We start from the raw sequence: 55,273 nt of genomic DNA, 5'->3' as shown, positions 1-55,273 counted from the left end.
CTGCCCGTGCGGTAGTAGAGCTTCTGCGTGCCATCGGTAACGACAGCGCGTGCGAAACGCACCTCGCCCTGCTCATCGGTCGTGAAGTCCGCATCGGGAATGGGAGCGCGCGCCACGGCGTTGCGGCGACCGGTGATCACGTCCATGCGCTCGACCTGCGCATGCGAACTGCCGACCAGCGGGATCACCGTCACCAGCGCGTTGCGGTCATCGTCCTTGAGCTCATCACTGAGGTAGGCGGCCACCAGGCCTGCCGGCTTGACCTTGATGTTGGTGCCCAGGCTCTGGTCGGCAACCCGGTACCCCACCAGCAGCTCGCCGCCCTTGCCGTTGGCATTGATACCGAACAGTTCGCCGGTCGGCGTCGGCCGGTCCAGCACGCCGAACTTCTGTGCCATGCCCACCAGCAGCCGCTCGTTGCTGACCCAGTCGAAGGTGTGGGCGTGATCGTTGCGGGGCGGGCGGAAGCTGCCGACCATCTTCATGTCGGCAATGCGGTAGATCGCCAATGCGGTTCCCGCCTCCAGCGGAACCGTCGCGGCGATGTACTCGCCCCCTGGTGAAATCTTGATGTCGGTAAACGACTCCTGCCGCAGATAGCGATCCAGGTCCAGCGTTGCGGCCGATGCCCCACCCACAACCGCGCTCAACAGTACAGCCAGCACAATCCTGCGCATCCTTCCCCCATGGAAAACCGGACACCCTGTCCGGATGCACGATTCTAGGCACGTGACCGTTTGCCGCGCCACATCAGCAGAAAAAACGACGGCACCGTTGCCGGTGCCGTCGTTACCACTACCTTGGAGAGAGAGTCAGGACGTGGGTTCGGGGGGCGTGCGCCGGGTCAGTGGACCCCGCGCACCGCCAACGTAAGGGCCAGGATGCTGAGGATCACGGCGATGGTGCCGTCGAGCACGCGCCAGGTACTGGGCTTGGTGAACAGCGGCGCCAGCAGGCGTGCGCCCAGGCCCTGCGCGGTCAGCCACAGGCAGCTGGCAGTCACCACACCGGCGGCGAAGGCCATGCGGGCGTTGCCGAAGTTCTCGGCGATCGAGCCGATCACCATCATGTCCAGCCAGAAGTGCGGGTTGATCAGCGAGAAGCCGACCGCAGCCATCAGCACCGCGCGGCGGCTGCCGTCGTCGCTGTCAGCCTCGCCCATGCCGCCGCCACCGGCAATCGCACGGCGTGCCGACTTCATGGCGTACCAGGCCAGGAACGCCACGCCCGTCCACAGCACGGCGGTGGTCAGCCACGGCAGCGCCGAAGTGAGCGTGCGTAGGCCAGCCACGCTGGCAAAGATGAAGATCGCATCGATGGCCGCACAGGTGGCAACCACCGGCACGATGTGCTTGCGCAGGATGCCCTGGCGCAGAATGAAGGCGCTCTGGGCCCCGACCACGGCGAACAGGCCGATGCCGGTAGCTGCACCAGAGAACCAGGCACCGAGGCCGGTGCTGGCGGAGATGACCGAGAACATGGGATTCACTGCCTTTGCTTGCTTGGGGGGACGGTGCCTCGCGAAGGCGGACAGCACCGGAACGGGCGCCATTGTCGCGCCGCAACATGAAAAAGACTAGCTAAACTTCCTAAACCAACATTAGCGGAACTTAATTCGATGCGTATCGACCATGCCCAGCTGCGCGCCCTCGCCGCAGTGATCCGCGAAGGCAGCTTCGACCGCGCCGCGCAGTCGCTGAATGTCACGCCCTCGGCCATCTCGCAGCGGGTCAAGGCACTGGAGGATCGGGTCGGTCGCCTGCTGGTCAAGCGCGGCACCCCGGCCACCGCCACCGCCGAGGGCCAGGTGCTGGTGCAGCTGGCCGAGCAGACCGCCCTGCTCGAGCACGACGCCCTGCACCGGATGGGCCTGGCTGACGAAGACCTGCCGCAGGCCAGCATCCCGGTGGCGGTGAACCACGACAGCCTGGAAACCTGGTTCCCGCAGGCCGCCTCGCAGTTCGCACAGAGCACCGGCACCACCCTGGACCTGCGCGTGGAGGACCAGGACCACACCGTCGAACTGCTGCGCCAGGGCACGGTGCTGGGTGCGGTGACCACGCTGGACGAGCCGGTGCAGGGCTGCCAGATCCACGCGCTGGGCAGCATCCGTTACGCCGCCACCTGTACCCCCGAATTCCGCGAACGCCATTTTGCCAAGGGCGTGACCGCGCAGGCGCTGGCGCAGGCGCCGGTGCTGGTGTTCAACCGCAAGGACGAAATGCAGTCGCGCTTTGCCCGGCGCATGGCCGGCGACGACCTGCCCAGCACCGCACCGACCTGGTGGATTCCCTCCACCCGCGCCTTTGTGCAGGCCAACCTGGGCGGCATGGGCTGGACCATGAACCCGCTGCCGCTGGTCAAGCGGCACCTGGACGCCGGCCGCCTGGTCTACGTACGCCAGCGCGCGTGGGAAGACGTGCCGCTGTACTGGCAGCACTGGAAGGGCGACGTACAGACCATGGCCCTGCTGACCCGCGCGGTGCTGGACGCCTCATCAGCGCTGGTGCGGCGCAAGCGCTGAGGCAGCCCTGCAAAAAGGGGACGGAGGGGATTAAGTCGTTTAAGGCCCAAACGACATTCTGGGCAAAGACGACTTAATTCCCTCCGTCCCCTTTTTGCTCCATCCAATCTCCACGAAGTCTCCACACCGGGTCCATGCGCGATGCGGATACTGGTCGGCCGATCACTGCAAGGATGCCCTGCATGCCTGTATTCGTCCGCGATGCGCGCCCCGAAGATGCCGCCGCCTGCATCGACCTGCGCGGGCGCACCCGCGAGAACGCCTTCAGTGCCGCGCAGTTGGCGGAGCTGGGCATCACGCCGGAAAGCTGGGCGGCCGGCATCGCCCAGGGCGATTCGATCGGCCGCGTCGCCTGGGAAGGGGAGCGCATGGCCGGTTACTGCTTCGCCGACCGCGACACCGGCGAAGTGCTGGTGCTGGCCCTGCTGCCGGACTACGAAGGCCGTGGCGTCGGTCGGCAGCTGCTGCAGGAAGTGGTCAACCTGACCCGCGATGCGGGCCATACCCGGCTGTTCCTGGCGTGCTCGGCCGACCCGCGTTCGCGCTCGCATGGCTTCTACCGGCGCCTGGGCTGGCGCCCGACCGGGGAGATCGATGAGGCCGGTGACGAGATTCTGGAGCTGGTCTGATTGAAGGCGTCGCCAGGCATGGCCTGGCGCTACTGGGGCTACAATCGCCAGGCTTGGGCCCGCCGCTCACGTGACGGGGCCGCGAAACGACGGATGCTGCGTTGCATCAAAAACGGACCGGATCCGGTTAGAATCGCGGATGGATGGCGCAAGGCGTTGTTTCTTCACGCCCTTTCCCTGCCCCACGCGCATCCTGACCCCTTCCCCTCCGCCAACGATCCCGCCCCCATGAAGAAATTTGGCAAGGCCCTGCTCGCCCTGCTCGTGCTGCTGTTGCTGGCCGCCGCGCTGTTCCTGTACTGGCCGCTGACCCAGCGCTCGGTGCCCGCCGCCAGCAACGACAAGCCCGTCGACGTGGTACTGGTCGGCGCCGGCATCATGAGCATCACCCTGGCCACCTACCTGCAGGAACTGCAGCCGGACTGGAACATCCAGGTCTACGAACGCCTCGACGGCGTCGCCGGTGAAAGCTCCGACGGCTGGAACAACGCCGGCACGGGCCACTCGGCCTTCGCCGAACTGAACTACACCCCCGAACTGCCCGACGGCAGCATCGAGACCAAGCGCGCGGTCGGCATCGCCGAATCGTTCGAGGTCTCGCGCCAGTTCTGGTCGCACCAGGTGAAGGAAGGCCGCCTGAGCCAGCCCAGCGACTTCATCAACCCGACCCCGCACATGAGCTTCGTCTGGGGCGATGACAACGTCGCCTACCTGCACAAGCGCCAGCAGGCCCTGGTGAAGAACCCGCTGTTCTACGGCATGCAGTACTCCGAGGATCCGGCACAGATCAAGCAGTGGGCACCGCTGCTGATGGAAGGCCGTGACCCGAAGCAGAAGGTCGCCGCGACCTGGATGCCGCTGGGCACCGACGTCAACTTCGGTGTGATCACCCGCCAGCTGACCACCGGCCTGCAGCGCAGCCCGAACTTCAGCCTGCACCTCAACCACGAAGTGAGCGCACTGCGGCAGAACGCTGACAAGAGCTGGAACGTGACGGTGAAGGACCTCAAGGCCGGAACCGAGTCCACCACCCACGCCCGCTTCGTGTTCATCGGTGCCGGTGGCGCCGCGCTGAAGCTGCTGCAGATGTCCGGCATTCCGGAATCGAAGGACTACGCCGGCTTTCCGGTCGGTGGCCAGTTCCTCGCCTTCCAGGGCCAGGACGTGACCTCGCGCCACGGTGTGAAGGCCTACGGCATGGCCGAAACCGGTTCGCCGCCAATGTCGGTGCCGCACCTGGATGCGCGCAAGCTGGACGGCAAGCCGGTGGTCCTGTTCGGGCCGTTCGCGCTGTACAGCACCAAGTTCCTCAAGCACGGCTCGTGGTGGGACCTGTACTCCTCGGTCACCCACAACAACGTTGGCCCGATGCTGGAAGTGGGCAAGGACAACCTGGACCTGGTGCAGTACCTGATGGCCCAGGCACGCCTGAACGATGCCGATCGCCAGGCCGAACTGGTCAAGTACTTCCCCAATGCCAAGCCGGGCGACTGGAAGCTGGTCACCGCCGGCCAGCGCGTGCAGATCATCAAGCGTGATCCGCTGAAGGGCCCGGTGCTGCAGTTCGGTACCGAGATCGTGACCGACAAGGACCACACCATCGCCGCCCTGCTCGGTGCCTCGCCGGGTGCATCGACCTCGCCGCCGATCATGCTGGACCTGATGGCCAAGGCCTTCCCGGACCAGATGAAGGCCGGCTGGGAAACCCGCCTGCGCGAGATCGTGCCGTCGTACGGGCGCAAGCTCAACGACAACGCCGCGCTGGTCAACGAGATCCGCACGCTGACCAGCCAGACCCTGCGCCTGCCGTACCTGGAGGTGCCGGTGGACGCCAATGCGGCGGCTCCGGACCCGGCGGTAGTGCCGGCAGCGGTTCCGGCACCAACCAAGGAAAAGCGCAACGCCAATGAGGAACTGCAGGCGCTGTAAGCCTGGCAGATTCCCTGCAGCAGACACGGACGGCCACCTTCGGGCGGCCGTTCGCGTTTGGGCCGCTCCCTGCTGCAGAAAGCGATGCCCGGCGCCGGGAATCCTATGCACAATGACGCGAATTGTAATGTTGTTAAGAATTATTTACATTTGCGCACTGCGCAGTGACCGCGCCCCTCCCAGATGGACCTGATGTGCCCGAAGCCGCCGCCCCGGGTGCTGGACGACTGTTGCCGCCCCCTTCCCGTCTCCGAGCTTCGAACCCACCATGTCCCTGACGTTCCGTAACCGCCTGCCCCGCCGTGCGCTGCTGCCGGCTGCCCTGCTCTCTTCGCTCGCGCTGGTCGCGTCTCCGGCGTTCGCCGAGGCCGCCGCCGATGCATCCGATGCCAAGACCCTGGACCGGGTCAGCGTCCGTGCCAAGCAGTCCGCTCCGCCATCCAGCACCACCCGCCTGCCGATCACACTGCAGGAAACCCCGCAGTCGGCCACTGCGATCAGCCTGAAGCGCCTGCAGGACGAATCGCTGTTCAGCATCAACGACGTGATGCGCAACGTCACCGGCGTCAGCGTGTCCTTCTATGACACCCAGCGCCCGCTGTACTACGCACGCGGCTTCGCCATCACTGACTTCCAGGTCGACGGCATCCCGACCTACAGCGGTTCCACCAACCAGGAATACGACACCGCTTTCTACGACCGTATCGAAGTGATCCGCGGTGCCAACGGCCTGCTCAGCGGCGCCGGCGTGCCGTCGGCCACCGTCAACCTGCTGCGCAAGCGGCCGGGCAAGGAGTTCGATGCCTCGTTCGCGATCAGCGCCGGCAGCTGGGACTATCGGCGCATGGAGGCGGACGTGACCGCGCCGCTGACCGATGACGGCCGTTTCCGCAGCCGCGTGGTCGCCGCCTATACCGATCGTGGCCTGTATTACGACCGCTACGACGAGAACAAGATGGCCGGCATGGCGGTGCTGGAAGGCGACGTCACCGACAGCACGACGATCACCCTCGGTTACCAGAGCCAGGACAACAATCCGACCGGCTCGACCTGGGGCACCGTGCCGTTCTTCGACAACCAGGGCAATTTCGCGCACCTGCCGCGCTCGACCAACCTGTCGCCGAAGTGGAGCTACTGGAAGCGCGAGAGCAACACTGCCTTCGCCAACCTGGAACAGCGCTTCGGCGACAACTGGCTGTTGAAGATCAACACCGCCTACACCCGCGGCAACGTTCAGAATGTGCGCCTGTACGGCACCGGCGAGCCGGACCCGGTGACCGGCTCGGGCATCTTCCTGCGCGCGGCCGCCGGTGATTCGAAGGACACCCGGCGCAACGTCGATGCCTACCTGACCGGCAGCTTCGATCTGTTCGGCCGCGACCACGACCTCACCGTGGGGGCGCAATGGTCGGACCTGGAAGGCACGACAAATACCCTGGCACTGAACTTCCCGGCCGACTGGGCAACGTGTGTCAGCGCCACGGGTGCACGCGAACGCTGCTACTACATTCCCAACGTGTACAGCTGGAACGGCGATATCTCCGAGGTCACCTACCGCCGTACCGGCGCGCGCCGCATGGCCAAGACCACGCAGAGTGGCGTCTATCTTGCCACCCGCCTGCGCCTGGCCGATCCGCTGTCGCTGATTGCCGGCGCACGCCTGAGCCGCTGGGAAACCCTCAGCCGCTCCTACAACGCCGCAGGCGCCTACACCGGCACCAGCGGTGCATACAAGGTGAGTGATGAAGTCACCCCGTACGTGGGCCTGGTCTACGACATCACGCCGAACGTCTCGGCGTACGCCAGCTACACCGAGATCTTCAACCCGCAGAACTTCAAGGACCGCAACGAGAACCTGCTGGCGCCAGTACAGGGCTCGAACCTGGAAGCAGGCATCAAGACGCAGTGGCTCGATGGCCGCCTGACTGCCAATGCCGCGGTGTTCGAGGCCAAGCAGGACAACTACGCGGTGCGTGACATGAGCGTGCCGGACGGTTCGCTGAGCGATGGCACCTCCGCCTACATCGGGATCAACGGCACCAAGGCGCGCGGCTGGGAGATGGACGTCAACGGCGAGATCCTGCCGGGCTGGATGGTCAATGCCGGCTACACCCACGTCAAGGTCACCCGCGCCGCCACCGATCTGCTGTACGCCAACCCGCCGAAGGATCTGTTGCAGCTCAACACCCAGCTGCAGCTGCGCGGTGCGCTGGAACGCCTGAGCGTTGGCGGTGGCGTGCAGTGGCAGAGCAAGGTGCAGGGCTACAACATCGCCTACCCGCTGGGCGGCACGGTGACGGTGAACCAGCCGGCCTACATGCTGGTGCAGTTCAACGCCAACTACCGCATCAGCGACAACTGGACGGCAACCCTGAGCGTGCGCAACGCACTGGACAAGACCTACTGGGCGAACCTGGACTACAACAACTTCGGCGAACCGCGCTTCGTAGCGGCCAGCCTGCGCTGGAAGTTCTGAGCCACCAGAAACGGTAGTGCCGGCCGCTGGCCGGCTCCAAGCGATGCATCGATGACGCGGAGCCGGCCAGCGGCCGGCACTACCCCGATCGATGCGGGTCATCCTCCATTTCAATCTGAATGGGCCCGCCTTCGCGCGGGCCCTTCTTTTTGCTGCAGTGCGGGTTGCATGCCCGACTGTAATTATGCCGTAATTACATCGACACCAATCGGAAGCCGGTCGATGAACCCGAGCTGGGATACGTTGGAACGCAGCCGCCAGGCCCGCCTGGAACGTGCCGCGCCGTGGGCCCGGGGACGTGAGGTCGCCGCCACCGACGTGGGCGAGCTGCTGCACGCACTGCTGGAGCCAGGCGACAAGGTCTGCCTGGAAGGCAACAACCAGAAGCAGGCCGACTTCCTCGCCCAGTGCCTGGCTGACCTCGATCCCGCGCGGGTGCATGACCTGCACATGGTGCAGTCGGTGCTGTCGCTGCCCTCGCACCTGGATGTGTTCGAACGCGGCATCGCCTCGAAACTGGACTTCTCGTTCTCCGGCCCGCAATCGGTGCGGCTGGCCAACCTGGTGGCCGAAGGGCGCATCCAGATCGGTGCCATCCACACCTACCTGGAACTGTTCGGCCGCTACTTCATCGACCTCACGCCCCGCGTAGCGCTGGTCGCCGCGCAGGCCGCCGATCGCCACGGCAACCTCTATACCGGCCCCAACACCGAAGACACCCCGGTCATCGTCGAGGCCACCGCGTTCGGTGGCGGCATCGTCATCGCCCAGGTCAACGAGATCGTCGACACCCTCCCCCGCGTCGACATCCCTGCTGACTGGGTCAACTTCGTGGTGCAGGCGCCGAAGCCGAACCACATCGAGCCGCTGTTCACCCGCGACCCGGCGCAGATCTCCGAGATCCAGGTGCTGATGGCGATGATGGCGATCAAGGGCATCTACGCCGAGTACGGCGTGAACCGCCTCAACCATGGCATCGGCTTCGACACCGCGGCCATCGAGCTGCTGCTGCCGACCTACGCCGAATCGCTCGGGCTGAAGGGAAAGATCTGCCAGCACTGGGCGCTCAATCCACACCCCGCACTGATTCCGGCGATCGAATCGGGCTTCGTCAAATCGGTGCATTCGTTCGGTTCCGAACTGGGCATGGAGAAGTACATCGCCGCACGCAGCGATGTGTTCTTCACCGGTGCCGATGGCTCGATGCGCTCCAACCGCGCGTTCTCTCAGACCGCCGGCCTGTATGCCTGCGACATGTTCATCGGTTCCACCCTGCAGATCGACCTGCAGGGCAACAGCTCCACCGCCACGCGCGACCGCATCGCCGGCTTCGGTGGCGCACCGAACATGGGCTCCGATGCACGTGGCCGCCGCCATGCCAGCGAGGCCTGGGTCAAGGCCGGCCAGCAGTCCGCACGCCCCGGTGAGATGCCGCGTGGCCGCAAGTTGGTGGTGCAGATGGTTGAAACCTTCCGCGAACACATGGCACCGGCCTTCGTCGATCGGCTGGACGCCTGGGAGCTGGCCGAGCGCGCGGACATGCCGCTGCCACCGGTGATGATCTATGGCGACGACGTCAGCCATGTACTGACCGAAGAAGGCATCGCCAACCTGCTGCTGTGCCGCACCCCTGAAGAGCGCGAACAGGCGATCCGCGGCGTGTCCGGCTATACCGCCGTGGGCATGGGGCGCGACCGCGCGATGGTGGAGAACCTGCGCGACCGCGGCGTGATCCGCCGTCCCGATGACCTCGGCATCTCAGTGCGCGATGCCAGCCGTGACCTGCTTGCGGCGCGTTCGGTGAAGGACCTGGTGCGCTGGTCCGGCGGCCTGTACGACCCGCCCAAGCGCTTCCGCAACTGGTAAGGGGCTGAGCATGGAAACCCTCGACTATCGATTCGAAGGACACACGGCGGTGCAGTTTCCGCGCGATGCAGTGCTGGTGGGCGTACTGGCCTCGGGCAACCTGGAAATCCTGCTGGAACCGGCCGCACTGGACGGCGCGATGACGGTGCGCATCATCACCGCCGCGCAGGGCTTTGGCCGCGTCTGGGAGGCGGTGATCGGTGATTTCGCACAGCGCCATCCACTGCGCGATGTAAGCGTCTCGATCAACGATGCCGGCGCAACCCCGGCGGTAGTCAGCCTGCGCCTGAACCAGGCGGTGGAAACCCTGCTTGCTGGAGATCCACGATGAACCGGACGCAGCGCCACAGTTACTACGAAGCCGATGCACGCGAGCGCATCGCCGGGCTGATCGACGCCGGCTCGTTCCGTGAATTCCTCGGCCCGGCGCGGCGGATGATGAGCCCGCACCTGGCACAGCTCGACCAGCCCGCGGCGTTCGACGACGGCATCGTTGTCGGCGAAGCCACACTGCGCGGCCGACGCGTGCTGCTGGCCGCACAACAGGGTGAATTCATGGGCGGCGGCGTGGGCGAGGTGCACGGCGCCAAGTTGACCGGGCTGCTGCACCGTGCAGCGGAAACCCGACCTGACGGTGTGCTGCTGCTGCTCGATACCGGTGGCGTGCGCCTGCACGAAGCCAATGCAGGGCTCATCGCCATTTCCGAGATCATGCGCGCCACGCTGGATGCGCGCGCTGCAGGCGTCCCCGTGGTCGCGCTGATCGGCAGCGGCAACGGCGCATTCGGTGGCATGGGCATCGTCGCCCGCTGCTGCAGCACGGTGGTCATGTCCGAGGAAGGCCGGCTGTCACTGTCCGGGCCGGAAGTAATCGAGACCGTGCGTGGTGTGGAAGAGTTCGATTCCCGCGATCGCGCGCTGGTCTGGCGCGTAACGGGAGGCAAGCACCGCTACCTGATCGACCAGGCACAGGTGCTGGTGCCCGATGCCATCGAGGCGTTCGCGCAAGCTGCCAGCAATGCGCTGCAGCCCGATACCAGCAGCACCGATCCAGATACTGCACTGGCCGCGCTGCAGGAACGCCATGCGGCACTGAAGGCGCGCGTGCAGGCCTGGGGCGATTGCCGCGATGGCCTGGAGATCTGGGCGCGGCTGGGTATCACTACCCCCGAGCGACTGCCGCTGCTCGACACCGATGCGTTCCTCATCGCCACCGCCGACCGGAGCCTGCCATGAGCATGCCGCTGCAGACCCTGCTCGATGCCCTGTTCCCACATGGGCATGCCATTGCCGTGAACGATTCGGTGCTGACCGGCAGCGCCACCACCGAGGATGGCGAGGTGACCGTGATCGGTACCGCCGACAAACTCGAAGTCGGCGTGGACCACGCATTGGCACTGGCCGAAACCGTGCTTGCCAGCACCGCCGCGCATCCCCAGCGACCGATCGTGATGCTGGTGGACACCGCTGGCCAGCGCCTGGCGCGGCGCGACGAACTGCTTGGCATCAACGGCTGTTTCGCGCATCTGGCACAGACGCTGGATCTCGCGCGTCGACGTGGCGCGCGGCTTGTCACGCTGGTCTATGGTGAATCCGTCAGTGGCGGCTTCCTCTCATTCGGCCTGATGGCCGACCACATCCACGCCCTGCCCGATGCACAGGTGCGGGTGATGGACCTGCGCGCGATGGCGCGGGTGACCAAGCAACCGCTGGAGAAACTGCAGGCACTCAGCCAGACCTCGCCGGTGTTCGCGCCGGGCGTGGAGAACTACGTGGCGATGGGTGCGGTGGAATCGCTATGGGAGGGCGATCTTGCCCAGCACCTGCTGCAGGCGCTGCGCACGCCCGCCGAAGGCGACCTGCGTGCCGCACGCGGCGCACATCGCGGCGGCCGTGCCCTGGCGGCAGGGGTTTCATCTGCGGTGGCCCACGGCGATGCCTGAGCGGCCCGCCCGCCACACGCTGGCCTGGCTGTCGGCCGATGCCGACTGGCGGGCTGACGTGACTGCACAGGAACCACGTCTGGCAGCGTGGTTCGCGCAGGGCCTGCCGGCCATGGTGGCGCGCTGTGCGGCGGACGACCCCGACCCTCGGCTGCGCCTGGGGGTACCGCTACCGCCAAGCGAAGGCAAGCAACGACTGGCGCTGCGCGTGGCCCTGCAGGACGTCCAGCAGCTGCAGCCTTCCCCTGCCTTGGATCACGTTCTCGCCGGCGGCGTTCCGGCGGATTGGCAGGCGGCGTTGCAGGCAATGCTGCGGCTTGCACCAGCCCGCGTATTCGGCGCCTTCGCATGGCAGCACCTCACCGGACTGTCCTATGTGCACCCGCGCTCGGACATCGACCTGCTGTGGCAGGTGGATGACGCGCGCCAGGCCGACCTGCTGGTCGAACGCCTGCAGCACTGGGAAAGCGCCTATGGGCATCGCGTGGATGGCGAACTGTGCCTGGTGGATGGTGGCGCGGTGAACTGGCGCGAATACGCCGGTCGCAGCCGCGAAGTACTGGTCAAACGCATTGATGGTGCCGCTCTGGAACTGCGCGAGGCCGTGTTCAACGCCACTGGAGTTGTCGCATGAACGCTGTCGTGCAGCGCGTCGCCCGGTCCACCCCGGCGGTGGACAGCGCGCGCCTGGGGCGCCTTGCCATCGCCAGCCTGCACGCCGAACTGGCCCTTGCCCCCAAACCGGGACTGGTTACACCGTTCGATCGCGGCAGCCACCACGACATGGATGCCGGCACCTTCCTGCGCAGCCTGTTCGCGTTGCGCCACTATTTCATCGCCGTGGCCGACGCCGGTGCCAGCGCGGCGCCGTTCCAGACGCTGCGGCGGCATGGCATCGCCGCCGAGATATCGATGCTGCATGCCACTGCGGGCATCAACACCCATCGCGGTGCGATCTTCAGCCTTGGCCTGCTGGTGGCCGCGTCCGCTGCCTGCTGGGGCCGCGCGGGCCGTGTCGCCGCAGCCGAGCAGGTCTGCCAGGAAGTGCGCCGTTGGGCGCCCGAGCTCGCCGACGCGCCTCTGGATGCGAACAGCCCTGGCCAACGCGCGCGTGCACGGCACGGCGTGCAAGGTGTGCGCGAACAAGCGGTTGCCGGCTACCCGCTGCTGCGCGAAGTGGCACTGCCTGCCCTGCGCCACGCACTGGCCAGCGGCGTGCCACGCGAGGCCGCGATGTGCCAGACCCTGATGCAGCTGATCGCGTGCGTGGATGACCTCAACCTGCTGCACCGGGGCGGCGCCGACGGCCTGCGCTGGGCCCAGCGGCAGGCACGCACCTTCCTGGACGCCGGTGGCACCTTCGCGCCGGACTGGCAGGTACATCTGCGTCGCATCGGTGACGGCTTCGTCATGCGCCGGCTGAGCCCGGGCGGCAGCGCAGACCTGTTGGCCTGCAGCGTGTTCCTGCTGCAGCAGGAGCAGGCATGAGCCTGGCCCTGCTCTGCCCTGGCCAAGGCGCGCAGCACGCGGCGATGTTCGATCGCGTGCGCGATCTGGCTGCCGCGCGGCCGGTGCTCGATGCCACGAGCGAACTGCTCGGCCGCGATGTATTCGCTGCTGCGGCGGCCGACGACCGCTTCGACAATGTGCGGGCGCAACCACTGCTGTGCGCAGCAAGCCTGGCGCATTGGCAGGGCCTGCGCGAGGTATTGCCAACGCCGACGGTAATCGCGGGTTACAGCATCGGCGAGCTGGCCGCACATGCCATCGCCGGCGGCGTCGATGCGGCCACCTGCCTTGCCCTGGCTGCGCAGCGCGCGCTGTTGATGGACAGCGCCAGCCCCGCCGATGCAGGCCTGCAGGCAGTGCTTGGCCTGGAACGCCATGTACTGCAGCCGCTGTGCGATCTGCACGGAGCGCATGTGGCCATCGCCAACGGGCAGGACCATTTCATCGTGGGCGGCACGCACGCCTCATTGCAGCGGCTGGCCGATGCCGCGCGGCCGCAGGGTGCGGACATCCGTCCACTGCCGGTGCACGTGCCTGCACACACACCGTTGCTGGCAGCGGCGGTCGCACCGTTCGCTGCCGCACTCGACGCCTCGCCACTGCAGGCCCCACGCCTGCCGCTGCTGGCGGGCATCGATGCGCGACCGGTGCGGGATCGCGCAACGGCAGTCCACACGCTGTCGGCGCAGCTCGCGCAGACCATCGAATGGACGCAGGTGATGCGCCAGGCCTTCGAGCGTGGCGCGCGGGTATTCCTGCAGCTGGGCCCGGGCAACGCATTGGCGCGCATGGTCGCGCCGGCCTATCCGTGCTGCGAGGTGCGCGCGGTGGAAGAGTTCCAGAGCCTTGAAGGCGCCGCGGCCTGGGTCCGCAGCGCGCTGGAGCGGCTGCAGTAACGGGTTCGAGCAGTACGTATCACGCAACACGCAGTACGTCGCCTTACCCCGGGATGGCGGGTCTCCATCCGCGCTGTACGTGAGTCACGTGTCTGGGAGGGCGCATGAGTCCACAAATCGCAACGATCATCGGTCTGGTGATCATGTTCATCGTTGCCACCGCGATGCCGATCAACATGGGCGCCGTCGCCTTCGCGCTGGCCTTCATCATCGGCGGGCTGTGGGTCGACATGGGGGGCAAAGAGGTGCTGGCCGGCTTCCCCGGCGATCTGTTCCTGACCCTGGTCGGCATCACCTATCTGTTCGCCATCGCGCAGAAGAACGGCACCATCGACCTGCTGGTGCACTGGGCAGTGAAAGCGGTGCGCGGCCATATCGTGGCCATTCCGTGGGTGATGTTCGTGATCACCGCGGTCCTCACTGCGTTCGGTGCACTGGGCCCGGCGGCGGTCGCGATCATCGGCCCGGTCGCGCTGCGCTTTGCCAAGCAGTACAACATCAATCCACTGATGATGGGCCTGCTGGTCATCCATGGTGCGCAGGCGGGCGGCTTCTCGCCGATCAGCGTGTACGGCAGCATCACCAATGGCGTGGTGCAGAAAGCCGGGCTGGAAGTGACCGAGATGGCGGTGTTCCTGACCAGTCTGGGCTTCAACTTCATGATGGCGACGATCTGCTTCTTCGCCTTTGGTGGCATCGCCCTGCTGCGCCGTGGCTCGATCACCGCAGCAGGAACGCTCGGCACTGCCGAGCTGGCGATGGCCGGTGGCCCGCAGGCCTCGTCGCGGCAATTCGCGATCGAAGGCCATGGCGCGCTGGTCGCAGCAGGCGGCGGCACGCTCAGCAATGATCCGGCGGCACTGGATGCGGTGAACCTGACCCGCGAGCGGTTGTTCACCCTGATCGGCCTGCTCGGCCTGGGCGTGGCCGCGCTGATCTACAACCTCAACGTCGGCCTGGTCTCGATCACCGTGGCGGTGGCGCTGGCGCTGTTGTCCCCGCAGAGCCAGAAGGGTGCGGTCGATGGCATCAGCTGGTCCACCGTGCTGCTGATCTGCGGCGTGGTGACCTACATCGGCGTGCTGGAACATGCCGGCGCGGTGGACTTCATCGGCAACGGTGTGTCCGACATCGGCATCCCGCTGCTCGGTGCGCTGCTGGTCTGCTACGTCGGCGGCATCGTCTCCGCATTCGCTTCGTCGGCAGCGGTACTCGGCGCGACGATCCCATTGGCGGTGCCGTTCCTGATGCAGGGCCACCTCAGCGCCGCCGGCGTGATCTGCGCGCTGGCGGTGTCATCCACCATCGTCGATGTCAGCCCGTTCTCGACCAATGGCGCACTGGTGGTGGCCTCGGCCGCGAAGGAAGAGCGCGAGACCCTGTTCCGCCGCTTCCTGGTCTACAGCGGCCTGGTGGTTGCGCTCGGACCGCTGCTGGCCTGGCTGGTGTTCGTGGTGCCGGGCTGGATGTAACCGCCCAGCGGGGGTGCCGACCGCTGGCCGGCACTCTCATGAAGCCATCCAGCGATCATGGGTTGCCGGCCAGCGGCCGGCACTACCTGGCGGTACACTTCCACCATGGCCATTGCCCCTGCCCCGCGGTCACCGAAGAAGCGCGCCCCCCTGTACGAAGAGGTGGCCGAACACGTGCGCGAGCGCATCTACGATTACCGGCTGCCGCCGGGAGAATGGATCGACGAGCCCGCGCTGTGCGAAGAACTGGGCATCAGCCGCACGCCGCTGCGCGAGGCGCTGAAGCTGCTGGCCGCCGAAGGCCTGGTGCAGATCGATGCGGGTCGTGGCAGCCGGGTCACGCGACTGACGCTGGAAGACCTCAACCAGCTGTTCCCGGTGATGGCGATGCTGGAAGGCCGCTGCGCGCATGAGGCGGTGAAGCACATCGACGATGCCGGCGTGCAGCAGCTCGAAGACCTGCATGCAGCGATGGAAGCGGCTGCGGCCGAGGGCAACATCGCCGAGTACTACCGCAACAACTACCTGATCCACGAAACCGTGCAGCATTACGCGGGCAACCCCTGGCTGATCCGCATCACCCACGACCTGCACCGCATCCTGAAGATGCATCGTGGCCGTCAGCTGCTGACCCCGGGTCGCACCGCGCAGTCGCTGGCCGAACACCGCGAGCTGATGGAATGCTTCCGCCGCCGCGACGCGCAGGCTGCCGAACGCACCATGGAACGCCATCTGCTGAGCCAGGGCCAGGCACTGGCCGCCTATGTGGCGGCAGGCGGGCTGCTGAACGTACCGGCGCCGTTGCCGACCGAAGGCGGCGGCTGAGCGCACAGGGTTGCCGGCCAGCGGCCGGCACTACCAAGGCGTGACCTCGGCTGGGTAGTGCCGGCAGCTGGCCGGCAACCAGGAACGTCTCATCAATCGCCGCCACCGCAGCTGCCGCCGTCACCCCCACCGCCATCACTGCTGCAGTCGGAGCTGCTGTAGCTGTGATGACTGTGGCTGTCCCCGGAATAGCCGCCGGAAAAATCGGCGGGCCCACCGCCACTGCCATCGCTCCGCGCGGGTGAGCCATCGGCCGTGGCCACTGCCATGCACAGGATCGCGCCGACCAGCGGCAGCAGCCAGACCAGCAGCAGCTGCACCGTCCGGCCGCCCGCCGACAGGCCGTCGCGCTGCGCGATCACCACGGTGGCCACCACGTTCAGGCCCAGCACCAGCAGGACCAGCAGAAGGGTAACGATCAGCATTCGGCGACTCCATGCCTGGACTGGGGGCATTATGGCCTGCCACCCCGGCAATGGCCCTGCCTGTCATGAAGATGGGACAATGTAGGGCGCGCCGGCCTGCCCCGTGGCCGCCGGCGCCCCCCGCACCACACGGAAGAAGAAGAACAACAACATGCTGAAAGTCATTTTCGATACCGACCCGGGCGTCGACGACGCCCTGGCCCTGCTGTACCTGCACAAGCACGCCCAGATCGACCTGATCGGCGTCACCACCACCTTCGGCAATGCCTCGGTGGAGTCGACCACGCACAACGCGCTGTACCTGAAGCAGGCCTGGGGCTTTGCCGCTCCGGTCGCGCGCGGTGCCGGTGGCCCGCTGCAGCCGGAAGCCACCCCGGAAGCCTGGCCGGTGCACATCCATGGCCAAAACGGCCTGGGCAACCACCCGGTGCCGGCCAGCCTGGACGTGGCCGCCGATGCGCGCCCGGCCCATCAGCTGATCATCGACCTGGTCCGCGCCCATCCGGGCGAGGTGACCCTGGTCGCGGTCGGCCGCATGACCAACCTGGCCCTGGCCCTGCAGCAGGCCCCGGACATCGCCGGCCTGGTGCGCGGCGTGGTGATCATGGGTGGCGCCTTCCACGTCAACGGCAACATCACCCCGGCCGCCGAGGCCAACATCTGGGGCGATGCCGAAGCCGCCGACGTGGTGTTCACCGCCAGCTGGCCGGTCACCGCGATCGGTCTGGACGTGACCACCCGCGTGGAAATGGACCGTGACGGCCTGGACACGCTGGCGGCCATCGGCGGTGCCGACGCCGAGCTGGTCCGTGCGCTGTCGCAGGACTACGTAGACTTCTACCTGCAGGCCGGCCACAAGGGTATGGTCGTGCACGACTGCTGCGCGTGCATCGCGCTGACCCGCCCGGAGCTGTTCCAGTTCGAGCGCGCCAGCGTGCGCGTGGCCACCGACGGTGTCGCCCGCGGCATGACCATTCCCAAGCCGGAAGGCCTGGCGTTCGGTCCCAGCGTGTGGGATGGCCACGTGGTGCAGTCGATTGCCATCGGCGTGGATGCGGCCGCGGTACTGGCCGACATCGAGCAGACCCTGAAGGTCTGACCCGCTAGCGCCTGGCCCTGCCCGGGACCGTCTCGGGCAGGGTCCACAGCACCGGCAGCACCAGCACCGCCACCAGCGCGATCATCGCGCCCGGCGCCGCTGCCCAGCCGCTGCGCTCCACCCACCATTGCGCCAGCCAGGGTGTTGCGCCGCCGAAGAAGGCGGTGGCCATGGTCACCCCCAGTGCCAGCCCGCTGACCCGGCCTTCGCCGGGGAACTGTTCAGCCGTGGCAGGGGCCGCGACCGCGCTCACGCCACCGGCCACGCAGGCCAGCAGCACCGCCGCCAGCCCGATGCCCAGCGCCGTCGCCTCCGCCATCCACGCGAACAGGGACAACGGCAGCAGCGCCGCCAGCAGAGTCAGACCCAGCAGCATCGGGCGTCGCCCGACGCGGTCGGACAATGCGCCGCACAGCGGCGTGATCGCAATGACCGCCACTGCCGCAATCGTCGACAGCCACAGTGCATCACCTTCGTCATGACCCTGCGCATGCAGGAATGCCGGCACATAGGTGATGCCGACGTAATAAGTGATCGATCCCAGCGCCGAGATCGCAAACGTGCGCGCTACTGCCAGCGGGTGGTTACGCAATACGTGGCGAAGCGGCGTAGCCGGAATACTACCCTCGCGACGCTGGCGTTCGAACTCCGGCGATTCGTGCATGCCCGAGCGCGCAACCAGGATCACCAGTGCCAGCGCGGCACCGAAGAAGAACGGAATGCGCCAGCCCCAGCTGTCCAGCTGCGCCGTGGGCAGCAGCGCAACCGTAAGCGCCGAGATCGCCACCGCCAGCAGCGCGCCCACCTCGCTGGCCGCCGATGCCAGCGAGGTCACCAGGCCGCGTCGCCGTGCTGGTGCGCTTTCCAGCAGGTACGCCACCACGCCGGTGTACTCACCGCCCACCGAAAATGCCATCACGCAGCGCAGTACCAGCAGCAGCACGCCCGCCGTAGTGCCCGCCGTGGCCGCTGTCGGCAGCAGCGCGGTGGCCAGCATCGCCGCTGCCATCAAGGCCATCGATGCCAGCAGCATCCAACGCCGGCCCAGCCGGTCCCCCAGGTGGCCGAAGCACAGTGCGCCCAGCGGGCGCATCAGGTAGGACACCGCAAAGCCGGCCAGGGTGACCAGCAGCGCCTGCTCGCCACCACCGAAGAACACCCGCGACAGCACCGTGGCGAAGTACAGGTACAAGGTGAAGTCGTACCACTCCACCACCGTGGACAGGCCGGCCACCCACATCGAGCGCTGCCGCTCGGCAGTCATTGCGTGTTCGCCTTCAACAGCCTCGATCCCGGTTGCGCAGGTTCGGGGAGGATGTCACGGCCGGGGTGAAATACCGGTCATCGGCTGTCCGTCGCCTGCATGTACTGGGTTTCATGGCCGGTGAATCGCTCACCGTCAAAGCCGAAGCAGAAGCGGCCTTCCTCGAACACGCGGTAGACCAGCAACGCACCATTGAGGCAGAACTGCTGCTGGTCCACGCCCGTTTCCAGTGTCCCGTAGCCGGCGGCGTCTCCGCCCTTCCCCGCCGGGCCGGTGAAGGCATCGATCGGCAATGGCGTGGCGCGTCCGGTGCGGGTGTCGACCAGCACCAGCGTGCGCTGGAAGTGCTCGGGACGATCATCGACCTGTACCAGCAGATAGTGCTGGTTGAAATTGGGCTTATGATGCTGGAGAGCTTCTTCAATGGCGGCCCGGTGCCGCGCATCGCAGAAGTCGACCGGGCTGTAGCGGTAGCTGCAACCGTCGTGGTCGTAGGGCAGGTTCATGCCGGAATAGCTCACGCCTGCCTGGCTGCTCGCGTCATCTCCCAGCTCCGGCGTGCTGCACAGCAGCCACGAGCGCTGCGCATCTTCAGGATCGGCCATCAGCTTCGGTTCGCGGCCCTGCTCGTAAGACGCGCCGCCCGGAAATTCCTGCCCGAAGCGCTGGCGGACGATGGGACGCGCCTTCTCCAGCGGCAGGCCGATCTTCACGCCACGGAACGAGACGAAGGTCATCGTCGGCAGGATCACCTCCTCCACCGGCAGTCCCTTCCACTGCCCCTGCACGCAGAACGTGGCGATCTCGTTCTCTTCGTCCACCTTGCAGGGCTTCGGCGTATTCGTGGCCAGCCAGGGATGTGCCGGACGCTCGGTCTGCTGATCGATGTACCAGCCGTCCAGCGCACAGGTCGGCAGGGCATCGAGCAGAGGCGAGATGTCTGTTGTTGTGGTCGGCGCGGCAAGTGGCGTGTCGGCAGCGGGGGCGTCGGCCGGTTCGTCTGGTGTGCGCGGGCAGGCCGCCAGCAGCAGTGCGGCGATCAGCAGTGCAGCGTGACGTGGACGCCGGATTGAATGATGCGTTCCCTGCATTGCGTGGTGCTCCCTGGTTTCAACACTCGCTGCGGATGATCGCCGATCCCGGGGTGGTGCAGGAATGCCGTAGATCCACGCCATGCGTGGATGCTCTCGCATCGGGGTCAGATCCCTTTGCTGCGGCAAACGGATCTGACTCCGCCCGTTACCCCGGCAGCTGCAGCTCCGCTCGCAAGCCGCCGCCCTCGCGGTTGTGCAGCCGCAGTGAGCCGCCCAGCGACTGCGCCAGCTGCACCGCGATGGCCAGGCCCAGGCCGGTGCCGCCGGTATCGCGGTTGCGCGAGCTTTCCAGCCGATGGAACGGCGCCAGCACCGCCTGCAGCTGGTTCTCGGGAATGCCCGGGCCACGGTCGGAAATGCTGATCCATACCCTGCCGGCCTCATCGCGGCCCGCACCGATCTCGGCGGCGCCGGCGTAGCGCACTGCGTTGTCGACCAGATTGCCGACCACCCGTCGCAGCGGCTGCGGCCAGGTCTGCACGATCAGCCCAGCGGGTGCACCGCCACTGACCGGTTTGCCCATGTCCTCGTAGTCGCCGACCACGCTGGCCAGGAACGCACCCAGATCCATCGACACCGGCGCGCCACTGGCGACGTGGCTGCTGCGCGCATAGGCCACGCCCTCACGCACCAGTTGACCCAGGTGGTCGAGGTCGGCCAGCAGCCGCTGCTGGGTGCTGTCTTCAGGCAGGGTCTCCGCCCGGAGCTTCATGCGCGTGATGGGGGTCTGCAGGTCGTGCGAGATCGCGGCCAGGATCTGCAGGCGCTCACTGACATGGCCACGAATGCGTGCCTGCAGCGCGTTGAGTGCGGCCGCCGCACCGCCTACTTCCGCAGGACCATCTTCAGGCAGTGCCGGCCCGTCCTTGCCCGGCTGCAGATGCTCCACCGCATGCGACAGCTGCTGCAGCGGGCGCATGGCCAGGCGCACCGCCAACCACGCGCACACCAGCAGCAGCGCCAGCTGCACCAGCAGCACGGCGGGCAGCCAACGTGCCAGCGGCAGGCCCGACGGAGTGACTTCAATGGTCAAGGGTGTGCCGTCGTGCAGGCGCAGTTCCACCTCGAACCGCTCCGGCAGGCGAGCCACCTGGCGCGCCTGCAACGGATAGCGGTGCTGCAGGCTGTCGTCGATGATCGCCGTGACCTGGCGTGCACGATCGGTCTGCAGCCCCGGCCCGGCCGAAGCCGGGCGCAGCAGGTAGCGGTAGGTGCGCCGCTCCAGCCGCGGCACCCAGGCCTCACGCTGCGCCACAGGCAGGTGCTCCAGCAGCGCGACACTCACCGCCACATCCTCGTCGAGGTTGCGCAGCATCATGCTGCGGGTCGACTGGTAGCGTTCGAAGAACAGCAGGCCGAAGGACAGTGCGTGGGCCAGGGCCAGTCCGCCCAGCAACACCAGCAGCAGCCGCGCCGACAGCGTGCGCGGCCAGCGTGGACGGCGTGCGGTGGTGTTCATTCGTCCGGCCCCAGCAACTGCACCGGCACGCTGAACACATAGCCTTCGCTGCGCACGGTCTTGATGTAGGTCGGCTCGCGTGCGTCGTCACCCAGGCGCTGCCGCACGCGGCTGACCAACAGGTCGATCGAGCGGTCGAACAGTTCGGCATCGCGGCCCTGGGTGAGGCTGAGCAGCTGGTCACGGCTGAGCACCCGATTGGCGTGATCGAGGAACACGCGCAACAGGCGGAACTCGGCACCACTGAGCGGATACGCGGTGTCCTGCGCATCCAGCAGATGGCGCGCGGTGGTATCCAGGCGCCAGGCACCGAAGGCCAGTTGGCGACCGGCTTCGCTCACCTGCAGGTTCGGCGGCAGCATCCGGGTGCGACGGATCACCGCGTTGATGCGTGCCAGCAGTTCGCGCGAGGAAAAGGGCTTGGTCACGTAGTCGTCAGCGCCCATTTCCAGGCCGATGATGCGGTCGGTCTCGTCGTCGCGGGCGGTCAGCAGCACCACCGGCACCGCACGATGCTTGCCGGCGCGCAGGTTGCGGCACAGGCTCAGGCCGTCCTCGCCTGGCATCATCACGTCCAGCACCACCAGATCCACGGCATGGGTATCCATCAGCGCGCGCATGGCCCGGCCACCGTCGGCCTGGCTCACGCGCAGGCCGTTGCGTTGCAGGTAGTCGGCCAGCATCTGGCGGATATCGCTGTCATCGTCGACGACCAGGATGTGCGGTACAGGGTTCATTGCGTTCTCGATGAAGGCAGGGGGACAGCGCCGCGCGGCGCGGCCATGGTAGCGCGGCTCAGGGGCTGGCCAGCTGGCGCTGGATCTCGCTTTCGGTACGTGCGTAGTCGCCCTCGCCGTAATGGCGGTAGACCACCCGCCCCTGCCGGTCGAGCAGGTACAGCGCGGGCCAGAAACGGTTGCCCCAGGCGTTCCAGATCCGGTACTGGTTGTCCTGCACCACCGGCCAGGTGATACCCAATCGTGCGATGGCCCTGCGCACGTTGCCGGGCAGCCCTTCATAGGCAAACTCCGGCGTATGCACGCCGATCACCGTCAGGCCCTGCGACCCGTACCGTGCATGCCACTGGTGGACGTATGGCGCCACGTTGAGGCAGTTGCTGCAGGTGTAGGTCCAGAACTCGACCAGCACCACCTGCCCCTGCAACTGCTCCAGTGTGAGCGGTGGGCTGTTGTGCCAGGGCCCGCCACCGTCGAACTCGGCGGCGGGAACGGCCTGTGCCGGCTGCGCATCGGCCCCCGGGCTGGGCCAGGCCATCAACAGCGCAGCCCCACCCAGCAGGCCCATCAGCAAGGGCAGCGCGTACGCACGCAGGGCGGCCATCGCTCAGCCCCCCTGCTCGGCCAGCGGCAGTTCCGCCGGCTTCACCCCTGCCGCTTCCAGGATGCTGTCGGCCACCTGCGCCGGATGCGAAAGCAGCGACACATGGCTACTGCCGATCGATTGCAGCTGTGCACCGATGCGACGTGCGGTCGCGGCCTGCAGTTGCGGCGACAGCATGCGGTCATCGCGGCTGAGCACGTACCAGCTCGGCTTGCTGCGCCACGCCGCAACGTTCACCACCTCGCCCAGCGCGCTGGCCTTCAACGGGACCTGGGTGCTGTACAGCAGCGCAGCCGACTTCTTCATCACGTCCGGCGCGAAGTCCTGGGCGATCGCATCGGCCGGCAATGTCAGGTAACCATCCCTTTCCTGCAGGCGGGCCAAGCCCGGACCGACCGGGAAACCTTCGCCTTGCTGCGCCGAAGACTGCCCTGCATCCGGTGCAAAGGCCGCCACGTACACCAGCGCCTGCACCTTCGGGTCATTGCCCGCCTCGGTGATGACCGTACCGCCCCAGCTGTGGCCGACCAGCACCACCTTGCCGGGTGCAGCGGCAATCGCACGGCGGGTGGCGGCAACATCGTCGGCCAACGAGGTGAGCGGATTCTGTACGGCCACCGCCGGCAGCTTCCAGTCATGCAGGGTACTGATGACCTTGCTCCAGCTGGAGCCATCGGCGAAGGCGCCGTGCACCAGGATGACGGTGGGCGGTGCAGCGGTATCGGCCTGGCTGGCGAAGGCGGGGGCGGCGGCGCCGGCAAGGGCGAGAGCAGCGGCAAGCAACGAGGTACGGATCATGGGTGGCACTCCGGTGTTGGGAGTGGCCATTTCCGCCTGCCGGTGTATCGCCGCTGTTTCTCCGCGGCGCGGAGTTGTACCGGACTGTAGGGCGCAGGCGGGTTTCTACAGTGGGATACATTCGGGTGCCGTGCCTGGCCGGGCGCTACCGGGTGGATATCGCTCCCCGCACGGGGGCGCGCAACGCCCCGATGTGCGTCAACGCATCGTCTTTGTATCTGACTGTACGAAACCCCGACCGCAGCCACAGTCGCTGACAAAACCCCGGGCAACGGCACACGTTGCCGATACCTGCGCCGCCTGAAATGGCCTCCATCGCCCACTGGCCCGCAGGACACCACCATGATCAGCACCGCCTCTTCCGTGTATACCCCCCGCCTGGACGCCGTCGGCCGCTGGCTCTCGCCATTGGCGCTGCGCACCCTGCTGGCCTGGGAGTTCTTTGAATCCGGCCGCGAGAAGCTGGGCGGCCAGAACTGGTTCGCCGACCTGGAAGGTCGCTTCCCATTCCCATTCTCCACCCTGCCCGCATCACTGAACTGGCAGCTGGCCACCTGGCTGGAACTGGTGGGTGCAGTGATGCTGCTGCTCGGCCTGGCCACGCGCTCGGTGGCTTATGTGTTCTGGGTGCTGACCGTGGTCGCCATCGCCGCCGTGCACTGGCCCGACCAATGGAACGGCCTGGGCGAACTCTGGCAGGGCTATGCGATCACCGACCAGGGCTACGGCAACTTCAAGCTGCCGCTGCTGTTCCTGGCCATGCTGCTGCCACTGATCCTCAACGGCGGTGGCGCACTCAGCGTGGACCGACTGCTGGCCGGCTCACAGCACGCCCCCGTTGGCAATGACGGCTTGGGTTGGGGCGTCAGCCTGATCGCCCTGCTGCTGCCGGTTGCCGCGCTGCTGCCCGGCATCGGCTTCGGCGGCGCCCTGCTCGGTGGTGTGCTGCTGGTGGGTTACGTACTGCGCCGTCGCCGCAACGCCTGATCCGCTTCGCCCCTTCACCGCGCTTCTTCCCTTCGTTTCCGTCGCCTTCAAGCGGCGTCCATCCCGCACGCCCCGCGTGCATTCCCAAGGAGTCACCACCATGTCCGTCTCGACCAAGAACACCCTCTCCTCCCGCCTGCCGCGCATCGGTGCCGTCGGCATCGCCCTGGCCGGTGGCCTGCTGCTGGCCGGCCAGGCTGCGGCGATCCAGCCACTGGCGATCAGTGCCGTGGCCATGAGCGCCGCCGCCGAAGGCAAGTGCGGTGAAGGCAAGTGCGGGGCCAACAAGACCGCCACCGGCAAGCCCGCCGGCAAGGCCAAGGTGGCCGAGGGCCAGTGTGGCGAAGGCAAGTGCGGCGACGCCTCGTTTGCCCGCACCGACCGCGACCACGATGGCCGGGTCTCGCGTGCCGAGTTCAACGCCGTGGCCGCCAAGCGTGCCGCCGAGTTCGACCGCATCGACACCGACCACGACGGCTACATCAGCGAGCAGGAAGCGCACGACTACCTGCGCAGCGTCTACACCGCCAACGGCAAGCCGATGCCGAAGGGCCTGTTCTCCCGCGTCGCCGATTGATCGACGTTCAACCGGCGCCGCCTCCGAGGCGGCGCCCTCTCCCTGGAGCAACCGTCATGACCCTGCCCCTGCCTTCCAATGCCGCCGGTCTTGGCCTGCGTCGTGGCCTGATCGACGAACTGCTGGCCATGCCGGCCGGTGCCATCGACTTCCTCGAAGTTTCGCCCGACAACTGGATCGGCGTCGGCGGTGCACACGGTGCAGCGCTGCGCAGGTTGAGCGAACGCCACCCCCTGACCTGCCACGGCCTGTCGCTTTCTTTGGGCGGTCCTGATCCGCTGGACCGCACCCTGCTGGCCCAGACGCGTGCCTTCCTCGACCTGCACCAGGTGCAGCTGTACAGCGAACACCTGAGCTACTGCGCTGCCGGTGGCCACGTCTACGACCTGCTGCCGCTGCCGTTCACCGCCGAGGCCGTTCACCATATCGCCGGTCGCATCGCCCAGGTGCAGGACATGCTGGGCCGACGCATCGCCGTGGAGAACATCTCCTACTACGCCGTTGCCGGCACGGACATGAGCGAGATCGACTTCATCAACGCCGTGCTCGCCGAAGCCGACTGCGACCTGCTGCTGGACGTCAACAACGTTTTCGTCAACGCCTGCAACAATGGTTATGACGCCTTCGAATTCCTGGCCCGCGTGCCGGCCCACCGCGTCGCCTCGCTGCATGTGGCGGGCCACTTCGATGAAGACGATGGCTTCAAGATCGATACCCATGGTGCACCGGTGAAAGGCGTGGTCTGGGCACTGTTGCGCGAGGCCTATGCGCGGGTGGGCGTTCGCCCCACGCTGCTCGAACGCGACTTCAACTTCCCCCCGCTTGCCGAATTGCTGGCCGAGGTCGGGCAGATCCGCCAGGCGCAGGCCGAGGCACGTTGGCCCGAGGTGGCCCATGGCTGAGTCGCTGGCGACCCTGCAACGGCGCTGGGCCGATCATGTGCGCGACCCTGCAAAGACCGCACCCGATGGCATCGAGGCGCGGCGGATGGCGGTCTACCGCCGCCTGTGCATCGACAGCTTGGACACCCTGCTGGCCAGCAGCCTGCCGCGACTGCAGCAACAGTTGGGCACGTCGCGCTGGCGCGACATCGTGGAGCACTACTACGCCAGCCACATCTGTCACACCCCGTTGTTCCCACGGATCGCCGGCGAGTTCGCGGCCTGGCTGGCAGTGCAGGACACGCTGGCACTGCCGGGCTGGGCAGCAGAACTGGCGCACTACGAGAGCACGCAGCAGTCGCTGCACATTGAAACGCGTGACGGCGGGCGGCCGCTGCAGCGCGCTCCCGTAGGCAATGATGTGCTGGCGGTTTCGCCGTTGGTGCGGGTGCTTGGCTACCAGTGGCCAGTACATGAGGACGGGGCGCTGGAGCCGGTGTTGAGCACGGCTCCCACGCTGCTGGTGATCCAGCGCCTCGCCGATTTCAGCCTGCAGACCGAGGAACTGTCACCGCCGGCCTACGCGCTGCTGTCGGTGTTCGGTGACGACAGCGCGTCGGTGGATGAAGCACTGCAGCTGCTGTCCGAAACACATGGCGAGGCAGCGGACGCATTGCGCATTGCCTGCGTGCCTGTTCTGGGCGAGCTGTGCGCGGCGGGCGTGCTGGTCGCATTGCCTGCTTTCTGAGATTGCCGGCCAGCGGCCGGCACTACCGCCCCCCTACTTCGAGGTCTCACCATGGCTGCATCCAATACTCCCTTCCTGCACGGCTGGCGCCTGTTCGTGTCCGTGGCGGTGGTCCTGATCGCCTTCGCGCTGGCGGCCTTCGCCCTGTATCCCGATGCGGCCGAAGGCATCCGAGCCGCGATCCGGGTCACTGCACGCACATCGTTCCTGTTGTTCCTGGCAGCGTTCACGGCATCGTCGTTCGCCAGCCTGCTGCCCAGCCCGTTCACCCGGTTCCTGCTGCGCGAACGGCGCATCATCGGCCTGTCCTTCGCGTTCTCGCACCTGCTGCATGCCATCGCCATCACCAGTTTCGGCATCCTCAACCCGGCATTCTGGCCAGCACGCTCAGCGCTGGCCAACCTCCCGGGCACGGTGGGCTACATCGCCATCCTGGCGCTGGCCATCACCTCGCATCGGGGGCTCGCCCGGCGCATGGGACCCACGGCCTGGCGTCGCCTGCACGTCACCGGCATGTGGATCATCGCGGCGGTTTTCACCTACTCGTACTTCAAGCGCGTGCCGGGCAACTTCTGGTATGCGGTGCCGTCGGCGCTGCTGTTCACCGCCTTCGTGGTGCGCTGGATCGCCAAGCGGGCGCAAGCGCTGCGTCGAAGTGCGCATGCGCGGCCGCCGCTGCGAGCGGCCTGACGGGCCGGGGTCAGATCCCTTTGCCAAAGGCGAAGGGATCTGACCCCATCATGTCGTCCCCATCAGCCGTCACGTGTGGCGCGATAGGCAGCGTAGGCATCGAGGATCTTCTGCATCCGGGCCTGCTGCTTCACACCCATCGGTGCCCGCTGCACGCGCTTCAGCAGCGTCTTCCACATATATCCGGAACGGAAGAAGTACGGGCGCACCTCAAGGAAGGTCAGCACGACATCCACCGTATCTGGATCGCGTTCGGCAAGTTGCTTCAGCGCGTTGGCGTAGCCCCCCGGGAAAGCAAGCTGTTCATAGCGCTGGTTGTATTCCGCGCAGGCTGCCACGTGCCGCTGCATTGCTTCCGGGCCACGCCAGCGCGCGCCAGCGGCTTCGCGGATGGCTTGGCGCAGCCGATTGATCTCGTCCGCATTGGCGCGGATAAGACGTTCCATGGGTGCGCGGGGATGGGACATGGTTCCTTCCATTTGGTTTGTCAGGGGTCAGATCCATTTCCCGCAGGCAAAGGGCTCTGACCCCACTTCAGGTCACGGGGCGCGGCGCAGGGTGATCAGGGTGATCTCCGAAGGAACGCCGATGCGTGCCGGGAAACCGGCCCACAGGCCGGCGCCATTGCTCACGTACAGTGTCATGCCATCCACCTCGTAGCGGCCGGACACAAAACCGCCATTGGCGCGCTTCACCAGCTGGTCCATGCCGATGATCTGGCCGCCATGTGTATGCCCGGACAACTGCAGCTTTACCCCACGCGCGGCCGCCTCGCGTGCGTTGCGCGGGCGATGGTCGAGCAGGATCACCGGCGCGCCCGGATCAGCACCGGCCAGCGCGGCCTCCAGGTCCGGCAGCGGCAGACCGTAGCGTGCGGCCACCGGATCGGTGACACCGGCGATGGTCAGCGCCGCATCGCCGCGCCGCACCTGCAGGTGGCTGTTCTCCAGCACCTGCATGTGCAGTGCGCGGAACGCCTGCATCCACTCCTGGTACTGCGCGTAGTACTCGTGATTGCCGGTGATGGCAATGACGCCATCCGGCGCCTGCAGGTCGGCCAACGGACGCGCGTCGTCGCGACGGGCCTCGACACTGCCGTCGATCAGATCGCCAGTGATCACGATCAGGTCCGGCTTCAGTGCGTTGCTCTCCTCCACCACCCTGCGCACCCAGTCGCCGGTCAGCAGGCGGCTGGCATGGATGTCGGTCAGCTGCAGCACGCGATAGCCGTCGAACCCGGCCGGCAACCCGGCGATGCTCACCTCGATGTGCCTGGGCTTGGGCACCGCCATTCCCTGGCTGACGCCATAGGCGCTGACCAGCAGCGCCAGCACACCCGCCGCCGGGCGCAGCTTCGGCGCGCGCAACGCCGATACAGCACGTGGCCTGCGCAGGATGCGCGACACCAACAGGCCGGCGTCCAGCACCAGCAGGAACAGCGCCAGCAGCAGTACAGCAGTCGAACCCGTGGCCAACGAGGCGATGGCCAGCTTCGGGATTTCCGGCGAGGCCATCGTGCCCCAGAACATGGCGACGATGCGCAGCTGCACGGCAACGCTCACCAACAGCAGCGACAGCACGACCTTCATCCAGATGGGCATGCGTAGTGGCCAGAACAGGCGCCAGGCCACGTACAGGCCCATCAACAAACCGATCGTACTCAGCACTGCAACCATCCTGGAAAGAAAGCGGGCCCGCCATGGTGACGGTTGCCGGCAGTGTTGTGTAGAGCCGGGCCCGTACCCGGCTGCTCAGGAAGCAGTCGAGCATGGCTCGACTCTACAGAGGGCCAGTCGAGCATGGCTCGACTCTACGAAAGCCCGATGCGTTCCACCCGCAGGCGGGCGATGCGACGCTTCTCCATTGCCAGTACGGTGATGCGTACATCCGCAATCTCCACCGTGTCACCGATGTCCGGCAGGCGACCCAACTGCTCCAGTACCAGTCCGGAGATGGTCATGTAGTCGGCACTGCGCGGCAGCGACACGCCGGCCAGGCGCTGCAGGTCGTCCAGGGTCAGCGCACCGTCGGCCTCCCACTGGTTCTCGCCCTGCGCCTCCACGCCATAGCGCTCGTCCTGGGTGTCGACCAGGTCACCGGCAATGGCCGCCAGCAGATCGTTGGCGGTCACCAGACCTTCCACACTGCCGTACTCGTCCACCGCTACCGCCAACGGCACCGGGTGCTGGCGGATCAGTTCCAGCGCCTGCAGTGCGCTGGCGCTGGACAGCACGTACTGCGGCTCGCGCAGGTTGCCCTCCAGCTGCAGCGGCCTGCCCTGCAGCAGGTCGGCCAGAAGGTCGCGGCTCTGCACCACGCCGCGCAGGCTGTCCAGGTCACCATCGCCGACCAGCAGGCGGGTGTGCGGCGATGCCACCAAGCGTGCCACCACATCCTCCTGCCCACGTGCCAGGTCGATCCACTGCACGTCGGCACGCACGGTCATCACGCTCGACACCGGGCGATCAGCCAGGCCCAGCACGCTGCGGATCATCTCGTGCTCGGCCGGTTGCAACCGATCTTCGGCATCGACGTGTTCGTCAGCGTTTTCGTCGTCGTGGCCATTGGCCGGGCGCGCGCCCAGCATGCGCAGCACGGCGTCGGCGGTACGCTGGCGGAACGGCTGGCGACGCTCGTTGCGCTCGCGATTGAAGCGCACCCACTGGTTGAAGGCTTCAACCAGGATCGAGAAGGCGATCGCCGCGTACAGATAACCCTTCGGGATCTTGTAGCCCAGGCCTTCGGCCACCAGGCTGAAACCGATCATCAACAGGAAGCCCAGGCACAGCACCACCACCGTGGGATGCTTGTTCACGAAGCGGGTCAGCGGCTTGCTGGCCACCAGCATCAGCGCCATCGCGATGGTCACCGCGGCGTACATAACGCCCAGGTTGTCGACCATGCCGACCGCGGTGATCACCGAGTCCAGCGAGAACACCGCGTCGAGCACCACGATCTGAGCCACCACCATCGCGAAGCTGGCGTAGACCTTCTTGCCATCCTCGTGATGCTCGCGGCCCTCCAGCCGCTCGTGCAGTTCCATCGTGCCCTTGAACAGCAGGAACAGACCACCGCCCAGCAGGATCAGGTCACGCCCGGAGAAGCTGTGGTCGAACAGCGTGAGCAGCGGTTCGGTCAACTTCATGATCCATGCCAGCGCGGCCAGCAGCACCAGCCGCATCAGCAGGGCCAGCGCCAGGCCGATCACCCGCGCGCGGTCACGCTGGTGCGGCGGCAGTTTGTCGGCCAGGATCGCGATGAACACCAGGTTGTCGATGCCGAGAACGATCTCCAGCACGACCAGGGTTGCAAGGCCCATCCATATCGAGGGGTCAGCCAACCATTCCATTTCAGGTCCGTTTCGTCAGTAGGTAAGGGAAAAGGGGAAACACTCAGTCAGCCTCCTGCGCCTGCGCCGGGTCATGCCCGAGCAGGTCACCGGGCGTGCACTGCAGCTCACGGCAGATCGCATCAAGTGTGGAAAAGCGGATGGCGCGCGCCTTGCCGGTTTTCAGGATCGACAGGTTGGCCAGGGTGATGTCGATGCGCCCGGCCAGCTCGGACAGGGTCATGCCCCGTTCCTGCAGCATGCGGTCCAGGGTGATGACAATCGCCATCAGATGACACCGTCGAGGTCATCGCGCATTGCCGCACCCACGGCAAATACGCGTGCCAGCACGAACAGCATCAGCACCGCGACCAGACCGGTGATCGACATGCCGCCGCCCACCTCCATCCAGGTGAAGTCCGGGCCCATCCAGGCGGCGTAGGCGCCGATCAGGATCGACAGCACCTCCATCGACAGCATCAGCCAGGCCATGCGCTGCAGGCGCTGTGCATTGGCGTGGGTGAACGGCCGCTCGCGCGCCGCCGACTTCAACAGCCGCAGCAGGTGGCGCAGGAACATCAGGCACAGCACCAGCAGCGCGACGATCGCGCCCAGGCCCAGGCAGAAATGCAGGAACAGGTCGCTGCCATGCACGGCAGCAGCATCAGCGTCGTGCATGCTGTCGAGCAGCCAGCTGCGGTCGTGGGCGACCAGCGGCACGGCCAGCAGTGCGGCCAGGATGCCCAGCCAGCACATCGCCCGCACCGCCTGTACGGCGGCCTGGGCCAGGGTGAACAAGCCTCGCGCGGGTCTGGCGCGGGCGGGACGAGCGGTCAAGCGGCCTCCGGCATTGGGGTGGCCTCGCCGCCCCGGGTGGATTTATCGATAAACGATATACCACTTGCCGCGTGAAAGGCTGAATCGCGAGCGTGGGCCCTTCAGGGCTCAGGCGCGCCCTGCGCCAGCATCGCTTCGCCCGGGGCCGCCGAGGCCATCGCCTGCACGCCGGCTTCGGCCGCCTGCCGTGTGACCAGGCGGAATCGCACCTGCAGCTTGCCCTGCCCCGGCGTGGCCCAGCCGTACTGGATGGCCACCTGATCGGCCGACAGCGGCCCACGCCCTGGCAGCGACCGCACCTGCAACGGCTTCGGTGCGGCCTGCACCAACCGGGCGAATCCCTTCTGCACGACCGCCGCGTCGGCCTTTTCGGCGTAGACCGTACACGTGCCATCGTCAGCCCAGCTCACCGCATAGCGGCCACTGGCCAGAGGCACCATCCAGGCCACGCCCGATTGCCCCTGCAACAGCGTCGCGGCTTCGGCGGGCTGCAACGGCGACAGCCCATTGGATTCCATCAGCGACTGCAACCGCGCCGGGGCACCGATGTGCTGCATGCAGGCAGTATCGAACAGCTCGCTGAAGGGATCCTGCGCCGGAGCCTTGGTCTTGGCAATACGCGCGGGTTGCGCCACCGCCAGGGTGGGCAGCAGGGCCAAAGCCAGCCAGAACACAGGACGCATCGGGATTCCACGCTACGGAAAACAGCAGGGAGGATGGCAAAGCCCGGGCGCCACGCGCAATGGGTCATGGCTTGACATGCGTAGATGACGCCCCCGGGTGCACCGATGATGCCGGCCAGCGGCCGGCACTACCGGGTGCTGTAGCGGTAGACCAGATCATCCGCATCGCTGCGCGCGGCGTTCGCATCCAGCACCCCGCCCAGGCGCCGCGCGACGGCCTGCGATGCCAGGTTGCCCGGCGCCATGTAGCTGACCAGCGTCGGCAGCCGCACCACCACGAACGCCCAATCGCGTAGTGCACCGGCCGCTTCAGTGGCAAAGCCCTGCCCTTCATGGCCGTCGTACAGCAACCAGCCCAGCTCCTTTTCAGGAAACAGTGGGCCATGATTGATCCCGACCTGGCCGATGCAGGCTCCCGTATCGGCACGCTCGATCATCAACGCGCCATGGCCGAACAGATGCCAGCTGGCGAGGTCATGGCAGAACTGCCCCCACGCCGCCACCTCACCGAACGGCCCGCCCATGCCCCGCGCACGCTGCGAGGCCAGGAACGCGGCATAGACGCCGAAGTCATCCAGCTGCTGTGGACGCAGCCGCAGGCGCACGGTGTGCAGGGTTGGAATCTCAAGCACGACGGCGCACAGGATCAGTACACGGCCAGGTGGCCACAACCGCGGCGCTGTGGCTGCCCTTCCATCGTCACCTGCACGCTGGCCAGGGTATCCACACCTTCGGCAGTGCGGCACGACTCACGCTTGATCTCGACGATGGCGGGCTGCTGGCCAAGCTCGCCGTTGAGCACGATCAGCGAGCTCGGTGCATCGGCCGGCTGCCCCGGATAGCGCAGCGTGCCCTTGAGGGTACGGCCGTCAGCGCTGAGGCTGGCATCGTGGTTGCCCTGGCCGGTGGAGGCGATCTCAATGCTCCAACCCGCACCGCCGGCGGTGAAAGCCGGCACCGGGCTCAGGTCGGCGGCAACCGAGGGGGTGGCGTGGCGCATCCGCAGCGGTCTGCGACGAAGTGGAGGTACAGCCGGCCAGCATCCCGGCCAGCAGCGCTGCAGCAACGACGGGGCGAACGGTCATGATGCACTCCTGCCAGATGGTCGAAGGTCCAGTCTAGGCAGCCATGCGTGCGCCAGCGATGAACATGATGTTTCAGCGTGGAATGCGCCCACCACCGGCGACCCGCACGCGGTCGCGGCCCTGCGCCTTGGCCTGGTACATGGCCGCATCGGCGGCACGCAGCAGGGTCCGCCAGCCCAAGGCGTCGGTAGCACCGCGGGCCACGCCGAAGCTGGCGGTCACCCGCAGCACGGTACCGCCGGCCACCACGATGTCCAGCTGCTGCAGCGCAAGCCGCAGCGATTCGGCCAGCTGTCGGCCAGCGGCCAGGTCACCGTCGGCCAGCAGCACCAGGAACTCCTCGCCACCATAGCGGGAAATGCTGTCGCTGCGGCGAAGATGGCGCTGCAGCAGTTGCGCCACCTGTACCAGCACTTCATCACCCGCATCGTGGCCATGACCATCATTGATCGATTTGAAGCGATCAACGTCCAGCAGGATCACCACTGCGCTCATCCGCCCCTCGTCGTGGCGCTGCTGCACCAGTTCCTCCAGCGCGCGACGGTTCAGCAGTCCGGTCAATTCATCGGTGCCGGCCAGCTGGCGCAGCTCGCTGGTCAGCGCCGAGCGTTCGCGCGACTTCTCGCGCAGCACTTCAATCGCATCGAACAGGCGCTGCATCTCGGCCAGCGGATGGGTGACATGCTGCTCGGGCCCCGGCGCTTCGGAGGCAATCTGGATCACCTGCCGTTGTGCCTGCAGCAGAGGCCGCAGGATCTGCAGATGCGCGATACGCAGCGCCACACCCAGTACCACCAGGGTTCCCAGCGCGGTGGCCAGAAGTACCGCCAGCCGCGTGGCCTCCCGGTTGCGGGTGTGCTCGAACCTGGCGATGGACACACTCAGGTAACCGTCACGCAGCGCCTCAAGCGACTGCAGGGTCGGCACGTAGCGCGTGGTGAACTCGGCAGCGGTCCACGGCGGCGGCAGGCCACGCCGTCCATCGTCGATCAGCTGTTCGATCATCGGCAGTGACTCGCCGAAGAACTGCCGGCGCGCCATATCCCAATGCCAGGACAGCGTCGGATCACTGCGGAACACCGATTCGTGGCTGCCGGCCAGCCGCCACAGTTCCAACAGGCGGCCCTCGGTCTGCAGCGCCGCGCGCACCTGTTCGTTGCGCCAGGCACCGGGTACCGCCACCGGCGCCATCACGTTGGAGGCCAGACGCCCGCCGTGCTCGCGCAGGTCGATCAGCACCTGCCCCTGCATGGCTGGAATCGCCGCTTCGCGGTCGGCCCGGACCAGTACGTTGATCTGTGCCGAGGTCAGCACGTGCAGGCGGTCGACCACGGCAAACATGCCGCTGATCGCGCGCTCCACGTCTTCGACGCGTCGTGCGTCGCGCGGCTGCGCTGCCACCCGGTCCACGCCCGCGCGCGCCGACTGCAGGCGACGTTGCGCGTCTGCCAGCATCCCATGCTCATCCACCACGCCCGGATCAGCCGTGAACACGGCATCCAGCTGCTGCAGCGCGGTGTCCACACGCCTGCGTACCACCGCCAGCTGCAGCGTAAGCCGCGCATGCTCGCTGGCATCGGCCGGGGCGGCACCGAGCAGGCTGTTGGCCGGGCCGCGTTCGGCCGAGACCAGGTTGGCCAGGTCGAAGGTCTGGCGCAGCTGGCGCAGGCTGACCAGGTTGTCCTCGGCAGCGCTGTAGCGCAGCGTGCCCTGGACCAGCGCGATGGCCATCAACGGCAGCGTACAGACCACGAACGACCCCGCCAGGATCCAGACCCAGGTCCGCAGTCCGATGGGCGATGCCTTGCCGGCCATGCAAATTTCCCCTGAAGTGCGGATCACTGTAGCCGCCGGTCCCGGCAGCGCCAAGCCAGTGCCGCGCGAACCGTGACCATGGGTATACCGCAGCCACCGCGAACGCGCCGGCAAGGTCTCACCCCGCGCCGGGCTGGGGCGAATGCGTCACACCCTGCCGTACTAGATCCAGCGCTGGTCGACCAGTTCGCGCTTCACGTAGGCGTAGAACACCGGCGCCGCTACCAGGCCGGGCAGGCCGAACGCCGCTTCCATCACCAGCATCGCCAACAGCAGCTCCCAGGCGCGGGCCTGGATTTCGCCGCCAACGATGCGCGCATTGAGGAAGTACTCCAGCTTGTGGATCACGATCAGGTACAGCAGCGCCGCCACGGCCACGTAGAACGAGACCGACAGCGCGACGATGGTGATGATGGTGTTGGAAATGATGTTGCCCACCACCGGCAGCAGGCCGGCGATGAAGGTGATCAGTACCAGGGTCTTGGACAGTGGCAGGTGCACGCCGAACAACGGCAGCACGCCCAGCAGGAAGATGGCGGTGAACACGGTGTTGAGCAGCGAGATCTTCACCTGCGCGAACACCACCTGGCGGAACGCAGTGGCCAGGCGGCTGGTGCGGCCGATCAGCTCCTGCGCCAGCGGGCCCATCTTCGGCAGCGGCAGTTCGTCATACAGCGCGATCATCGCGCCCAGCACCATACCGATCAGTACGCGTACGCCCACCTGCACCACCGAGGTACCGGCCACGCCCAGCTGGCGCTGATGCTCGGCGGCCCAGTCGTTCAGTGCCGTGCGCAGCGCCGGCATGTCCTCGGGGATGTACGGCTGCAGCAGCGCCGGCACCTGGTGCCGCGACGAATTGAGGATCTCCATCAGCCGCGCCAGCAATGCGTCCGGTCCACCGGTCTCGTTGCGGAAAAATGACGCCACGCCGATCCCGGCCAGCACCAGCGCGCTGATGATCACCGCTGACAGCACGATCACCGCGATCGCCCGCGCCCGGCCTGGCGGCAGCTTGCCCTCCACGGTGGAGGCCAGCAGGTGGGTCAGCTGGAACACCAGCAGGCCCGACAGCAGGGTCACCACCAGGCCCAGCTTCAACGCCAGCCACATGCCCAGCAGCATCATCAGCCAGGCCGCGATCCTCGGGACGGGGGGCTTGGGCTGGGCAACGAGGGCGTCTTGCATGGGCGGCACGTCCGGGCAGGGTGGCCCATGGTAGAGGATTGGCGGCGATGATTCCGGGTGCAGGATGAACAGGCAACACACGCGGATTCCGCCGCCCCTTCTCCGTCCATCGGCACGTCCGCAATCACGCCCGGATCACACCCGGTCCAGTGCCAGATACCGCGCCGTGCGCACGATCGTCTCACGCTCGCCGAAGCTGGCCAGCTCGCCGGCAACACGCCCGCTGTCGCCAGTCGCTGCGATCTCCTGCAGGGTGCGCTGCATGGCCCGGATCGCAGCGCGCTGCAGGTCAGAGGGAATGATCACCAGCCGGTAATCGAGTTCGGCCAGCCGCGCCACCGGCACCAGCGGCGTCTTGCCGCTGTGGAACATGTTGATCAGCTTCGGCCCGGGAACCTGCTGCGAAATCACCTCAATCTGCTCCAGCGTTTCCGGTGCCTCGACGAAGATCATGTCCGCGCCCGCGTCCACATAGGCCTGCGCCCGTTCGATCGCCGCATCCAGGCCTTCGCAGGCGATGGCATCGGTACGCGCGATGATCATCAACTCCGGGTCGATCCGCGACTGGCAGGCGACACGGATCTTCGTGCACATCTCGCCCGCGTCGACCAGCGTCTTGTCATCCAGGTGTCCGCAGCGCTTGGGGAAGGCCTGGTCCTCGATATGCAGGGCGGCAACCCCTGCCCTTTCGAACGCGCGCACCGTGCGTTCAACATTCGCGGTGCCGCCGAAGCCGGTGTCAGCGTCGGCGATCACCGGCAGATCGCAGGCATCGACGATCCGTTCAACCTGCGCAAGCACTTCGCTGAGGCCGAGCAGGCCGATGTCCGGCACGCCGGCCGAACGCGCGATGGCGCCGCCGCTGGCATACACCGCATCGAAGCCGGCCAGCTCCACCAGGCGCGCCGACAATCCATCGAATGCACCTGGCGCAATCACGCTGCCCTGGCGGAGCAGATCGCGCAACTGACGTGTCTTTTTCATGTGGTCTCCCTTGTCGTTGGACATCTGCCGTGGGATACCGATGATGTTGCCGCCAGCGGCGACCGTCCAATACCGTGTTCGTACAGCACCAGAACGTTTGAGGTTCCAATGGAACTGCGGCACCTGCGCTACTTCGTCATGACTGCCCAGCTGCAGAGCTTCACCAAGGCCGCCGAGGCCCTGCATATCGCCCAGCCGCCGCTCGGGCAGCAGATCCGCGCCTTGGAGGAAGAGATCGGCACACCGCTGTTCCACCGGCAGGGACGCGGCATCGTGCTCAGCGATGCTGGCCAGGTATTCTGGAAAGCCGCGGAGGACATCCTCGCGCGCGTCGACCAGGCCAAGGAGGAGGCGCTGCGCGCCGCACGCGGCGAGGTCGGCACGTTGACATTGGGGCTGACCGAATCGGCGACCTACAACGAGGCTGTCACCGCGCTGATGCGCAGCTTCCAGCGGGCGCATCCGGCAGTGCAGGTGCGGCTGGTAGAAGATGGCAGTGAATCCCTGGTCCGGCGCCTCGATGATGGCGAGCTCGATGCAGTAATCGTGCGCCCGCCGTTTTCCAATACCGGTGAACGGATGACACAGCAACTCAGTGCCGAACCCCTGGTGGCAGTACTGCCGGCCGATCACCCGTTGGCGTGCCGGACGAGCATCGCGCTGATCGAGCTGCGCGACGAGCGCTTCATCCTGTTCTCGCGGAAATCGGGCCAGGGCCTGAGTGCAGACGTCGTCGCTGCCTGCCGCAGCCAGGGCTTTGCGCCTACCATCCAGCAGGAAGCGCCGCAGGTGGCTTCGGCGATCAACCTTGCCGCTGCCGGCCTGGGCATCGCCATCGTGCCGGCCTCGATGCAGAGCATGCACCGCAGCGGCCTGGCTTTTGTTGCGCTGGAACTGGGCATGCCGACCACCACGCTGCAGTTGGCGGTGCGCTGCGGGCCTCCGGCAACGGCCACCCAGCTGCTGGCCTGCGCCAGAGACCTGGCAACACCTCATTCGCCATAGCTGGCGTTGTTCTTGCCCTGGCGCTTGGCGTGGTACAGCGCGCGGTCGGCCAGTGCCAGCCAGTCCTCGACGCTGCCACCGCGCGGCGTCGCCGCGATTCCGATGCTGACGCTGAACTCGATGCCCGGTGTTGCCTGCCGTGCTGCCTCCAGAAGTTGCAGCCGAACCCGCTCTGCCACATGCATCGCATCGACGGGCGCACAGTCCTGCAGCAGCACGACGAACTCGTCGCCTCCCAGCCGCGCTGGGGTATCGCCAGGCCGGGCGAAGGCGCGCAAGGTGGACGCGATATGGCGCAGCACTTCGTCCCCGGCGCGATGACCGTGCGAGTCATTGATGCGCTTGAAGTCATCCACATCAAGCATCAGCAGGCAGGCAAAACCACCCTGCCCCTGCGCCTTGTCCAGTGCCTGCTGCGCACGGACGATCAGGAAGCCGCGGTTGGCCAGCTCCACCAGCGGGTCCATGCGGCTCAGCCGCTTCAACTGGCGGTTCTGCGATTTCACTCGCCGCGCCAGCTGCCAGCTGAGGATGCTGAGGCCGATGCCGTAGACGAACAGGAACGGCACGCTGAGCACGATCGTGCGCTGCGATGACACCGGCTGGTAAGGAAACCCGAGGCCCCACCAGGTGAGCACGAATCCCGCTACCAGTGCCAGTGTGGCCCGTACCGCCAGCTTCACCCCACCGGCGGCGATCTTGTCGGCGACCAGCAGCGCGGCGAACAACGCACTGGGTACCACGCTGAGCCCCATGAAGGCGATCCAGCCACCGCCAAAGAAGGAATCAACCACCATGCAACGGAACTGGACCACCGCAGGCTGGCGGGCGCGCTGGGTCAGCACCAGCGCGAGCGCCGGCCAGGCCAGCGCGTTGAGCAGCAGCAACACCCAGGCCCACGGGCCGTCCTGACGTTCAAGAATGATCGAGGCGATGGGAATCGCGCCCAGCCCATTGCCCACGAAGCGCATCCAGCCGATGCGACGTGCCGCGCCGATGCCTTCGACCGCGACTTCCGTCGAGTCCGTCAAGAACGGCATTGCCGACCCCCTTGCGCGATCGCACGCCCTTGCCGGGCGGCCTGTGGTGAGTCTGACAGCTCTGCGTCAATTCGGGATCAAGGATTCACGGCGGTTACCCTGCCTCACCCACGCCTGGGTGGCGCCGTTGAACCCCGCAGCATCAGGCTGAAATCCAGCGTCTGCTGCAGCGGCACATCCATGTGCTCGATGATGGCAAGCAGCAGGTTGACCGCGCGCTCACCGATCTCCCGCATCGGTTGCCGGATGGTGGTCAACGGCGGCGTGAGGTAGCGGGAAGATGCCAGATCATCGAAGCCGACGATCGACAGATCCTCCGGCACGCGGATGCCCAGATCGCGGCAGGCCGCCAGGGTGCCCAGCGCCATCTGATCGCTGAAACAGAAGATCGCCGTTGGCGCAGACATGCCGTCCAGCAGCGCCATGGCAGCCGCATGGCCGGATTCCACCGAAAAGTCACCCGGCACGATGTTCAGCTGGCGCAGGCGTCCACGCGCCTTGCCAGCCGCCCGCACCCCTTCCAGCCGTTGCTGGTGCAGCGGATTGTCCGGCGGTCCGCCGACCACGGCGATCCGCTCGTGTCCCAGCTCATACAGATGTTCCATCACCACGCGCGCGGCCGCGGCGTTATCGATATGGACGCTGGGAATGCCCAGCGCGGGGTCGAACTCGCAGCCGTTGATCACCGGCGCGGCGGCACCGCGCTGCTGGACGATCTCGCGCGCCGTCGGCGGCAGGCGGTGCCCCAGCACGATCATGCCGTCGGCCTCGTTGCGCCGAAGCATCTGCGCATAGCGCTCCTCGCGGTCGGGTTGATGCTGGGTATCGCCGAGCAGAACCGCATAGCCGACCGCCTGTGCGGCGTCCTCCGCCCCCTGAAGGATCTGCGCGAAGAACGGATTGGCGATGTCCGGGACGGTGACCAGAATCTTGCCGCTGCGCTGGGTCTTGAGCGTGCGGGCCACCGTGTTGGGCACATAACCGAGTGCGGCAGCGGCCTGCTCGATGCGCGCGCGCGTGGCCGGCAGCACTTTGTCCGGCCGGGAAAGCGCCCGCGACACCGTGCCTGCGGAGACGCCGACGTGCTTCGCGATGTCGTAGATGGTGGCCATGGCGTTAGTTCTCCTGTCTGCTGTGCAGTGCACAACAGGTCCTGCGTGAGCCCCTGCTAGGATAATGCAATCGATTGCATCGAGGGCGAATCACGTTGAAGACGCTCAAGGGTCCAGCGCTGTTCCTGGCGCAGTTCATCGGCGACACAGCTCCTTTTGATCGGCTGGACACGCTGGCCGGATGGGCCGCGGGTCTGGGCTATTCTGGCGTACAAGTCCCCACCGGCGCGCCCCACCTGTTCGATCTGGCCGAGGCCGCGCGCAGCCAGGCGTACTGCGACGACGTCGCCGGCATGCTGGCCGGTCATGGCGTGCAGATCACCGAGCTGTCCACCCATCTGCAGGGGCAGCTAGTCGCGGTGCATCCGGCCTACGACAGCCTGTTCGACGGATTCGCGCCGGCGGACAAGCGCGGCGATCCGGCTGCCCGCCAGGCTTGGGCAGTCGAGCAGCTTCTGCTGGCCGCCAAAGCCAGCCAGCGCCTGGGGCTGACCGCGCATGCCACGTTCTCCGGCGCATTGGCCTGGCCCTATTTCTATCCCTGGCCGCAGCGTCCACCGGGACTGGTGGAAGAAGCCTTCGCCGAACTCGGCCGCCGCTGGCGCCCGATCCTGGATGCGTTCGACGCCTGCGGCGTGGACCTGTGCTTCGAGATCCACCCGGGTGAGGACCTGCACGACGGCGCGACCTTCGAACGCTTCCTCGATGTGGTGGACCATCACCCCCGCGCCAAGATCCTGTACGACCCCAGCCACCTGCTGCTGCAGCAGATGGACTACCTGGGCTTCATTGACCGCTACCACGCGCGCATCGGCATCTTCCACGTCAAGGACGCGGAGTATCGCGCCAGCGCGAGCAGCGGCGTGTATGGCGGCTACCAGGACTGGATCGATCGTCCGGGCCGGTTCCGTTCGCCCGGTGATGGCCAGATCGACTTCAAGGCGATCTTCTCCAAGTTCGCCCAGTACGACTTCCCCGGATGGGCGGTACTGGAATGGGAGTGCTGCCTGAAGCACCCGGAGGACGGCGCACGCGAGGGTGCCGCCTTCATCCGCGACCACATCATCCGCGTGACCGAGCACGCCTTCGATGACTTCGCCGACAGCGGCACGGACGCCGCATCACTGCACCACATGCTGGGAATCTGAGCCATTACCGCCCCGGGAGGGCAAGCCATGTCGCACGCCATGTCGCGCCTGGGCGCGATGATGTTTCTGCAGTTCTTCATCTGGGGAGCGTGGTTCGTGACCCTCGGGACGTACCTGGTGCAGGGCCCGCTGCAGGCCAGCGCCAGCCAGGTGGCCACCGCCTTCCTCAGCCAGTCGATCGGCGCGATCGTGGCGCCGTTCCTGGTCGGCCTGATCGCCGATCGCTACTTCGCCGCGCAGCGCATCCTCGCGGTGCTGCACCTGGCCGGCGCGGTACTGATGTGGCTGGCGTCCACCGCCACCAGCTTCAGTGTGTTCTCGGCCTGCGTGATGGGCTACATGCTGCTGTTCATGCCCACGCTGGCGCTGGCCAACAGCGTGGCGATGCGGCACATGCAGTCGCCCGAGAAACAGTTCCCGCTGGTACGCGTGGCCGGCAGCATCGGCTGGATTGTCGCAGGCGTGCTGATCGGCTGGCTGGGCTGGGAGCAGGCGCATCGGCTTGAACTGACATTCCGGATGGCAGCGTTGGCATCGCTGGTGTTGGGCCTGTATGCGTTCACCCTGCCACACACGCCGCCACTGGCACAGCAGCGCGATGCCGGACTGGGGCAGATCCTCGGGCTGGATTCATTGCGGCTGCTGAAGTCGCGCGCCTACCTGGTGTTCTTCCTGGCTTCCATCGCCATCTGCATCCCGCTGTCGTTCTACTACAACTTCACCAATCCGTATCTCAACGACCTGGGCGTGCGCGGCGCCGCAGGCCTGCAGTCGCTGGGCCAGGTTTCCGAGGTGCTGCTGATGCTGGCCATGCCGTTCCTGTTCGTTCGCCTTGGCGTCAAGACGATGCTGGCGGTCGGCATGGCGGCCTGGGTGGTGCGCTACGTCCTGTTCGCCTTCGGCGATGCGGGCAGCGGCTTCTCGCTGCTGGTGATCGGCATCGTGCTGCACGGCATCTGCTACGACTTCTTCTTCGTCACCGGCCAGATCTACACCGATGCCCATGCCGGCCCCGCCGTGCGCAGCAGCGCGCAGGGCTTCATCACCCTGGCCACGTACGGCGTGGGCATGCTGATCGGCACCTTCCTGTCCGGCGCGGTGGTGGAGCACTTCACCACCGAGGCCGGCCCCGACTGGCAGCAGATATGGCTGTTCCCGGCCGCTGTCGCGCTGGTGGTGCTGATCGCCTTCCTGCTGCTGTTCCGCGACCGGCCCGCCGTGGCCGCCGCATCTTCCACACCCTGAGGATTCGAGCCGATGCCAACGCTTGGAATCGCCATCGCCATCGTCGGCGCCGGCATGATCGGCGCCGTGCACCGCCGGGCGGCCTTGCTCGCCGGTGCCGAGGTACGCGGCGTTGCCGCTTCGTCAGCGCAGCGCGCGCGTGAGATGGCGCAGCTGTGGAATGTCCCGCGCGCCTATCGGGATATCGAAGAGGTGATCGCCGATCCGCAGGTGCAGGTCGTGCATGTCTGCACGCCCAACCATCTGCACCGCGCGATGGCGCAGGCAGCACTGGAAGCCGGCAAGCACGTGATCTGCGAGAAACCGCTGGCGACCACGCTGGATGATGCGCAGGCGCTGGCGGCGTTGGCCGCCTCGACCGGCTTGGTTGCCACGGTCCCCTTCGTCTACCGCTACCACCCGGTGGTGCGCGAGGCGCGCGCACGCGTAGCACAGGGCGATCTGGGGCCGCTGCACCTGATCCACGGCAGCTACCTGCAGGACTGGCTGCTGGACCCGGCCAGCAACAACTGGCGGGTGGACCCGGCGTTGGGTGGCGCATCGCGCGTATTCGCCGACATCGGCTCGCACTGGTGCGACCTGGTGGAATGGGTCAGCGGCGAACGCTTCGCCGAGGTCAGCGCGGCGTTCTCTACGGTCATCGCCGAGCGCGGCGCCGTCAGCGGGCAGAGCTTCAGCACGCCAACCGCAGCCAGCGCAATGCAGTCGGTAACGAGCGAGGACGTGGCGGCGGCGATGTTCAGGACCGGCGCCGGTACGCTGGCATCTCTGACGGTCAGCCAGGTCTCGGCCGGACGCCACAACCGCCTCTGGTTCGAGATCGACGGTGCCAAGGCCAGCGTGGCTTTCAACCAGGAAGACGCCGAGCGCCTGTGGATCGGCCTGCCCGACCAGCGCGAGGAGATCTTCGTGCGCGGACCAGGCGCCGGCAGTGCCGATCAACGCCGCCTTTCCGTGCTGCCGGCCGGACACGCGCAGGGCTACGCCCAGTGCTTCGAAGCGTTTGTCGCCGACACCTATCGCGCCATCGGCAGCGAGCGACCGCAGGGCCTGCCCACCTTCGAGGACGGCCTGCGCTCGGCGCGGATCGTTGATCGTGTCATTGCATCGGCCAGGTCGCGCGCCTGGACTGCCATCGGTTGAAACCCGGGAGGATCTGTTGATGAAAGCCCTTGTCCATGGAACTGCAAGCCTCATTCTGCTGCTCGCTGCCCTGCCCGCTTTTGCAGTCGAAGCCGCCAGCACGCAGAAGCCGATCGCGGTACAGATGTACACCCTGCGCGATGCCGGCTCGCTCGAGCAGCAACTGAAGATCGTCCACGACGCAGGCGTCCATGCGGTGGAAACGGTCGGCACGCAGAACTCCAGCGCGGCCGAGCTCAAGCAGCTGCTGGACCGGTATTCGATCAGGGCGGTTTCATCGCATGTGCCGCTGGCCGAGCTGCGCAGCAATCTGGACGGGGTGGTGACCTTCAACCGGTCGATCGGCAACACGACGCTGGTGGTGCCGTACCTGGACAAGAAGGATCGCCCGATCGATGCCGCCGGCTGGACCGCCCTGGGCCAGGAACTGGGCCGCATCGCAAAGCAGGTGCGCGGCAAGGGCATGCGTCTGGCCTACCACAACCACGACTTCGAACTGGCCGACTTTGATGGCAGGACCGGACTGGAACTGCTGTTCGCCGCCGCCGGTCCAGACCTGCAGACCGAGCTGGACCTGGCCTGGGTCGCGCGTGCAGGCCTGGACCCGGCAGTGATGCTGGCAAAGTTCCGCGGCCACGTATTCGCGGTCCACGCCAAGGACAATGCACCGAAGGGCCAGGCCCAGGACGAAGGCGGATTCGCCGCGGTGGGCCAGGGCGTGCTGGACTGGAGCGCGATCCTGCCTGCTGCGGCAGCCGCCGGCGTGCATTGGTACATCATCGAGCACGACCAGCCACGCGATCCGGCCAGGATCATCCAGACCGGTGCGGACTACCTGCGTGAACACCTGACCACCAACGTGCCCGCCCGTGCGCGGCGCTGACGCATCAAGGAGCCCCACATGAAAATGATCCTGGCAACGGCGGTGGCCCTGGGTGGCATGAGCGTTGCGACGGCCGCCTGGTGCAAGGACGATCCGGCTGCGGGTGCAAAGCTCTACACCGCGAACTGCGTGGCCTGCCACGGCGCCGATCGTGCGGGCATGCCGGGCGCGTTCCCGGCGCTCACCGACATCGGCAAGCGCATGGCGCCCGCACAGATCAAGGAAAAGATCAGCAAGGGCGGCGGGCTGATGCCGCCCTTCTCCCAGCTTTCACAGCAGGAGATCAATGACATCGCCAGCTACCTGGCGAAGTAAGCGGCCGGCGACCACGCTGGCCGCGTGCCCCTACAGCTCGCGCACCCAGATGTTGCGGTAGCTGACCCTGGAGTCATGTTCCTGCAGATAGAGCGGCGCACACGCATGCGGCGCGTAGGAAGGCGCGCCGATGTACTCGGTCTTGCCCGCCAGCACAGTGTCGTCCTGCACCAGCACGCCGTTGTGCAGCACCGTGATGCGCGCGGGCGACACAAGCCCGCCGCCCGCCGAGAAGCGGGGTGCTTTCCAGAGGATGTCGTAGGCCTGCCACTCACCCGGTGCGCGCGAGGCGTTCACCAACGGCATGGCCTGCTTGTAGATCGAGCCCGCCTGGCCATTGGCATAGGTCGGGTTGTTGTAGCTGTCGAGCACCTGCAGTTCATACAGCTCCTGCAGGAAGATCCCGCTGTTGCCACGATTCTGTCCGTCGAAGCCCTTCGTGTCGGTGGGCGTGCGCCACTCCACATGCAGCTGGACGTCGCAGAAGCGTTGCCGGGTGCGGATGCCCTTGCTGCCGGGCACGACGGTCATCGCGCCATCGGCAACCTTCCAGGGCACGCGACCGCCCTGCTCCGACTCCCACGCGGAAACATCCTTGCCATCGAACAGCACGATTGCGTCGGACGGGGCCTTGCCTGGCGGCGTAGCCACGGTCGCAGGTACCGGCGTCCACACCTCGGTCTTCTTCGGATCGCGCGCGGCGTCGGCACCGTTCTGCGCGAACACGGGTGCGGCGGCCAGCACGGTAGCCGCGATCAGCAGCGGCTTGATCATCCTGTTGCACTCCATCAGCTGGTCCCCCAGGCGGGCGTGCCGGGAACATAAGCAAGATCGCCGTCGTAGCGCCCCGGCACGGCAACGTACTGCAGCACCCCGGTCGCGCCGACCTTGGAGGTGAAGAAGCCGAAGATGGCCAGCTGCTTGAGCATCGTGAAGTAATGCGGCATCGCCTCGCCCTCTTCAGGCGTACCGGTTTCGGTCACATCGGCATGGCGTGCCTTGGCTTCGGCGTCCAGCGTGCGCAGCAATTCGGTGCGGGCTTCCGGCGTGAGCGACACGAAGCGGCCGCCGGCGCGTTTGTCGATGTCGGCCAGCCCTGCGCGGAACGTCGCCTGCTGCCGGGCGGTATAGCAGTCGCTGACGAACGTCGCCATGAACAGGCCGGCACCGGCATCCTTCGCCCCTGGCGTCCGGGTCCGCGGCAGGATGGTCTCGGCAATCTCGTCCAGCGTGGCGACGTCGGCATCGGAGAAATGAATCTTGGTGGCGGCGGCCGGTGCCTGCCCCTGCACAAGCGCAGGCAGGCCGACCATGGCCGCACCGGTGGCGGCGACGATCATTTTCAGCAGTTCGCGGCGATCCATCACAGGTTCCCCGCTTTCAGTTCGCGCACGGCGTGGTCGGCCGCGCGCGCGGTCAGCGCCATGTAGGTCAACGAAGGATTCACGCAGGCGCTGGAGGTCATGCAGGCCCCGTCGGTCACATAGACGTTGGGTGCATCCCAGACCTGGTTGTGCTGGTTCAGCACCGAGCTCTTCCGATCACGTCCCATGCGCGCGGTCCCCATTTCGTGGATACCCTTGCCCGGGGCGTAATCGTTGTCGTGCATCTTCACGTCCTTGACGCCGGCTGCCTCCAGCATCTCGGCGGCATCGGCGGCCATGTCCTTGCGCATCGCCAGTTCGTTGGCGCGCATGGCAACGTCCATCGCCAGCACCGGCAGCCCCCACTTGTCCTTGCGGTCGCGGTCCAGGCGGATCGTGTTGTCGTGGTGCGGCAGCATTTCACCGAACCCGGTCATGCCGATGCGCCAGTCACCGGGCACGGTCAGCGCCTCCTTCAGATCGGCACCGATGTTCAGCTCGGCGATCTCGCGCGACCAGCCGGTGCGGCTGGCACCGCCCTGGTAGCCGAACCCGCGCAGATAGCCGCGCTTGTCGGCCGCAACGTTGCGGAAACGCGGAATGTAGAAGCCGCAGGGACGACGGCCGAAGTAGTACTTGTCGTCGTAGCCCTCGACCCGGCCGGAGGCACCCGCTCCGAAATGATGGTCCATCACGTTGTGCCCAAGCTCGCCCGACGATGAGCCCAGCCCGCCCTCCCACACATCAGTGGCCGAGTTCATCAACAGCCACGTCGAGTTGAACGACGACGCGTTGAGGAAGATGACCTTGGCCGTGTACTGGTAGGTCTGCCCAGTCTCCGCGTCGATGATCTCCACCCCGCGCGCACGCTTGCGGTCCTTGTCGTAGAGCACTTCCTTGACGATCGAGAACGGCCGCAAGGTCAGGTTGCCGGTCTTCATCGCCGCTGGCAGCGTCGCCGCCTGGGTCGAGAAGTAGGCACCGAAGGGGCAGCCCAGGATGCACTTGTTGCGGTACTGGCAGTTGACGCGCCCCTGCTCGGGCATCGGCTTGGTGATGTTGGCGGTGCGCGAGTGGATCATATGGCGCGTTCCGCCAAAGGCCTTCTTGATCCGTGCAGCTACGTCCTTCTCGACGATATTCAACGGGATCGGCGGCAGGAACTCACCATCCGGCAACACGTCCAGTCCTTCGCGCGTGCCGGCGATGCCGGCGAACTTCTCTACATGGTCGTACCACGGCGCGATGTCGGCGTAGCGGATCGGCCAGTCGGTGGCGATGCCGTCCTTGAGGTTCGCCTCGAAGTCCAGGTCGGAGAAGCGATAGCTCTGCCGGCCCCACAACAATGAGCGACCACCGACGTGGTAGCCGCGGAACCAGTCGAAGCGCTTGGTTTCGATGTAGGGCGAGTCCTGTTCGTTGGCCCACATCCCTTCCAGGTTCTCGGCCAGTCCGTAGTCGCGCATCAGCACCGGGAAGTCGGCCTTCATCGCCTGCGTTGGCCGGTTGCGGTGCGGGAAGTCCCACGCTTCCTTCATCGCATTGACGTAGTCCTTGACGTGCTCGATGTTGCGCCCGCGTTCCAGCATCAGGACCTTAAGGCCCTTTTCGGTCAGCTCCTTCGCCGCCCAACCGCCACTGATTCCCGAGCCAACAACAATGGCGTCGTAGTGATTATCTGCCATGGGTTTCTCACCTGGGTGGATATCGTTTCAGACGTCGCAGAGGCGGATCGCCTCGCGCAATGAGGCAACGGGATCGGGCGCTGCAGGCGTGAACTCCTGCGCCAGATACCCCTTGAAACCAGTATCGCGGATCGCGCGGCAGATGGCCGGATAGTGGAGCTCCTGCTGGTCTCCGATCTCGTTCCGGCCAGGCACGCCTGCGGTGTGGTAATGCTTGAAGCAGGCGTGATGCTTGCCGATGGTGGCGATGATGTCGCCCTCCATGATCTGCATGTGGTAGATGTCGTAGAGCAGGCCGAAGTTGTCCGAGCCGAGCCGCTGGCACAGCTCCACACCCCATGCGGAGTGGTCGCACAGGTAGTCACGATGATCGACCTTGGAATTCAGCAGTTCCATCACCAGCACCACACCGCGCCTCTCGGCGTGCCCGAGGATGCGCTTGAGGCCGGCCTCGGCATTGGCCAGACCTTCCTTCGGGTCCATGCCGTTGCGATTGCCGGAGAAGCAGATGAGATTTCGGTAGCCGGCATCGGCGACCAGATCGATGTGCCGCGTGTAACGCTCCACTAGCTGGTCGTGGAATTCGCGGCCGGCGAAGCCCTTGGTCAGGCCCAGCTCCGCGCCGTTGCACATCGAGCTGTACACGCCATGGGCCTTCAGCGTCGGCCAGTCCTCCGGACCGACAAGGTCGATCGCGGCGAAGCCGATGTCTTTTACCGTCGTGCAGAGCTGGGCAACCGACAGCTGCGGGAAGGTCCAGCGAGCAACGGAATGTTTCAAATTGCCCTTGAGCGCTGCGGTGGCGGCGAATGCAGGCAACGCTCCCGCAGTACCCAGAGCTACGCCTCCAGCAACCGCCATGCGCAACGCATCGCGCCGCGTGAGGCCCACCGCCGGGGCCGGTCTGATCGAATGGATGGACATCCACCTTCCGGCCTCCCAACCGGTATCAAACGCAACGATTCACAGCAATGCAATCGATTGCACCATAGGGGAGGAAATTGTCTGTTTGCAAGTCGCGGTGCACGAAAACCGATGCTGCGGGGCACAACTCCGAAGGGATTCCGGAAAAAGAAAAGCCCCGCATGAGCGGGGCTTTCTTTTCTGCTGCGAACGAGCGTTCGATCAGAACGGAATATCGTCGTCAGCAAAGTCGTCCATCGGCGGCGCCTGCTGCGGCTGCGGGCGCTGGTTGCCCCCCTGGTTGCCGTAACCGCCGCCCTGGTTGCCGCCCTGGTTGCCATAGCCACCGCCCTGGCCGCCACGCTGGCCGCCGCCACCGCCGCCGTACTCCTGGCGCGGGGCCTGCTGGCGCTGAGGACGATCGCCGCCGTAGTTGCCACCACCGCCACCGCCGCCGCCTTCACCACGGCCGCCCAGCATCTGCATTTCATCGGCAACGATGTCGGTGGAGTACTTCTCCACGCCGTCCTGGCCGGTGTACTTGTCGTAGCGCAGGCTGCCTTCGACGTAGACCGAGCTGCCCTTGCGCAGGTACTCGCCGGCGATCTCGCCGAGCTTGCCGAAGAACACCACGCGGTGCCATTCGGTACGTTCCTGCTGGTTGCCATCCTTGTCCTTGCGGACGCTGGTGGTGGCCAGGCTGATGCGGGTGATCGCCATGCCGCTCTGGGTGTACTTCACGTCCGGGTCGTTGCCGAGGTTGCCGACCAGGATGACTTTGTTGATGCCGCGCGCCATAGATGGATTCTTCCGTTGTCCGGGGCTGGACCAGTGATAGCACACCCGACGGGGTGCCGATACGCTGGACCTCCCACGGTTGCGAATGGGGGATATCGGAACGAGGCATCTTACCATTCCCTTCGCCCCCGGCCCGTCGGGAATCCGGCCGATCCGGGTCGGAACCGGCCTCAACGAAGCAGGGGGCGATCCAGCAGCAGGCCGGTGACCCGCGTAACCTCCCCCACCGCCACCACCTTGGGCCCTTCATGGCAGTGGAAGCGCACGCCCGGCCGGATACGCTCCCGGTGCAGCCCCGCCCTCAGCACCTCATTGACCACGGTCAGACCGGCCAACAGGGACTCTCCCACCGGCAGCGGCAGCTCGGTCGCCCAGCTGTCGCCCTCAGCGTGCCGGAAGTCGGGCCAGATCATGAACAGCTCGGGTATCCCAGCGTCATCGGCATAGGCGAAATCCCAGCGGATACCATTCCGGGCGGGGCTGCGACGCCCACCCTCCTCTGGCGCAAGGATGCGGATCCGCGCCTCGAAATCGTCGGGGACACCCGGGTACAGGCGAAAGGTCACCGCTTGGCTCCATCAGGCTATGGTGTTGACCGTCGCACGACCGCGACCGTGGCCACAAGTAGTGATGGCCAGGACGGCCGGCAGCCACCGCATGGCATCATGCCCAGGCATCTTCCGCCTGCCCGCTTCCGCGTTCCCATGACGATCAAAGGCAAAGCCACCTCCCTGGACATCGCCCACCTGGCCGGGGTCTCCCAGCCGACCGTGTCGCGGGCGCTGCGTGGCAGCCCGATGGTCAACGCCGAGACCCGCGAGCGCATCCTGCGCATCGCCCGCGAGCTGAACTACAAGGTCGACAAGAACGCCTCCAGCCTGCGCCTGCGCAACGCCGGCACGCTGGCCCTGCTGTTCTTCGAGGACCCGACCAACGACGACTCGCTGATCAACCCGTTCTTCCACTCGATGCTGGGCTCGATCACCCGTGCCTGCGCCCTGCACGGGCAGGACCTGCTGGTCTCGTTCCAGCAGCTGTCCACCGACTGGCAGGCCGATTACGAGGACAGCAACAAGGCCGACGGCATCATCCTGCTCGGCTACGGCGACTACCACCAATCGCGCGACCGCCTGCAGCGGCTGGTCGAACAGGGCACGCACTTCGTACGCTGGGGCGCCGCCCTGCCCGGCCAACCCGGTGTATCGATCGGCAGCGACAACTTCCAGGGCGGGCATGACATCACCACCCACCTCCTGCAGCAGGGCTGCCGCCGCATCGCCTTCCTCGGCCATGCCTCCAGCCATTACCCCGAATTCCAGGAGCGCTACCGCGGCCATGTCGCGGCCCTGCAGGAACACGGCCTGGCTGCGGAGCCGGCGCTGCAGCACGATGCGATCACCACCGAGGCTTCCGGCCAGGCGGCCTGCCAAGTGCTGCTGGCGCGCGGTGAACCGATCGATGCGATCTGCGCCGCCAGCGACCTGATCGCCATCGGTGCGATGCGCGCGCTCCGCGAGGCTGGCCTGCGGGTGCCACAGGACGTGGCGGTGACCGGCTTCGACGACATCCCACTGGCGGCCTCGGTATCCCCGGCGCTGACCACCGTGCAGCAGGACACCAAGCAGGCCGGACAGCTGCTGGTGGAGCGCCTGCTGGCACTGATCGGCCGGCAACCGGTGGAGAGCCAGAGCATCCCGGTGAAGCTGGTGGTGCGGGAATCTTCGCTGCGCGGGTAAGCGCTGCCAGGCCACCGCCCCACGCCCCAACGTGCGACGGCGGAATTCTCCCCCCATGACCAACGGCGGATGCGCACGGAGGCTGATGCGCGGATAACGCGCAGACATCGCCCATGGAAAGGTGTACGTCGCATGCTGAAGATCGATTCGCTGTCCAAGACGTACGCCAACGGCGTGCATGCCCTCAACAACGTCACCCTGGACATCCCGCGCGGCATGTTCGGCCTGCTCGGCCCGAACGGCGCCGGCAAGTCGTCGCTGATGCGCACGCTGTCCACCCTGCAGGAAGCCGACAGCGGCACGGCCATGCTCAGCATTCCGGGCGAAGCGTCGATCGACGTGCTGCGCGACAAGGACGCGGTGCGCCGCCGGCTGGGCTACCTGCCGCAGGATTTCGGCGTGTACCCGAAAGTCAGCGCGCTGGACCTGCTGGAACATTTCGCGGTGCTCAAGGGCCTGACCCAGCGCGCCCAGCGCCGCGAGGTGGTCGATGGGCTGCTGCAGCAGGTGAATCTGTGGGACGCGCGCAAGCGCAAGCTGGGCACGTACTCCGGCGGAATGCGCCAGCGCTTCGGCATCGCCCAGGCGCTGCTGGGAGACCCGCGGCTGGTGATCGTCGATGAACCCACCGCCGGCCTCGACCCGGAAGAACGCAACCGCTTCCTCAACCTACTGGCCGCCATCGGCCAGAACGTGGCGGTGATCCTGTCCACCCACATCGTCGAGGACGTGACCGATCTGTGCCCGACGATGGCGATCATGAACAAGGGCCAGGTGCTGCTGACCGGCCGTCCGGCCGAAGCCATCGACGCCCTGCAGCACCAGGTCTGGCGCAAGCAGGTCGATCCGTCGGAACTGGCCGACCACGAAGCGCGCTATGTGGTGCTGTCGACCCGTCTGGTCGGTGGCCGCCCGGTGATCCACGTGCACAGCGCCAACGACCCCGGCGACGGCTTTGCGGCCGTAGCTCCCGACCTCGAGGACGTGTACTTCCAGCGCCTGCGCCTGCAGGCCCGTGCCCGCGCGGCAGCCTGAGCGGAGCACGCCATGATCCTCAACTTCTTCCGCTTCGAGCTGCGCGAGCAGCTGCGTTCCCCGCTGCTGTGGCTGCTGGCCGGGCTGTTCGCCCTGCTCGCCTTCGCCGCCGCCTCCAGCGACGCCGTGCAGATCGGTGGCGGCAGCGGCAACGTGCACAGCAACGCGCCCACCGTGATCGCGCAGATGCTGGGCATCTTCACCCTGCTCGGCATGCTGGTCACCGCGCTGTTCGTCAGCAATGCGCTGCTGCGTGACTTCGAACTCGGCACTGCCGAACTGATCTTCGCCAGCCCGGTGAAGCGCCGCGACTACCTGGCCGGGCGCATCGCCGCCGCCCTCGCCGCCGGCCTGCTGGTCTACGTTGTGATTGCGTTCGGCCTGTGGCTGGCGCCGTTCATGCCGTGGGTCGATCCCGAGCGCATGGGCCCGATCAGCTGGCAGGGCTATGCGTGGACGTTCGCGGTCATCGTCATTCCGAACCTGCTGTTCACCACCGCGCTGCTGTCGCTGCTGGCGGCGCTGACGCGCTCGATCCTGTGGGTCTACATCGGCCTGGTGGCCTACCTGGTGCTGTATGGCGCCAGCGCGGCCCTGCTGCGCGACATCGACAACACGTGGATCGCGGTGCTGAGCGAACCGCTGGGCATGCGCGCACTCGGCCGCACGATCCGCTACTGGTCCACCGCCGAACGCAACAACGGGATTCCCGAGCTCGCCGGTTACCTGCTGGTCAATCGCGCCCTGTGGTTGGGCGTGGCTGCCGCGCTGTTCGCCGCCACCTTCGCGCTGTTCCGCACCGAACGCAGTGGCAGTGGCCGTCGGCGCTGGGGCCGCAGGCAGGCGCAACCGGTTGCCGATGCCAGCGTGGTCCGTCCCACCCGCGCGACGCTGCCGCGCGTGGTACCGGCGTTCACTACCACCACGGCGTGGCAGCAGTTCCTGCGCCAGGTCCGCTTCGATACACGTGGTGTCCTGCGCAGCGTGCCGTTCATCGTGCTGCTGGTGCTGGGCCTGGCCAACTTCCTGCCCAGCGCGCTGTTCCGGCAGACCCTGTACGGCACCTCGATCTGGCCGGTCACCTCACAGATGATCATGGGCCTGCAGGGCGCCTTCAGCTGGCTGCTGGTGATCATCGTGCTGTTCTTCGCCGGTGAGCTGGTCTGGAAGGAACGCAGCGCGCGCATCAATGAAGTGACCGATGCCATGCCGGTGCCGAACTGGGTGCCGCTGCTGGCCAAGTTCACTGCACTGCTGGCGGTGATCGTCTGCTTCCAGGCCGCCGGCGCGCTGGCGGCGATGGGTGTGCAGCTGGCCAAGGGCTACACGCATCTTGAGCCGCTGCTGTACCTGCGCAGCCTGGCCCTGGATTCGGTGGTCTACATCCTGATGGGCGGCCTGGCGCTGGTGCTGCAGGTGCTCACCAACAACAAGTTCGTCGGCTACGCACTGCTGATCGTGGTGATGATCGGCCAGGGTGTGCTCGGCCTGCTCGACTACACGCAGAACCTGTACAACTTCGGCAGCTGGCCCAACGCGCCCTATTCGGACATGAACGGCTACGGCCACTTCCTGACCGGGCAACTGGCGTTCCAGGGCTACTGGGCCCTGTTCCTGCTGACCTTGATGTGCCTGGCGTCAGCCTTCTGGGTACGAGGTGTCAGCCAGGGCCTGCGTCAGCGCCTGGCCCTGGCCGGCCGCCGCCTGCGCGGCCCGACCGGGGTCTTCGCCGGAGTCGCCGCATTGGCCTTCGTCGGCGTGGGTGGCTGGCTGTACTGGAGCACCAACATCCGCAATGAGTTCATCTCGCCCGACCAGCAGCTGGATCTGCAGGCCCGCTACGAGCGTGAACTGTCGAAGTACCGCAACCTGCCGCAGCCTCGCATCGTGGCGGTGGACAACCGCGTTGACCTGTTCCCCGAATCGCAGTCGATGGTGATCGATGCGAACTGGACGGTGCGCAACACGCATGCCGTGCCGATCCAGGACGTGCATGTCTCGATGGGCGACGACAAGCAACTGGTCGCGGCTGACCTGGGTGGGCAGACACTTTCGATGCATGACGCCGAACTCGGCTACCGCATCTACCGCCTGCAGAAACCGCTGCAACCGGGTGAAACCCGCAGCGTGCATTTCCGGGTGGTGCAGAAGCCCAACGGCATCACCGCGGGCCAGGCGCCAAGCAACATCGTCGACAACGGCACCTTCTTCAACAGCCGCGTGCTGCCGTCCTTCGGCTACAACGAAGGTGCGGAGATCAGCGACCGCAACGAGCGTCGCAAGCGTGACCTCGGCGAACCGCGGCGCATGCCCAAGCTGGAAGACGAAGCCGCGCGTGCCAACACCTACATCTCCAACGATGCCGATTGGCTCGACTTCCGCACCACGGTCTGCACCGCGCCGGACCAGGTGGCGCTGGCCCCGGGCTACCTGCAGCACGAGACCACGGTGAACGGCCGGCGTTGCTTCAGCTACGCGATGGACCGCCCGATGCTGAACTTCTACGCCT

56 protein-coding genes (2 of these 56 running past the window's edge) are annotated in these 55,273 nt (G+C 66.7%); 28 read left to right on the top strand and 28 right to left on the bottom strand.

The features are described from left to right. Window positions 1-677, bottom strand: partial view of an alpha/beta hydrolase family protein gene (locus ACZLHH_RS05790; RefSeq protein ID WP_180844979.1) — the 5' portion only. 1,306 nt of this gene lie to the left of the window's left edge; only the first 677 of its 1,983 coding nucleotides appear in the window; the start codon lies at window positions 675-677; its stop codon lies off the left edge, out of view. A 167-nt stretch (window positions 678-844) separates the two neighbouring features. Then, window positions 845-1,480: a LysE/ArgO family amino acid transporter gene (locus ACZLHH_RS05785; protein WP_005408523.1), complete on the bottom strand. Its 636-nt coding sequence runs from the start codon at window positions 1,478-1,480 to the stop codon at window positions 845-847. A 138-nt stretch (window positions 1,481-1,618) separates the two neighbouring features. On the opposite strand from ACZLHH_RS05785, the gene ACZLHH_RS05780 reads away from it, so the two are divergent. The 13 genes from ACZLHH_RS05780 to ACZLHH_RS05720 all read left to right on the top strand — a co-directional run bounded on the left by ACZLHH_RS05780 (window position 1,619) and on the right by ACZLHH_RS05720 (window position 16,069). After that, on the top strand, window positions 1,619-2,524 hold the full coding sequence (locus tag ACZLHH_RS05780) for a LysR family transcriptional regulator ArgP (protein ID WP_010483397.1): 906 nt from the start codon (window positions 1,619-1,621) through the stop codon (window positions 2,522-2,524). A gap of 182 nt (window positions 2,525-2,706) precedes the next feature. Next, window positions 2,707-3,153, top strand: a complete 447-nt coding sequence (locus ACZLHH_RS05775; protein WP_180844978.1) for a GNAT family N-acetyltransferase — start codon at window positions 2,707-2,709, stop codon at window positions 3,151-3,153. Window positions 3,154-3,381: 228 nt separating this feature from the next. Further along, complete coding sequence (mqo, locus tag ACZLHH_RS05770) at window positions 3,382-5,082, top strand: malate dehydrogenase (quinone) (RefSeq protein WP_180844977.1); 1,701 nt, start codon at window positions 3,382-3,384, stop codon at window positions 5,080-5,082. Between the two features lie 268 nt (window positions 5,083-5,350). Beyond that, window positions 5,351-7,558: a TonB-dependent siderophore receptor gene (locus ACZLHH_RS05765; protein WP_180844976.1), complete on the top strand. Its 2,208-nt coding sequence runs from the start codon at window positions 5,351-5,353 to the stop codon at window positions 7,556-7,558. Between the two features lie 222 nt (window positions 7,559-7,780). Then, on the top strand, window positions 7,781-9,424 hold the full coding sequence (mdcA, locus tag ACZLHH_RS05760) for a malonate decarboxylase subunit alpha (protein WP_049461785.1): 1,644 nt from the start codon (window positions 7,781-7,783) through the stop codon (window positions 9,422-9,424). 10 nt (window positions 9,425-9,434) lie between these two features. Further along, a complete protein-coding gene (mdcC, locus tag ACZLHH_RS05755; RefSeq protein WP_049461786.1) occupies window positions 9,435-9,755 on the top strand; it encodes a malonate decarboxylase acyl carrier protein in 321 nt (106 codons plus the stop codon). Beyond that, a complete protein-coding gene (locus ACZLHH_RS05750) occupies window positions 9,752-10,660 on the top strand; it encodes a biotin-independent malonate decarboxylase subunit beta (RefSeq protein WP_049461787.1) in 909 nt (302 codons plus the stop codon). The genes mdcC and ACZLHH_RS05750 overlap by 4 nt, the downstream gene beginning before the upstream one ends. A 2-nt stretch (window positions 10,661-10,662) precedes the next feature. After that, window positions 10,663-11,367: a biotin-independent malonate decarboxylase subunit gamma gene (gene mdcE / locus ACZLHH_RS05745; RefSeq protein ID WP_049461807.1), complete on the top strand. Its 705-nt coding sequence runs from the start codon at window positions 10,663-10,665 to the stop codon at window positions 11,365-11,367. Beyond that, window positions 11,360-12,001 carry a malonate decarboxylase holo-[acyl-carrier-protein] synthase gene (mdcG, locus tag ACZLHH_RS05740; protein WP_049461788.1) on the top strand — a complete coding sequence of 214 codons (642 nt, stop codon included), beginning with the start codon at window positions 11,360-11,362 and terminating at the stop codon, window positions 11,999-12,001. Before mdcE ends, mdcG begins: the two co-directional genes overlap by 8 nt. Then, a complete protein-coding gene (mdcB, locus tag ACZLHH_RS05735) occupies window positions 11,998-12,855 on the top strand; it encodes a triphosphoribosyl-dephospho-CoA synthase MdcB (RefSeq protein ID WP_049461789.1) in 858 nt (285 codons plus the stop codon). The genes mdcG and mdcB overlap by 4 nt, the downstream gene beginning before the upstream one ends. Further along, the gene (gene mdcH, locus ACZLHH_RS05730; RefSeq protein ID WP_049461790.1) at window positions 12,852-13,772 is read left to right on the top strand and encodes a malonate decarboxylase subunit epsilon; all 921 of its coding nucleotides are present in this window, start codon (window positions 12,852-12,854) and stop codon (window positions 13,770-13,772) included. Before mdcB ends, mdcH begins: the two co-directional genes overlap by 4 nt. 104 nt (window positions 13,773-13,876) lie before the next feature. Further along, window positions 13,877-15,244: an SLC13 family permease gene (locus ACZLHH_RS05725; RefSeq protein WP_049443775.1), complete on the top strand. Its 1,368-nt coding sequence runs from the start codon at window positions 13,877-13,879 to the stop codon at window positions 15,242-15,244. A gap of 105 nt (window positions 15,245-15,349) precedes the next feature. Beyond that, entirely contained in the window at window positions 15,350-16,069 is a 720-nt protein-coding gene (locus tag ACZLHH_RS05720) for a GntR family transcriptional regulator (RefSeq protein ID WP_012510388.1), read from the top strand. A gap of 92 nt (window positions 16,070-16,161) precedes the next feature. Here the strand turns inward: ACZLHH_RS05720 and ACZLHH_RS05715 are convergent, their stop codons facing one another. Then, complete coding sequence (locus ACZLHH_RS05715; protein ID WP_049461791.1) at window positions 16,162-16,494, bottom strand: hypothetical protein; 333 nt, start codon at window positions 16,492-16,494, stop codon at window positions 16,162-16,164. Between the two features lie 151 nt (window positions 16,495-16,645). On the opposite strand from ACZLHH_RS05715, the gene ACZLHH_RS05710 reads away from it, so the two are divergent. After that, entirely contained in the window at window positions 16,646-17,593 is a 948-nt protein-coding gene (locus tag ACZLHH_RS05710) for a nucleoside hydrolase (RefSeq protein WP_049461808.1), read from the top strand. 4 nt (window positions 17,594-17,597) lie between these two features. On the opposite strand, the gene ACZLHH_RS05705 is transcribed toward ACZLHH_RS05710, so the two are convergent. The 6 genes from ACZLHH_RS05705 to ACZLHH_RS05680 form a co-directional block, all read right to left on the bottom strand. Then, the gene (locus tag ACZLHH_RS05705) at window positions 17,598-18,857 is read right to left on the bottom strand and encodes an MFS transporter (protein WP_032127623.1); all 1,260 of its coding nucleotides are present in this window, start codon (window positions 18,855-18,857) and stop codon (window positions 17,598-17,600) included. 77 nt (window positions 18,858-18,934) lie between these two features. Beyond that, the gene (locus ACZLHH_RS05700) at window positions 18,935-19,948 is read right to left on the bottom strand and encodes a hypothetical protein (RefSeq protein WP_049461792.1); all 1,014 of its coding nucleotides are present in this window, start codon (window positions 19,946-19,948) and stop codon (window positions 18,935-18,937) included. Between the two features lie 148 nt (window positions 19,949-20,096). Beyond that, the gene (locus tag ACZLHH_RS05695) at window positions 20,097-21,410 is read right to left on the bottom strand and encodes a sensor histidine kinase (RefSeq protein ID WP_049461793.1); all 1,314 of its coding nucleotides are present in this window, start codon (window positions 21,408-21,410) and stop codon (window positions 20,097-20,099) included. Further along, window positions 21,407-22,147, bottom strand: coding sequence for a response regulator (locus tag ACZLHH_RS05690; protein WP_049461794.1), 741 nt, complete (start codon window positions 22,145-22,147; stop codon window positions 21,407-21,409). The genes ACZLHH_RS05695 and ACZLHH_RS05690 overlap by 4 nt, the downstream gene beginning before the upstream one ends. Before the next feature lie 58 nt (window positions 22,148-22,205). Continuing rightward, window positions 22,206-22,751, bottom strand: a complete 546-nt coding sequence (locus ACZLHH_RS05685; RefSeq protein WP_049461795.1) for a redoxin family protein — start codon at window positions 22,749-22,751, stop codon at window positions 22,206-22,208. Window positions 22,752-22,754: 3 nt separating this feature from the next. Further along, the gene (locus ACZLHH_RS05680) at window positions 22,755-23,549 is read right to left on the bottom strand and encodes an alpha/beta fold hydrolase (protein ID WP_049461796.1); all 795 of its coding nucleotides are present in this window, start codon (window positions 23,547-23,549) and stop codon (window positions 22,755-22,757) included. Between the two features lie 342 nt (window positions 23,550-23,891). Here ACZLHH_RS05680 and ACZLHH_RS05675 point away from each other — a divergent pair, with 342 nt between their 5' ends. The 5 genes from ACZLHH_RS05675 (at window position 23,892) to ACZLHH_RS05655 (ending at window position 27,432) form a co-directional block, all read left to right on the top strand. Further along, complete coding sequence (locus tag ACZLHH_RS05675) at window positions 23,892-24,536, top strand: HvfX family Cu-binding RiPP maturation protein (protein WP_049461797.1); 645 nt, start codon at window positions 23,892-23,894, stop codon at window positions 24,534-24,536. Window positions 24,537-24,636: 100 nt separating this feature from the next. Continuing rightward, a complete protein-coding gene (locus ACZLHH_RS05670) occupies window positions 24,637-25,113 on the top strand; it encodes an HvfA family oxazolone/thioamide-modified RiPP metallophore (protein WP_049422760.1) in 477 nt (158 codons plus the stop codon). A 56-nt stretch (window positions 25,114-25,169) separates the two neighbouring features. Beyond that, window positions 25,170-26,015, top strand: a complete 846-nt coding sequence (locus ACZLHH_RS05665) for an HvfB family MNIO-type RiPP peptide maturase (protein ID WP_049461798.1) — start codon at window positions 25,170-25,172, stop codon at window positions 26,013-26,015. Further along, the gene (locus tag ACZLHH_RS05660) at window positions 26,008-26,742 is read left to right on the top strand and encodes an HvfC family RiPP maturation protein (RefSeq protein ID WP_049461799.1); all 735 of its coding nucleotides are present in this window, start codon (window positions 26,008-26,010) and stop codon (window positions 26,740-26,742) included. The genes ACZLHH_RS05665 and ACZLHH_RS05660 overlap by 8 nt, the downstream gene beginning before the upstream one ends. Window positions 26,743-26,793: 51 nt before the next feature. Then, window positions 26,794-27,432, top strand: coding sequence for a ferric reductase-like transmembrane domain-containing protein (locus tag ACZLHH_RS05655; RefSeq protein WP_049461800.1), 639 nt, complete (start codon window positions 26,794-26,796; stop codon window positions 27,430-27,432). Window positions 27,433-27,494: 62 nt separating this feature from the next. Here ACZLHH_RS05655 and ACZLHH_RS05650 read toward each other — a convergent pair whose 3' ends face one another. The 11 genes from ACZLHH_RS05650 to ACZLHH_RS05600 form a co-directional block, all read right to left on the bottom strand. Further along, window positions 27,495-27,899: a hypothetical protein gene (locus ACZLHH_RS05650; RefSeq protein ID WP_049461801.1), complete on the bottom strand. Its 405-nt coding sequence runs from the start codon at window positions 27,897-27,899 to the stop codon at window positions 27,495-27,497. Window positions 27,900-27,971: 72 nt separating this feature from the next. After that, window positions 27,972-29,108 carry a metallophosphoesterase gene (locus ACZLHH_RS05645; protein WP_049461802.1) on the bottom strand — a complete coding sequence of 379 codons (1,137 nt, stop codon included), beginning with the start codon at window positions 29,106-29,108 and terminating at the stop codon, window positions 27,972-27,974. A 134-nt stretch (window positions 29,109-29,242) separates the two neighbouring features. After that, entirely contained in the window at window positions 29,243-30,781 is a 1,539-nt protein-coding gene (locus ACZLHH_RS05640) for a TerC family protein (protein ID WP_049461803.1), read from the bottom strand. A 43-nt stretch (window positions 30,782-30,824) separates the two neighbouring features. Then, a complete protein-coding gene (locus ACZLHH_RS05635) occupies window positions 30,825-31,049 on the bottom strand; it encodes a helix-turn-helix domain-containing protein (RefSeq protein WP_032127628.1) in 225 nt (74 codons plus the stop codon). Continuing rightward, window positions 31,049-31,516 carry a DUF2975 domain-containing protein gene (locus tag ACZLHH_RS05630; RefSeq protein ID WP_049461809.1) on the bottom strand — a complete coding sequence of 156 codons (468 nt, stop codon included), beginning with the start codon at window positions 31,514-31,516 and terminating at the stop codon, window positions 31,049-31,051. The genes ACZLHH_RS05635 and ACZLHH_RS05630 overlap by 1 nt, the downstream gene beginning before the upstream one ends. Window positions 31,517-31,698: 182 nt before the next feature. Further along, window positions 31,699-32,280, bottom strand: a complete 582-nt coding sequence (locus ACZLHH_RS05625) for an NMCC_0638 family (lipo)protein (protein WP_049461804.1) — start codon at window positions 32,278-32,280, stop codon at window positions 31,699-31,701. Window positions 32,281-32,408: 128 nt separating this feature from the next. Further along, entirely contained in the window at window positions 32,409-32,912 is a 504-nt protein-coding gene (locus tag ACZLHH_RS05620) for a GNAT family N-acetyltransferase (protein WP_049461810.1), read from the bottom strand. 14 nt (window positions 32,913-32,926) lie between these two features. Next, complete coding sequence (locus ACZLHH_RS05615) at window positions 32,927-33,280, bottom strand: hypothetical protein (RefSeq protein ID WP_239684299.1); 354 nt, start codon at window positions 33,278-33,280, stop codon at window positions 32,927-32,929. A 157-nt stretch (window positions 33,281-33,437) separates the two neighbouring features. Further along, window positions 33,438-35,180 carry a GGDEF domain-containing protein gene (locus ACZLHH_RS05610; RefSeq protein WP_049461805.1) on the bottom strand — a complete coding sequence of 581 codons (1,743 nt, stop codon included), beginning with the start codon at window positions 35,178-35,180 and terminating at the stop codon, window positions 33,438-33,440. Window positions 35,181-35,342: 162 nt separating this feature from the next. Beyond that, entirely contained in the window at window positions 35,343-36,368 is a 1,026-nt protein-coding gene (locus tag ACZLHH_RS05605) for an AI-2E family transporter (protein ID WP_012510371.1), read from the bottom strand. Window positions 36,369-36,503: 135 nt separating this feature from the next. Next, the gene (locus ACZLHH_RS05600) at window positions 36,504-37,352 is read right to left on the bottom strand and encodes an isocitrate lyase/PEP mutase family protein (RefSeq protein WP_049398866.1); all 849 of its coding nucleotides are present in this window, start codon (window positions 37,350-37,352) and stop codon (window positions 36,504-36,506) included. A gap of 108 nt (window positions 37,353-37,460) precedes the next feature. On the opposite strand from ACZLHH_RS05600, the gene ACZLHH_RS05595 reads away from it, so the two are divergent. Continuing rightward, window positions 37,461-38,357 (top strand): LysR family transcriptional regulator, encoded by an 897-nt coding sequence (locus ACZLHH_RS05595; protein WP_049461806.1) that lies wholly within the window; start codon window positions 37,461-37,463, stop codon window positions 38,355-38,357. Here ACZLHH_RS05595 and ACZLHH_RS05590 read toward each other — a convergent pair. After that, window positions 38,345-39,397, bottom strand: coding sequence for a sensor domain-containing diguanylate cyclase (locus ACZLHH_RS05590; protein ID WP_049463739.1), 1,053 nt, complete (start codon window positions 39,395-39,397; stop codon window positions 38,345-38,347). The two genes, ACZLHH_RS05595 and ACZLHH_RS05590, sit on opposite strands and share 13 nt — an antisense overlap. Window positions 39,398-39,501: 104 nt before the next feature. Then, a complete protein-coding gene (locus ACZLHH_RS05585) occupies window positions 39,502-40,509 on the bottom strand; it encodes a LacI family DNA-binding transcriptional regulator (RefSeq protein WP_049461483.1) in 1,008 nt (335 codons plus the stop codon). Window positions 40,510-40,604: 95 nt separating this feature from the next. On the opposite strand from ACZLHH_RS05585, the gene ACZLHH_RS05580 reads away from it, so the two are divergent. The 5 genes from ACZLHH_RS05580 to ACZLHH_RS05560 are packed head-to-tail and all read left to right on the top strand — an operon-like array spanning window position 40,605 to window position 45,243. Continuing rightward, on the top strand, window positions 40,605-41,657 hold the full coding sequence (locus tag ACZLHH_RS05580; protein WP_049461481.1) for a sugar phosphate isomerase/epimerase family protein: 1,053 nt from the start codon (window positions 40,605-40,607) through the stop codon (window positions 41,655-41,657). Window positions 41,658-41,684: 27 nt separating this feature from the next. Next, window positions 41,685-42,902, top strand: coding sequence for a nucleoside permease (locus tag ACZLHH_RS05575; RefSeq protein ID WP_049461480.1), 1,218 nt, complete (start codon window positions 41,685-41,687; stop codon window positions 42,900-42,902). A gap of 12 nt (window positions 42,903-42,914) precedes the next feature. After that, window positions 42,915-44,045 carry a Gfo/Idh/MocA family protein gene (locus tag ACZLHH_RS05570; RefSeq protein WP_049461478.1) on the top strand — a complete coding sequence of 377 codons (1,131 nt, stop codon included), beginning with the start codon at window positions 42,915-42,917 and terminating at the stop codon, window positions 44,043-44,045. Between the two features lie 19 nt (window positions 44,046-44,064). After that, on the top strand, window positions 44,065-44,928 hold the full coding sequence (locus ACZLHH_RS05565) for a sugar phosphate isomerase/epimerase family protein (RefSeq protein ID WP_049461476.1): 864 nt from the start codon (window positions 44,065-44,067) through the stop codon (window positions 44,926-44,928). Between the two features lie 18 nt (window positions 44,929-44,946). Then, a complete protein-coding gene (locus ACZLHH_RS05560; protein ID WP_049461474.1) occupies window positions 44,947-45,243 on the top strand; it encodes a c-type cytochrome in 297 nt (98 codons plus the stop codon). 30 nt (window positions 45,244-45,273) lie between these two features. On the opposite strand, the gene ACZLHH_RS05555 is transcribed toward ACZLHH_RS05560, so the two are convergent. From ACZLHH_RS05555 to ACZLHH_RS05530, 6 genes are all read right to left on the bottom strand, one after another. Then, on the bottom strand, window positions 45,274-46,017 hold the full coding sequence (locus tag ACZLHH_RS05555) for a 3-keto-disaccharide hydrolase (protein WP_239684298.1): 744 nt from the start codon (window positions 46,015-46,017) through the stop codon (window positions 45,274-45,276). 14 nt (window positions 46,018-46,031) lie between these two features. Further along, a complete protein-coding gene (locus tag ACZLHH_RS05550; RefSeq protein WP_049461470.1) occupies window positions 46,032-46,607 on the bottom strand; it encodes a gluconate 2-dehydrogenase subunit 3 family protein in 576 nt (191 codons plus the stop codon). After that, window positions 46,607-48,292, bottom strand: coding sequence for a GMC oxidoreductase (locus tag ACZLHH_RS05545; RefSeq protein ID WP_049461468.1), 1,686 nt, complete (start codon window positions 48,290-48,292; stop codon window positions 46,607-46,609). Before ACZLHH_RS05545 ends, ACZLHH_RS05550 begins: the two co-directional genes overlap by 1 nt. A 27-nt stretch (window positions 48,293-48,319) precedes the next feature. Further along, the gene (locus ACZLHH_RS05540) at window positions 48,320-49,216 is read right to left on the bottom strand and encodes a hydroxypyruvate isomerase family protein (protein ID WP_049461466.1); all 897 of its coding nucleotides are present in this window, start codon (window positions 49,214-49,216) and stop codon (window positions 48,320-48,322) included. Window positions 49,217-49,417: 201 nt separating this feature from the next. Further along, a complete protein-coding gene (locus ACZLHH_RS05535) occupies window positions 49,418-49,993 on the bottom strand; it encodes a single-stranded DNA-binding protein (protein ID WP_010483495.1) in 576 nt (191 codons plus the stop codon). Window positions 49,994-50,163: 170 nt separating this feature from the next. Continuing rightward, complete coding sequence (locus tag ACZLHH_RS05530) at window positions 50,164-50,559, bottom strand: hypothetical protein (protein WP_049461464.1); 396 nt, start codon at window positions 50,557-50,559, stop codon at window positions 50,164-50,166. Between the two features lie 138 nt (window positions 50,560-50,697). Between ACZLHH_RS05530 and ACZLHH_RS05525 the strand changes: the two genes are divergently transcribed. From ACZLHH_RS05525 to ACZLHH_RS05515, 3 genes are all read left to right on the top strand, one after another. Continuing rightward, window positions 50,698-51,729 carry a LacI family DNA-binding transcriptional regulator gene (locus tag ACZLHH_RS05525; protein WP_049461462.1) on the top strand — a complete coding sequence of 344 codons (1,032 nt, stop codon included), beginning with the start codon at window positions 50,698-50,700 and terminating at the stop codon, window positions 51,727-51,729. Window positions 51,730-51,861: 132 nt separating this feature from the next. Further along, window positions 51,862-52,764, top strand: coding sequence for an ABC transporter ATP-binding protein (locus ACZLHH_RS05520; RefSeq protein WP_049461460.1), 903 nt, complete (start codon window positions 51,862-51,864; stop codon window positions 52,762-52,764). Window positions 52,765-52,776: 12 nt separating this feature from the next. After that, window positions 52,777-55,273, top strand: the 5' portion of a protein-coding gene (locus ACZLHH_RS05515; RefSeq protein ID WP_049461458.1) for an ABC transporter permease/M1 family aminopeptidase. The gene runs 1,088 nt beyond the window's last position; only the first 2,497 of its 3,585 coding nucleotides appear in the window; the start codon lies at window positions 52,777-52,779; the stop codon falls past the right edge of the window.

The organism is Stenotrophomonas sp. 28608_Sma (assembly GCF_056486185.1).
This window is presented reverse-complemented; position numbering and strand designations above follow the sequence as displayed.

Bases quoted from the DNA above. Each gene is read 5' to 3' on its own strand.
- ACZLHH_RS05785 (WP_005408523.1), bottom strand. From the start codon at position 1,480: ATGTTCTCGGTCATCTCCGCCAGCACCGGCCTCGGTGCCTGGTTCTCT.
- ACZLHH_RS05780 (WP_010483397.1), top strand. From the start codon at position 1,619: ATGCGTATCGACCATGCCCAGCTGCGCGCCCTCGCCGCAGTGATCCGC.
- ACZLHH_RS05775 (WP_180844978.1), top strand. From the start codon at position 2,707: ATGCCTGTATTCGTCCGCGATGCGCGCCCCGAAGATGCCGCCGCCTGC.
- mqo (WP_180844977.1), top strand. From the start codon at position 3,382: ATGAAGAAATTTGGCAAGGCCCTGCTCGCCCTGCTCGTGCTGCTGTTG.
- ACZLHH_RS05765 (WP_180844976.1), top strand. From the start codon at position 5,351: ATGTCCCTGACGTTCCGTAACCGCCTGCCCCGCCGTGCGCTGCTGCCG.
- mdcA (WP_049461785.1), top strand. From the start codon at position 7,781: ATGAACCCGAGCTGGGATACGTTGGAACGCAGCCGCCAGGCCCGCCTG.
- mdcC (WP_049461786.1), top strand. From the start codon at position 9,435: ATGGAAACCCTCGACTATCGATTCGAAGGACACACGGCGGTGCAGTTT.
- ACZLHH_RS05750 (WP_049461787.1), top strand. From the start codon at position 9,752: ATGAACCGGACGCAGCGCCACAGTTACTACGAAGCCGATGCACGCGAG.
- mdcE (WP_049461807.1), top strand. From the start codon at position 10,663: ATGCCGCTGCAGACCCTGCTCGATGCCCTGTTCCCACATGGGCATGCC.
- mdcG (WP_049461788.1), top strand. From the start codon at position 11,360: ATGCCTGAGCGGCCCGCCCGCCACACGCTGGCCTGGCTGTCGGCCGAT.
- mdcB (WP_049461789.1), top strand. From the start codon at position 11,998: ATGAACGCTGTCGTGCAGCGCGTCGCCCGGTCCACCCCGGCGGTGGAC.
- mdcH (WP_049461790.1), top strand. From the start codon at position 12,852: ATGAGCCTGGCCCTGCTCTGCCCTGGCCAAGGCGCGCAGCACGCGGCG.
- ACZLHH_RS05725 (WP_049443775.1), top strand. From the start codon at position 13,877: ATGAGTCCACAAATCGCAACGATCATCGGTCTGGTGATCATGTTCATC.
- ACZLHH_RS05720 (WP_012510388.1), top strand. From the start codon at position 15,350: ATGGCCATTGCCCCTGCCCCGCGGTCACCGAAGAAGCGCGCCCCCCTG.
- ACZLHH_RS05715 (WP_049461791.1), bottom strand. From the start codon at position 16,494: ATGCTGATCGTTACCCTTCTGCTGGTCCTGCTGGTGCTGGGCCTGAAC.
- ACZLHH_RS05710 (WP_049461808.1), top strand. From the start codon at position 16,646: ATGCTGAAAGTCATTTTCGATACCGACCCGGGCGTCGACGACGCCCTG.
- ACZLHH_RS05705 (WP_032127623.1), bottom strand. From the start codon at position 18,857: ATGACTGCCGAGCGGCAGCGCTCGATGTGGGTGGCCGGCCTGTCCACG.
- ACZLHH_RS05700 (WP_049461792.1), bottom strand. From the start codon at position 19,948: ATGCAGGGAACGCATCATTCAATCCGGCGTCCACGTCACGCTGCACTG.
- ACZLHH_RS05695 (WP_049461793.1), bottom strand. From the start codon at position 21,410: ATGAACACCACCGCACGCCGTCCACGCTGGCCGCGCACGCTGTCGGCG.
- ACZLHH_RS05690 (WP_049461794.1), bottom strand. From the start codon at position 22,147: ATGAACCCTGTACCGCACATCCTGGTCGTCGACGATGACAGCGATATC.
- ACZLHH_RS05685 (WP_049461795.1), bottom strand. From the start codon at position 22,751: ATGGCCGCCCTGCGTGCGTACGCGCTGCCCTTGCTGATGGGCCTGCTG.
- ACZLHH_RS05680 (WP_049461796.1), bottom strand. From the start codon at position 23,549: ATGATCCGTACCTCGTTGCTTGCCGCTGCTCTCGCCCTTGCCGGCGCC.
- ACZLHH_RS05675 (WP_049461797.1), top strand. From the start codon at position 23,892: ATGATCAGCACCGCCTCTTCCGTGTATACCCCCCGCCTGGACGCCGTC.
- ACZLHH_RS05670 (WP_049422760.1), top strand. From the start codon at position 24,637: ATGTCCGTCTCGACCAAGAACACCCTCTCCTCCCGCCTGCCGCGCATC.
- ACZLHH_RS05665 (WP_049461798.1), top strand. From the start codon at position 25,170: ATGACCCTGCCCCTGCCTTCCAATGCCGCCGGTCTTGGCCTGCGTCGT.
- ACZLHH_RS05660 (WP_049461799.1), top strand. From the start codon at position 26,008: ATGGCTGAGTCGCTGGCGACCCTGCAACGGCGCTGGGCCGATCATGTG.
- ACZLHH_RS05655 (WP_049461800.1), top strand. From the start codon at position 26,794: ATGGCTGCATCCAATACTCCCTTCCTGCACGGCTGGCGCCTGTTCGTG.
- ACZLHH_RS05650 (WP_049461801.1), bottom strand. From the start codon at position 27,899: ATGTCCCATCCCCGCGCACCCATGGAACGTCTTATCCGCGCCAATGCG.
- ACZLHH_RS05645 (WP_049461802.1), bottom strand. From the start codon at position 29,108: ATGGTTGCAGTGCTGAGTACGATCGGTTTGTTGATGGGCCTGTACGTG.
- ACZLHH_RS05640 (WP_049461803.1), bottom strand. From the start codon at position 30,781: ATGGAATGGTTGGCTGACCCCTCGATATGGATGGGCCTTGCAACCCTG.
- ACZLHH_RS05635 (WP_032127628.1), bottom strand. From the start codon at position 31,049: ATGGCGATTGTCATCACCCTGGACCGCATGCTGCAGGAACGGGGCATG.
- ACZLHH_RS05630 (WP_049461809.1), bottom strand. From the start codon at position 31,516: ATGTGCTGGCTGGGCATCCTGGCCGCACTGCTGGCCGTGCCGCTGGTC.
- ACZLHH_RS05625 (WP_049461804.1), bottom strand. From the start codon at position 32,280: ATGCGTCCTGTGTTCTGGCTGGCTTTGGCCCTGCTGCCCACCCTGGCG.
- ACZLHH_RS05615 (WP_239684299.1), bottom strand. From the start codon at position 33,280: ATGCGCCACGCCACCCCCTCGGTTGCCGCCGACCTGAGCCCGGTGCCG.
- ACZLHH_RS05610 (WP_049461805.1), bottom strand. From the start codon at position 35,180: ATGGCCGGCAAGGCATCGCCCATCGGACTGCGGACCTGGGTCTGGATC.
- ACZLHH_RS05605 (WP_012510371.1), bottom strand. From the start codon at position 36,368: ATGCAAGACGCCCTCGTTGCCCAGCCCAAGCCCCCCGTCCCGAGGATC.
- ACZLHH_RS05600 (WP_049398866.1), bottom strand. From the start codon at position 37,352: ATGAAAAAGACACGTCAGTTGCGCGATCTGCTCCGCCAGGGCAGCGTG.
- ACZLHH_RS05595 (WP_049461806.1), top strand. From the start codon at position 37,461: ATGGAACTGCGGCACCTGCGCTACTTCGTCATGACTGCCCAGCTGCAG.
- ACZLHH_RS05590 (WP_049463739.1), bottom strand. From the start codon at position 39,397: ATGCCGTTCTTGACGGACTCGACGGAAGTCGCGGTCGAAGGCATCGGC.
- ACZLHH_RS05585 (WP_049461483.1), bottom strand. From the start codon at position 40,509: ATGGCCACCATCTACGACATCGCGAAGCACGTCGGCGTCTCCGCAGGC.
- ACZLHH_RS05575 (WP_049461480.1), top strand. From the start codon at position 41,685: ATGTCGCACGCCATGTCGCGCCTGGGCGCGATGATGTTTCTGCAGTTC.
- ACZLHH_RS05570 (WP_049461478.1), top strand. From the start codon at position 42,915: ATGCCAACGCTTGGAATCGCCATCGCCATCGTCGGCGCCGGCATGATC.
- ACZLHH_RS05565 (WP_049461476.1), top strand. From the start codon at position 44,065: ATGAAAGCCCTTGTCCATGGAACTGCAAGCCTCATTCTGCTGCTCGCT.
- ACZLHH_RS05560 (WP_049461474.1), top strand. From the start codon at position 44,947: ATGAAAATGATCCTGGCAACGGCGGTGGCCCTGGGTGGCATGAGCGTT.
- ACZLHH_RS05555 (WP_239684298.1), bottom strand. From the start codon at position 46,017: ATGATCAAGCCGCTGCTGATCGCGGCTACCGTGCTGGCCGCCGCACCC.
- ACZLHH_RS05550 (WP_049461470.1), bottom strand. From the start codon at position 46,607: ATGGATCGCCGCGAACTGCTGAAAATGATCGTCGCCGCCACCGGTGCG.
- ACZLHH_RS05545 (WP_049461468.1), bottom strand. From the start codon at position 48,292: ATGGCAGATAATCACTACGACGCCATTGTTGTTGGCTCGGGAATCAGT.
- ACZLHH_RS05540 (WP_049461466.1), bottom strand. From the start codon at position 49,216: ATGTCCATCCATTCGATCAGACCGGCCCCGGCGGTGGGCCTCACGCGG.
- ACZLHH_RS05535 (WP_010483495.1), bottom strand. From the start codon at position 49,993: ATGGCGCGCGGCATCAACAAAGTCATCCTGGTCGGCAACCTCGGCAAC.
- ACZLHH_RS05525 (WP_049461462.1), top strand. From the start codon at position 50,698: ATGACGATCAAAGGCAAAGCCACCTCCCTGGACATCGCCCACCTGGCC.
- ACZLHH_RS05520 (WP_049461460.1), top strand. From the start codon at position 51,862: ATGCTGAAGATCGATTCGCTGTCCAAGACGTACGCCAACGGCGTGCAT.